The organism is Nocardioides sp. CER19 (genome assembly GCF_029846275.1).
Lineage (GTDB): Bacteria > Actinomycetota > Actinomycetes > Propionibacteriales > Nocardioidaceae > Nocardioides.
The window spans coordinates 617,730-673,692 of the sequence record NZ_JARVWS010000002.1 but is presented as its reverse complement, the minus strand read 5'-3'; the positions used below and the strand labels follow the sequence as shown (position 1 = coordinate 673,692).

At 72.3% G+C, this 55,963-nt stretch carries 54 protein-coding genes, 1 tRNA gene and 1 pseudogene (2 of these 56 only partly in view); 22 read left to right on the top strand and 34 right to left on the bottom strand.

Going from position 1 to position 55,963, the window contains the following annotated elements:
- Nucleotides 1-340, top strand: partial view of an NAD(+) synthase gene (nadE, locus tag QDS12_RS11705; RefSeq protein WP_279879174.1) — the end only. It extends 650 nt beyond the left edge of the window; the window shows 340 of its 990 coding nt (coding positions 651-990); the start codon falls outside the window, past its left edge; its stop codon occupies nt 338-340.
- Here nadE and QDS12_RS11700 read toward each other — a convergent pair.
- The 3 genes from QDS12_RS11700 to QDS12_RS11690 form a co-directional block, all read right to left on the bottom strand.
- Nucleotides 318-749: a 4'-phosphopantetheinyl transferase superfamily protein gene (locus QDS12_RS11700; protein ID WP_279879173.1), complete on the bottom strand. Its 432-nt coding sequence runs from the start codon at nt 747-749 to the stop codon at nt 318-320. The genes nadE and QDS12_RS11700 overlap by 23 nt on opposite strands.
- Entirely contained in the window at nt 746-1,498 is a 753-nt protein-coding gene (locus QDS12_RS11695; RefSeq protein WP_279879172.1) for a hypothetical protein, read from the bottom strand. The genes QDS12_RS11700 and QDS12_RS11695 overlap by 4 nt, the downstream gene beginning before the upstream one ends.
- A 109-nt stretch (nt 1,499-1,607) precedes the next feature.
- A complete protein-coding gene (locus QDS12_RS11690) occupies nt 1,608-3,122 on the bottom strand; it encodes an AMP-binding protein (RefSeq protein ID WP_279879171.1) in 1,515 nt (504 codons plus the stop codon).
- A 144-nt stretch (nt 3,123-3,266) separates the two neighbouring features.
- On the opposite strand from QDS12_RS11690, the gene QDS12_RS11685 reads away from it, so the two are divergent.
- The 6 genes and pseudogenes from QDS12_RS11685 to QDS12_RS11660 form a co-directional block, all read left to right on the top strand.
- A complete protein-coding gene (locus QDS12_RS11685; protein ID WP_279879169.1) occupies nt 3,267-4,244 on the top strand; it encodes an LCP family protein in 978 nt (325 codons plus the stop codon).
- Nucleotides 4,245-4,353: 109 nt separating this feature from the next.
- Nucleotides 4,354-5,469 carry an LCP family protein gene (locus tag QDS12_RS11680; RefSeq protein WP_279879168.1) on the top strand — a complete coding sequence of 372 codons (1,116 nt, stop codon included), beginning with the start codon at nt 4,354-4,356 and terminating at the stop codon, nt 5,467-5,469.
- A 127-nt stretch (nt 5,470-5,596) separates the two neighbouring features.
- Nucleotides 5,597-6,295: a hypothetical protein gene (locus QDS12_RS11675; RefSeq protein ID WP_279879167.1), complete on the top strand. Its 699-nt coding sequence runs from the start codon at nt 5,597-5,599 to the stop codon at nt 6,293-6,295.
- A complete protein-coding gene (locus QDS12_RS11670; protein WP_279879166.1) occupies nt 6,295-7,521 on the top strand; it encodes an MFS transporter in 1,227 nt (408 codons plus the stop codon). The genes QDS12_RS11675 and QDS12_RS11670 overlap by 1 nt, the downstream gene beginning before the upstream one ends.
- Nucleotides 7,518-8,531, top strand: a complete 1,014-nt coding sequence (locus QDS12_RS11665; protein WP_279879165.1) for a hypothetical protein — start codon at nt 7,518-7,520, stop codon at nt 8,529-8,531. Before QDS12_RS11670 ends, QDS12_RS11665 begins: the two co-directional genes overlap by 4 nt.
- Before the next feature lie 32 nt (nt 8,532-8,563).
- Nucleotides 8,564-9,061, top strand: a pseudogene (locus QDS12_RS11660) (acyltransferase); the annotation flags it as partial.
- A gap of 79 nt (nt 9,062-9,140) precedes the next feature.
- Here the strand turns inward: QDS12_RS11660 and QDS12_RS11655 are convergent.
- Nucleotides 9,141-9,698, bottom strand: coding sequence for a LuxR C-terminal-related transcriptional regulator (locus tag QDS12_RS11655; protein WP_279879164.1), 558 nt, complete (start codon nt 9,696-9,698; stop codon nt 9,141-9,143).
- Nucleotides 9,699-10,282: 584 nt separating this feature from the next.
- On the opposite strand from QDS12_RS11655, the gene QDS12_RS11650 reads away from it, so the two are divergent.
- Nucleotides 10,283-10,993, top strand: coding sequence for a response regulator transcription factor (locus QDS12_RS11650; protein WP_279879163.1), 711 nt, complete (start codon nt 10,283-10,285; stop codon nt 10,991-10,993).
- A gap of 47 nt (nt 10,994-11,040) precedes the next feature.
- Here the strand turns inward: QDS12_RS11650 and QDS12_RS11645 are convergent, their stop codons facing one another.
- A complete protein-coding gene (locus tag QDS12_RS11645; RefSeq protein ID WP_279879162.1) occupies nt 11,041-11,775 on the bottom strand; it encodes a LuxR C-terminal-related transcriptional regulator in 735 nt (244 codons plus the stop codon).
- 626 nt (nt 11,776-12,401) lie between these two features.
- Between QDS12_RS11645 and QDS12_RS11640 the strand changes: the two genes are divergently transcribed.
- The 3 genes from QDS12_RS11640 to QDS12_RS11630 all read left to right on the top strand — a co-directional run bounded on the left by QDS12_RS11640 (nt 12,402) and on the right by QDS12_RS11630 (nt 15,957).
- Nucleotides 12,402-13,820, top strand: a complete 1,419-nt coding sequence (locus QDS12_RS11640) for a HAMP domain-containing sensor histidine kinase (RefSeq protein ID WP_279879161.1) — start codon at nt 12,402-12,404, stop codon at nt 13,818-13,820.
- A complete protein-coding gene (locus QDS12_RS11635; protein ID WP_279879160.1) occupies nt 13,789-14,487 on the top strand; it encodes a response regulator transcription factor in 699 nt (232 codons plus the stop codon). Before QDS12_RS11640 ends, QDS12_RS11635 begins: the two co-directional genes overlap by 32 nt.
- Nucleotides 14,488-14,601: 114 nt before the next feature.
- Nucleotides 14,602-15,957, top strand: a complete 1,356-nt coding sequence (locus tag QDS12_RS11630; RefSeq protein WP_279879159.1) for a sugar transferase — start codon at nt 14,602-14,604, stop codon at nt 15,955-15,957.
- 15 nt (nt 15,958-15,972) lie between these two features.
- Here the strand turns inward: QDS12_RS11630 and QDS12_RS11625 are convergent, their stop codons facing one another.
- From QDS12_RS11625 to glmU, 5 genes are all read right to left on the bottom strand, one after another.
- Entirely contained in the window at nt 15,973-16,746 is a 774-nt protein-coding gene (locus QDS12_RS11625) for a siderophore-interacting protein (RefSeq protein ID WP_279879158.1), read from the bottom strand.
- A gap of 43 nt (nt 16,747-16,789) precedes the next feature.
- Nucleotides 16,790-17,377, bottom strand: coding sequence for an aminoacyl-tRNA hydrolase (pth, locus tag QDS12_RS11620; protein WP_279879157.1), 588 nt, complete (start codon nt 17,375-17,377; stop codon nt 16,790-16,792).
- Between the two features lie 4 nt (nt 17,378-17,381).
- Entirely contained in the window at nt 17,382-18,056 is a 675-nt protein-coding gene (locus QDS12_RS11615; protein WP_279879156.1) for a 50S ribosomal protein L25/general stress protein Ctc, read from the bottom strand.
- 333 nt (nt 18,057-18,389) lie between these two features.
- Nucleotides 18,390-19,361 (bottom strand): ribose-phosphate diphosphokinase, encoded by a 972-nt coding sequence (locus QDS12_RS11610; protein ID WP_347882186.1) that lies wholly within the window; start codon nt 19,359-19,361, stop codon nt 18,390-18,392.
- A 53-nt stretch (nt 19,362-19,414) separates the two neighbouring features.
- The gene (gene glmU, locus QDS12_RS11605) at nt 19,415-20,941 is read right to left on the bottom strand and encodes a bifunctional UDP-N-acetylglucosamine diphosphorylase/glucosamine-1-phosphate N-acetyltransferase GlmU (protein ID WP_279879154.1); all 1,527 of its coding nucleotides are present in this window, start codon (nt 20,939-20,941) and stop codon (nt 19,415-19,417) included.
- 174 nt (nt 20,942-21,115) lie between these two features.
- On the opposite strand from glmU, the gene QDS12_RS11600 reads away from it, so the two are divergent.
- The 3 genes from QDS12_RS11600 (at nt 21,116) to QDS12_RS11590 (ending at nt 22,287) form a co-directional block, all read left to right on the top strand.
- Complete coding sequence (locus QDS12_RS11600) at nt 21,116-21,268, top strand: hypothetical protein (protein ID WP_279879153.1); 153 nt, start codon at nt 21,116-21,118, stop codon at nt 21,266-21,268.
- A gap of 36 nt (nt 21,269-21,304) precedes the next feature.
- The gene (locus QDS12_RS11595) at nt 21,305-21,427 is read left to right on the top strand and encodes a hypothetical protein (RefSeq protein WP_279879152.1); all 123 of its coding nucleotides are present in this window, start codon (nt 21,305-21,307) and stop codon (nt 21,425-21,427) included.
- Between the two features lie 80 nt (nt 21,428-21,507).
- Complete coding sequence (locus QDS12_RS11590; RefSeq protein ID WP_279879151.1) at nt 21,508-22,287, top strand: hypothetical protein; 780 nt, start codon at nt 21,508-21,510, stop codon at nt 22,285-22,287.
- A 24-nt stretch (nt 22,288-22,311) separates the two neighbouring features.
- Here QDS12_RS11590 and QDS12_RS11585 read toward each other — a convergent pair whose 3' ends face one another.
- The 8 genes from QDS12_RS11585 to QDS12_RS11550 all read right to left on the bottom strand — a co-directional run bounded on the left by QDS12_RS11585 (nt 22,312) and on the right by QDS12_RS11550 (nt 28,881).
- Entirely contained in the window at nt 22,312-23,106 is a 795-nt protein-coding gene (locus QDS12_RS11585) for a GNAT family N-acetyltransferase (protein ID WP_279879150.1), read from the bottom strand.
- A gap of 75 nt (nt 23,107-23,181) precedes the next feature.
- A tRNA-Gln gene (locus tag QDS12_RS11580) sits at nt 23,182-23,260 on the bottom strand.
- 23 nt (nt 23,261-23,283) lie between these two features.
- A complete protein-coding gene (locus QDS12_RS11575; RefSeq protein ID WP_279879149.1) occupies nt 23,284-24,837 on the bottom strand; it encodes a class I SAM-dependent methyltransferase in 1,554 nt (517 codons plus the stop codon).
- On the bottom strand, nt 24,824-25,009 hold the full coding sequence (locus QDS12_RS11570) for a DUF6752 domain-containing protein (protein ID WP_279879148.1): 186 nt from the start codon (nt 25,007-25,009) through the stop codon (nt 24,824-24,826). The genes QDS12_RS11575 and QDS12_RS11570 overlap by 14 nt, the downstream gene beginning before the upstream one ends.
- Nucleotides 25,009-26,559, bottom strand: a complete 1,551-nt coding sequence (locus tag QDS12_RS11565; protein WP_279879147.1) for a class I SAM-dependent methyltransferase — start codon at nt 26,557-26,559, stop codon at nt 25,009-25,011. The genes QDS12_RS11570 and QDS12_RS11565 overlap by 1 nt, the downstream gene beginning before the upstream one ends.
- Nucleotides 26,560-26,573: 14 nt before the next feature.
- Complete coding sequence (locus tag QDS12_RS11560; protein WP_279879146.1) at nt 26,574-26,828, bottom strand: DUF6752 domain-containing protein; 255 nt, start codon at nt 26,826-26,828, stop codon at nt 26,574-26,576.
- Complete coding sequence (locus QDS12_RS11555) at nt 26,828-28,453, bottom strand: class I SAM-dependent methyltransferase (RefSeq protein WP_279879145.1); 1,626 nt, start codon at nt 28,451-28,453, stop codon at nt 26,828-26,830. The genes QDS12_RS11560 and QDS12_RS11555 overlap by 1 nt, the downstream gene beginning before the upstream one ends.
- Nucleotides 28,450-28,881, bottom strand: coding sequence for an adenylyltransferase/cytidyltransferase family protein (locus tag QDS12_RS11550; RefSeq protein WP_279879144.1), 432 nt, complete (start codon nt 28,879-28,881; stop codon nt 28,450-28,452). Before QDS12_RS11550 ends, QDS12_RS11555 begins: the two co-directional genes overlap by 4 nt.
- A 118-nt stretch (nt 28,882-28,999) precedes the next feature.
- On the opposite strand from QDS12_RS11550, the gene QDS12_RS11545 reads away from it, so the two are divergent.
- Both QDS12_RS11545 and QDS12_RS11540 read left to right on the top strand, forming a co-directional pair.
- The gene (locus QDS12_RS11545; protein WP_279879143.1) at nt 29,000-30,079 is read left to right on the top strand and encodes an ATP-dependent DNA ligase; all 1,080 of its coding nucleotides are present in this window, start codon (nt 29,000-29,002) and stop codon (nt 30,077-30,079) included.
- A 64-nt stretch (nt 30,080-30,143) separates the two neighbouring features.
- Nucleotides 30,144-30,677 (top strand): hypothetical protein, encoded by a 534-nt coding sequence (locus QDS12_RS11540; RefSeq protein ID WP_279879142.1) that lies wholly within the window; start codon nt 30,144-30,146, stop codon nt 30,675-30,677.
- 289 nt (nt 30,678-30,966) lie between these two features.
- Here the strand turns inward: QDS12_RS11540 and QDS12_RS11535 are convergent, their stop codons facing one another.
- Entirely contained in the window at nt 30,967-32,067 is a 1,101-nt protein-coding gene (locus QDS12_RS11535) for a DNA polymerase domain-containing protein (RefSeq protein ID WP_279879141.1), read from the bottom strand.
- 82 nt (nt 32,068-32,149) lie between these two features.
- On the opposite strand from QDS12_RS11535, the gene msrB reads away from it, so the two are divergent.
- Nucleotides 32,150-32,554: a peptide-methionine (R)-S-oxide reductase MsrB gene (gene msrB / locus QDS12_RS11530; protein ID WP_279879140.1), complete on the top strand. Its 405-nt coding sequence runs from the start codon at nt 32,150-32,152 to the stop codon at nt 32,552-32,554.
- Nucleotides 32,555-32,584: 30 nt separating this feature from the next.
- Here the strand turns inward: msrB and hemQ are convergent, their stop codons facing one another.
- The 8 genes from hemQ to QDS12_RS11490 form a co-directional block, all read right to left on the bottom strand.
- Nucleotides 32,585-33,328: a hydrogen peroxide-dependent heme synthase gene (hemQ, locus tag QDS12_RS11525; protein ID WP_279879139.1), complete on the bottom strand. Its 744-nt coding sequence runs from the start codon at nt 33,326-33,328 to the stop codon at nt 32,585-32,587.
- A gap of 77 nt (nt 33,329-33,405) precedes the next feature.
- Nucleotides 33,406-34,053 carry a response regulator transcription factor gene (locus tag QDS12_RS11520; protein WP_279879138.1) on the bottom strand — a complete coding sequence of 216 codons (648 nt, stop codon included), beginning with the start codon at nt 34,051-34,053 and terminating at the stop codon, nt 33,406-33,408.
- Nucleotides 34,050-36,101: a sensor histidine kinase gene (locus tag QDS12_RS11515; protein WP_279879136.1), complete on the bottom strand. Its 2,052-nt coding sequence runs from the start codon at nt 36,099-36,101 to the stop codon at nt 34,050-34,052. Before QDS12_RS11515 ends, QDS12_RS11520 begins: the two co-directional genes overlap by 4 nt.
- A gap of 56 nt (nt 36,102-36,157) precedes the next feature.
- A complete protein-coding gene (locus QDS12_RS11510; RefSeq protein ID WP_279879135.1) occupies nt 36,158-36,871 on the bottom strand; it encodes a hypothetical protein in 714 nt (237 codons plus the stop codon).
- Nucleotides 36,872-37,003: 132 nt separating this feature from the next.
- Nucleotides 37,004-38,368, bottom strand: a complete 1,365-nt coding sequence (gene hemG, locus QDS12_RS11505; protein ID WP_279879133.1) for a protoporphyrinogen oxidase — start codon at nt 38,366-38,368, stop codon at nt 37,004-37,006.
- Nucleotides 38,369-38,500: 132 nt separating this feature from the next.
- Nucleotides 38,501-39,001 (bottom strand): flavin reductase family protein, encoded by a 501-nt coding sequence (locus tag QDS12_RS11500; protein WP_279879131.1) that lies wholly within the window; start codon nt 38,999-39,001, stop codon nt 38,501-38,503.
- Nucleotides 38,998-39,495, bottom strand: coding sequence for an NAD(P)H-dependent oxidoreductase (locus QDS12_RS11495; protein ID WP_279879130.1), 498 nt, complete (start codon nt 39,493-39,495; stop codon nt 38,998-39,000). Before QDS12_RS11495 ends, QDS12_RS11500 begins: the two co-directional genes overlap by 4 nt.
- Nucleotides 39,492-40,634: an LLM class flavin-dependent oxidoreductase gene (locus QDS12_RS11490; protein ID WP_279879128.1), complete on the bottom strand. Its 1,143-nt coding sequence runs from the start codon at nt 40,632-40,634 to the stop codon at nt 39,492-39,494. The genes QDS12_RS11495 and QDS12_RS11490 overlap by 4 nt, the downstream gene beginning before the upstream one ends.
- 98 nt (nt 40,635-40,732) lie before the next feature.
- Between QDS12_RS11490 and QDS12_RS11485 the strand changes: the two genes are divergently transcribed.
- Nucleotides 40,733-41,674, top strand: a complete 942-nt coding sequence (locus QDS12_RS11485; RefSeq protein ID WP_279879127.1) for a DUF4349 domain-containing protein — start codon at nt 40,733-40,735, stop codon at nt 41,672-41,674.
- A gap of 16 nt (nt 41,675-41,690) precedes the next feature.
- Here QDS12_RS11485 and hemE read toward each other — a convergent pair whose 3' ends face one another.
- A complete protein-coding gene (gene hemE / locus QDS12_RS11480; protein WP_279879125.1) occupies nt 41,691-42,740 on the bottom strand; it encodes a uroporphyrinogen decarboxylase in 1,050 nt (349 codons plus the stop codon).
- Nucleotides 42,741-42,810: 70 nt separating this feature from the next.
- On the opposite strand from hemE, the gene QDS12_RS11475 reads away from it, so the two are divergent.
- A complete protein-coding gene (locus QDS12_RS11475; protein ID WP_279879124.1) occupies nt 42,811-43,446 on the top strand; it encodes a DUF3000 domain-containing protein in 636 nt (211 codons plus the stop codon).
- Entirely contained in the window at nt 43,443-44,729 is a 1,287-nt protein-coding gene (locus tag QDS12_RS11470) for a ribonuclease D (RefSeq protein WP_279879122.1), read from the top strand. The genes QDS12_RS11475 and QDS12_RS11470 overlap by 4 nt, the downstream gene beginning before the upstream one ends.
- A gap of 51 nt (nt 44,730-44,780) precedes the next feature.
- Here QDS12_RS11470 and QDS12_RS11465 read toward each other — a convergent pair whose 3' ends face one another.
- The 5 genes from QDS12_RS11465 to QDS12_RS11445 form a co-directional block, all read right to left on the bottom strand.
- Nucleotides 44,781-46,157 carry an extracellular solute-binding protein gene (locus tag QDS12_RS11465; protein WP_279879120.1) on the bottom strand — a complete coding sequence of 459 codons (1,377 nt, stop codon included), beginning with the start codon at nt 46,155-46,157 and terminating at the stop codon, nt 44,781-44,783.
- Between the two features lie 231 nt (nt 46,158-46,388).
- Nucleotides 46,389-46,979 carry a hypothetical protein gene (locus tag QDS12_RS11460; protein ID WP_279879119.1) on the bottom strand — a complete coding sequence of 197 codons (591 nt, stop codon included), beginning with the start codon at nt 46,977-46,979 and terminating at the stop codon, nt 46,389-46,391.
- A gap of 154 nt (nt 46,980-47,133) precedes the next feature.
- A complete protein-coding gene (gene hrpA, locus QDS12_RS11455) occupies nt 47,134-51,108 on the bottom strand; it encodes an ATP-dependent RNA helicase HrpA (RefSeq protein WP_279879118.1) in 3,975 nt (1,324 codons plus the stop codon).
- A 76-nt stretch (nt 51,109-51,184) separates the two neighbouring features.
- Nucleotides 51,185-51,700, bottom strand: a complete 516-nt coding sequence (locus QDS12_RS11450) for a hypothetical protein (RefSeq protein WP_279879117.1) — start codon at nt 51,698-51,700, stop codon at nt 51,185-51,187.
- A 230-nt stretch (nt 51,701-51,930) separates the two neighbouring features.
- Nucleotides 51,931-52,545, bottom strand: a complete 615-nt coding sequence (locus QDS12_RS11445) for a TetR/AcrR family transcriptional regulator (protein WP_279879115.1) — start codon at nt 52,543-52,545, stop codon at nt 51,931-51,933.
- A gap of 73 nt (nt 52,546-52,618) precedes the next feature.
- On the opposite strand from QDS12_RS11445, the gene QDS12_RS11440 reads away from it, so the two are divergent.
- Together QDS12_RS11440 and QDS12_RS11435 are read left to right on the top strand one after the other, a co-directional pair.
- A complete protein-coding gene (locus QDS12_RS11440; RefSeq protein WP_279879114.1) occupies nt 52,619-54,163 on the top strand; it encodes an NAD(P)/FAD-dependent oxidoreductase in 1,545 nt (514 codons plus the stop codon).
- Entirely contained in the window at nt 54,160-54,996 is an 837-nt protein-coding gene (locus QDS12_RS11435; protein WP_279879113.1) for an SDR family NAD(P)-dependent oxidoreductase, read from the top strand. The genes QDS12_RS11440 and QDS12_RS11435 overlap by 4 nt, the downstream gene beginning before the upstream one ends.
- Nucleotides 54,997-55,032: 36 nt before the next feature.
- On the opposite strand, the gene QDS12_RS11430 is transcribed toward QDS12_RS11435, so the two are convergent.
- Nucleotides 55,033-55,963 carry the 3' portion of a threonine/serine exporter family protein gene (locus QDS12_RS11430; RefSeq protein WP_279879112.1) on the bottom strand. Its footprint extends 440 nt past the window's final position, so the window shows 931 of its 1,371 coding nt (coding positions 441-1,371); its start codon lies off the right edge, out of view; its stop codon occupies nt 55,033-55,035.

Sequence of the window (55,963 nt, the reverse complement as noted above, 5' to 3'; positions counted from 1 at the left end):
GAAGCCGATCGCCCACCTCTACAAGTCGCAGGTCTACGCGCTGGCCGCCTACCTCGGCGTGCCGTCGGAGATCCAGGAGCGGCCGTCGACCACCGACACCTACTCCCTGCCGCAGTCGCAGGAGGAGTTCTACTTCTCCCTCCCCTACCAGCGCATGGACCTGTGCCTCTACGGCCTCAACAACGGCGTCCCCGTCGAGGAGATCGCCGAGGCGACCGGCCTCACCGTTGAACAGGTCGAGCGGGTGTTCCGTGATACCGAGCAGAAGCGCCGGACGACGGCTTACCTGCACGAGCCGCCCACGCTGGTCGCGGAGATCAGCGAGGTAGGACACCACTAGGAAGGGTGGTGCGGCGCCCGGCCACCGCCACGGCGATGGCCGGGCCGTCCGGGCGCCCGGGGCACAGCGCGACCTCGACAGAGTCCACGCCCAGACGCCGGGCGAGCTCGGCGGCTCCCCCGCTGAGCCTCACCTCGAGCCGGCCGGGCGCGGCGGCGTCGAGCACCGCGATCTCGCGCCAGGGCAGCGGCGCGCTCCAGTCCTCGGGGCCGAGCGCCTTCCACACCGCCTCCTTCGCGGCGTAGCGCGCGGCGAGCGCCCGAGCGCCCCGGTCGCCGCGCCGCTCGTGGCACTGGGCGATCTCTTCCGCCGTGAACCACTTGGCCGTGAAGGAGTCGCCGCGTCGCTCGACCAGGCGGAAGAACCGGTGGGTGTCGGCGACGTCGATCCCGACGCCGTGGATGCTCACCGGGCGGGCGCGTTGGCCGACACGACGCGGACGAACTCGGCGGCGGCCGCCTCCGCACCCTGCTCGTTGAGGTGACCGCGGTCGGAGCGGAGGTTGTCGTTGAGGACGTAGTAGGTCCCGTCGCCGTCGCCGCGCCTGGTCGGCGTGGCCTGCATGGTCGACTCGACGGCGGCGATGTCGAACAGCCGCCCGGACATCCCGTACTCCTCGCGGATCAGCTCGTTGTAGCGCTGCCGCGCTCGGTTGTCGTCGGGCCCCATCCCGTCGTCGCGGCCGAGGACGGCCTTGATCTTCGCCTTGACGTTCCGGTCGGCGGTCAGCGGCGCGGTCGTGTAGAGGAACCGCACGTCGGGGTGGCGCGCCGCCAGGTCGGCCATGGTCGACGTGTAGGCGTCGAACACCGCTCGGACGTCGGTGCCGGCGACGATGTCGGCGTAGCAGAACTTCACCAGCGCGACGTCGACGTCGTCGCCGAGCGGCCCGTCGACGAGCCGGGAGAAGTCAGCGAGCTTGCCGAGCGGGTCGCCGTTGCGGCCGACGTACGCATGGGCGATGAAGCCGCGTGCCGACGTCGCCACGTCGCGGGTCTCCACGATGAGCGGCGCGGGCAGGTGGGCCTGCCGGTAGACGTCCGGCAGCGCACCGAGGAGGTTCGCGCCCACGGACTGGTGGCCGAACAGGATCTTCGTGCGGGCCACCGTCTGCAGCTCCGTCGCGGTGGGCTCATCGAACTGGACCGGTCGAGTCACGCCGGGGCTCCTTCCGAACCAGGTCACCGCGGCGGTGACCAACAACAGGACGACGATCGGTCCGACCGCCGCTCGCGCTACCGAGGTCACCCGCATCATCGTCCACCCCTCAGCTCGCGCGCAGCCCTGAGACGGACTCCTCGGCCAGTCGCACGCAGAGGGCGCGGACCTCCCGCTTGACGACCTTGCCGTTCGCGTTGAGCGGCAGCCGGTCGACGAAGTGGACGGCCTCGGGGACCAGGTGCTTGGCGAGCCGGGTGCGACAGTGTGCCTGCACGTCCGACGGCTGGACCTCCGAGCCCGGCCGCCTGACGGCGACGACCTCGATCCGCTCGCCCGCGGCGGCGTCGGGAACGCCGACGGCCGCGGCGGAGACCAGGTCGGGCAGCTCCATGGCCACCGCCTCGACGTCCTGGCTGGCGACCCGGTGCCCCCACGACTTGATGAAGTCCTCGCTGCGGTCGACGACGTAGAGGTAGCCGTCCTCGTCGACGCGGGCGAGGTCGCCGGTGCGGAGGACGCCGTCGGGCATCTTCCGCGCGGTCGCCTCGGGGTCGTCGAGGTAGCCCGGCGACACGTTCGCACCCCGCGCCCAGATCTCGCCGACCTGGCCCGGTGCCACGGGCTCGCCGTGCTCGTCGCGCACGCTGAGCTCGACCCCGGGGATGCCCCGCCCGATCGAGCCGGGCCGGCGCAGCAGCTCCTCCGGCGGGAGGTAGGAGAGGCGGGCGGTGGCCTCGGTCTGCCCGTACATGACGAAGACCCGTGCCTGGGGCTGCGCCGCGAGCAGCTCGTGGAGGACCGCGGGCTCGAGCCGTCCGCCCGCCTGCTGGACGCTCCGCAGACCCGGCACTGCCTCGTGGCCGAAGGAGCTGCTGCGCAGCAGCAGGTGGAACGTGGACGGTACGCCGGCGAAGCCGGTGCACCGCTCGGCGACGAGCTTCTCCACGACCGACTGGGGGTAGACGAAGTTGGGCTGGATCACCACCGCGGCACCCGCCCGCAGGTGCGTGTGGAGCAGGGAGGCGCCGAACACGTAGGAGAACGGCAGCACGACCAGCATCCGGTCGTCCGGCCGGATGTCGAGATAACCGAGGATCGATTCCGTGTTGGCCTGGAGGTTGCGGTGGGTGAGCCGGGCGACGCGCGGTCGGCCGGTCGTGCCCGAGGTGAACATGTAGACGGCGTCGGCGTCCGGATCCACCGCGACGTGCTCGAGCGGACCCGGCGACCCGATGGGGTCCCCCGGCGCCTGCTCGGCGACGACGAGGACGTCGGTCAGCGACTCGGTGGGGAGCTCCCGCACCTGGCGCCGGCCGAGGAACACCGCCCGGGCGCCCACCCAGCGCAGCCGTGCCAGCGCCTCGTCCCGTGTGAGGGTCACCGGGATGGGAACGACAACCAGGCCACGGGACAGCGCGGCGAGGTAGGCGCTCGCCCAGAACATCCCGTTCGGCGCGACCAGGCCGACCGGTGTCCCGGGCGGCAGGTCGGCGGCGGCCAGCCGGGCGGCCAGCGCAGCGGCCTCGGTCCGCAGGTCGTCGTACGTGTGCTCGCGGCCGGCCTCGCTCATGACGGTCGCGGCACCGTGCGCCGCGTCCAACAGGAAGGCAGCCGTGTTCATGTGACACCCCTTGTGCGGGGACCGGGCCCCGAGCCGTCGTCGACCGCCCCAGCATCGGGCGCGCACGCGCCGCACCCCGGCGGCCCGCCCGGATCACCCGAATATTGAGTAGTTGGCGGGCGCGGGCTCGCCACGACGGGGCGCATGGCTTTACCTGCCACCGTGATCGCGCTGGTCCCGGCGTCCGAGCGCCGGTCGAGGCGGCCGGGCTCCCGCCGGCGCACGGTCGGCCTCTGGTTGGTGCTCCTGCTCGTCGCGATCCCGGTGGCCTCGGGGTGGTATCTCGAGCACCGGATCATCGGCCGGCTCGACCGCATCGACGACGCGTTCGCGGGGCTCCACGACCGACCGGCCCGGCCGACCGGCGCCGAACCGGGAGCCGGGGCCGTCAACCTCCTGCTCGTCGTCACCGACCACCGGGCCGACTGGGCGACGCTGCCCCGGACCGACCGCTCCGACGCGGCCATGCTGGTCCACCTCTCGAGCGATCGCCGATCGGCCGTCGTCGCGGCGCTGTCGCCGGCCGTGTGGACCGGTGCCGGCGCCGACGCGACCCCCGCCCGCCCGCGGACCGCGTCGGTCGTCGGCGCCGTGGAGCAGGCGACCCGCATCCGCGTCGACCACGTCGCGATCGTGGACTGGCAGGAGTTCGGCGAGCTCACCGACGAGGTCGGCGGCATCGAGCTGGAGGTGCCGCAGCCCGTGCGCGACAACCTGGACGGGTCGGTCTGGCTGCCGGGCCTGCGCTACTTCACCGGGCCTTCCGCACTGGACTACGCCCGGCCGCGTCCCGGTGTGCCTGGCGACGAGGTCGCGAGCGAACGACGGCAGCAGGCGGTCCTGGGCGAGGTGCTGCGCCGCAGCCTGCACCAGGAGATGGCCCGCCACCCGCGCATGCTCTACGGCTTCCTCCGGAGGCTCGCGGGCCACAGCACGGTCGACGACCAGTGGTCGGCGTGGGAGATGAACCGACTGGTCTTCTCGCTGCGCCACCTCCGGTCGGCCGACATGATGTTCGTGGCCACGCCCCGGTCCGGCGACGGGAACGAGACGCTCTGGGACCTGGTGCGGACCGACCGCGTCGACAGGTCGACGGCCCGCCGGTGGCTGGTGCCTGGCTGACGCGGGCGGCCGGGGCCGCCTCGAGCGCCGACCCGAGCGCCGACCCGAATATGGTGTAGTTGACGGCCCCGACGGCGTCCGCGCGGCGCGGTCAGCGTCCCATTCCGGCGTGACGTTGACCGCTGAGGAGGAGCCCGGGCTCGACGACGAGGGGCCGGCTGCGCCACTGCCGCGGCGATCCCGGCGGAGCCGCCACCGGCTGCGCCGCTTCGTGGTCGTCCCGGCCGCCGTGCTCCTCGTGCTCGGCTCCGTGCCGCTCGGGATCGGCTGGTACCTCGAGCACCAGCTCACCAGCAAGATCGGTCGCATCGACGGGGTCTTCCGCCAGCTCGACGCCAGCGAGCGACCGGCCCGGCCGGCGCCGGGCACGCCCGGCGCGAAGGCGGTCAACATCCTGCTGATGGGGACCGACCGTCGCTCCGATGTCGCGACGACCGGCGACGACGCCGAGGCACCGGCGTGGGTCCCCGGCGCCCAGCGCTCCGACACCCTGATGCTGCTGCACCTCGACGGCAGCCGACAGGCCGCGGCGGTGGTCTCGATCCCGCGCGACGCCTGGGTGCCGATCCCGGGCCACGGCTACGGGAAGGTCAACTGGGCCTACTCCTTCGGCGGTCCGTCGCTCACCGTGGCGACCGTCGAGCAGCTCACGGGCGTGCGCATCGACCACCTCGCCGTCGTCGACTGGACGGGCTTCGCGGAGCTCACCGATCGCGTCGGCGGGGTCGACCTCCAGGTCCCGGACACCGTCCACGACTCCGCCAACGACGTGGCCTGGACGGCGGGGTGGCACCACCTCGACGGGAGACAGGCCCTGCTCTACGTCCGTCAGCGCTACGGCCTGCCGGGCGGCGACCTCGACCGGGTGAAGCGCCAGCAGGCGTTCCTGCGCGCGGTCCTGGAGGCGAGCCTGCACCAGGAGATGCGCAAGAGCCCGCGGATGCTCTACGGGTTCCTCGACACGATGGCCGGCAGCCTGAGCGTGGACTCCGGGTGGTCCAGCACCGAGATGGCCAAGCTGGCGTTCTCGATGCGGGGCTTCCGCACGGCCGACCTGCGCTTCCTCACGGCGCCGACGCTCGGCACCGCCCGGATCGGGTCGCAGAGCGTCGTACGGCTCGACGGGCCGGCCGGTGCCGAGCTGTGGCAGGACCTGCGCACCGATCGCATCGACCAGTGGGCGGCCGTCCACTGGCGGGAGCTCACCGGCGACGTCGTTCCCTGAGGGCTCCCCAAATCAGGGGATCGCCGGCGACGGCGGCCACGAGGCCGCCGGCTGACCGACTGCACTGGTGCCGTCCCGCGCGTCTCGCGAGCAGCGCGCCCGGACCTGCCGACAGCAAGGGGATGACATGGCCACGACCCGGACGATGGCTCTCGGGGCCACCGGCGTCCTCGCGGTGGTGGCCGCCGCCGTCATCGGGGCGACCGCCGGCGACCACCACGGCACGACGAACGCCGACGAGGGCCGGCCCAGCGCGAGCGCGACCAGCAGGCCGACGGCGGGCGGGGGCGGCGGCGCGACGACACCGCCGGCGACGGGAACGCCGGGCCAGGCCGGTTCGGCGTCGACTACGTCGACCGCGGGCTCCGACGCCGGAACGACCGGGCCGACCTCGGAGCTGCTGCCGAGCGCCTCGAGCGCCCCGACGACCACCGGCTACGTGCTGCCGCACCCCTCGACGACCGAGCCGGACCCGCTGCTGAGCCCGACCCTGCCGAAGTCGGGCGTGGCCCGCGGCCGGCTCGTGAACGGTTTCCCGCGCGCGCTCGCACCGCCGAAGGGCACCGAGGTGGAGTCGAGCAGCGTCGCGGTGGCGAGCAACGTGCTCCAGGCGGCGCTCGTCGCCACGGGCGGTGACCCGCAGTCGATCCTGCTGCACTACCGCGAGCTGCTGACCGAACGCGGCTACGCGGAGCAGCCCACCCAGGCGGTCGAGAACTCACCCGCCATCGCCTTCGCCAAGGGCGACGACAACGTCACGGTCACCACGCAGGAGGGGAAGACCTACCTGCTCGCCATCCTGCGGCCGAAGGACGCCGAGGACTGATGTACCTCTCGCTCAGCGACCGCCCGTCCGCCGCGAGAACCGCCCCGACCACCCCCCGGCGCGCGCCGCGAGGTCGGGTCGCCCGGCTCGTCGTCACGCTCGGTGTGGTCAGCCTGCTCACCGACATCTCCAGCGAGTCGGTGAGCGCGATCCTGCCGCTCTACCTCACCAGCGTCATCGGGCTCAGCACCGTCGCCTACGGCTTCGTCGACGGCCTCTACCAGGGCGTCAGCGCGCTGGTGCGGATCGCCGGCGGCTGGGTCGCCGACAAGAGCGGGCGCCCGCAGCGGGTGGCGCTGGCCGGCTACGGCCTCAGCATGGTCGCCCGCGTCTTCCTCCTCTTCGCCGGCGGCGTCGCGACGATCTCGACGGTCATCTCGGCCGACCGGATCGGCAAGGGCCTGCGCACCGCGCCGCGCGACTCGATGATCACCGCGGCCAGCGACCCCGCCCACCTGGGCCGCAGCTTCGGGGTCCACCGCGCCCTCGACACCGTCGGCGCCGCGATCGGCCCGCTGCTCGCCTTCCTCATCCTCTGGGCGATCCCCGACGGCTACCACACCGTGCTCGTGGTCTCCCTCGGCTTCGCCGTCCTCGGTGTCGTCGTCCTGGCCCTGTTCGTCCCGCGCGACGCCGGCGGGGTGCAGCGGCACGAGCAGGTGCACTGGCGCCAGGCGCTGAGCGGGCCGATGGTGCGGCTGCTCGTCGTCGCCGGCTTCCTCGCCCTGCTCACGGTCGGCGACGGCTTCGTCTACCTCGCCCTGCTGGACAGCACCGACGCGGCGGCCCGCTGGTTCCCGGTCCTCTACGTCGGCACCAACATCGCCTACCTCGCGCTCGCGGTCCCGATGGGCCGGCTCGCCGACCGCGTCGGTCGCACCCGGGTGCTCGTCCTCGGCCACCTCCCGCTGGCCGGCGCCTACGTCGCCGCCTGCCTGGCGACCGGGGTGCCCGGCGCGCTCGCCGCGCTCGCGCTGCTCGGCACGTTCTACGCCTGCACCGACGGCGTCCTCGCCGCCGTGGCCGCCCGCACCGTCCCGGACGAGCTGCGCACCAGCGGCATCGCGTGCGCCCAGACGGTCGTCGCCCTCGCCCGGATGGGCGCCAGCGTCGGGTTCGGCGTGCTGTGGTTCGCGATCGGGCCGCAGCAGGCGCTGGTCCTCGTCGCCGGGACGCTCGCGGTAGCGGTCGCCGGTGGCGCGGTCGTGCTGCGAGGGCGCCCGTGACGACACGCCAGCGACTGCTCGTCCTGCTGGTCGCCGTCCTGGTCGTCGCGACCGGCAGCACGGCGTACGCCCTCGCCGAGCTGCACCGCTCCCGCGCCGTCAGCACCCGTCCGCCGACCGTGCCGACGACGACGCGCGACGCCCTGACCGGGCCGCGCCTGGTGTTCCGGCACACCGGCCTCGACGAGGAGTACGGCGTCGTCGCCGAGGTGCCCCTCGACGACCCCGGCGGTGCCCGCACGTTCACCGACGTCTCCTGCGACCGCGTCTACGCGACGGCCACCGCTGCCTCCTGCCTGCGGACCAAGCGCGGCGTGGTGACCACCTTCCAGGAGGTCGACCTCGACGCCGACTGGCAGCAGGTCCGGGAGGCCGGGCTGCCCGGGATCCCCAGCCGCACCCGTCTCTCACCGGACGGCACACTGGCCGGCAGCACGTCGTTCGTGACCGGCCACTCCTACATGACCACCGGCTTCTCGACCGCGACCGAGATCCACCGGGTCGGCGGCAAGAGCCTCGGCAACCTCGAGACCTTCACGCTCTACCTCGACGGCAAGCGGTCGGAGCCGACGGACCGCAACATCTGGGGCGTCACGTTCGCCGCCGACGACAACACCTTCTACGCCACCGTCGCGACCCACGGCGTCACCTACCTGGCCCGGGGTGACCTCACCAAGCGCACCCTGACCACCGTCGCCGACAAGGTCGAGTGCCCCTCGCTCTCCCCCGACGGCACGCGGATCGCGTTCAAGCAGAAGGTCGACCACGGCAGCGGCACGTGGTGGACGCCGGCCGTGCTGGACCTGTCCACGATGAAGCGCACCGTGCTGGCCGGTGAGGCCCGCAACGTCGACGACCAGATCGCGTGGCTCGACGGCGACACGCTGCTCTACGGCCTCGCCCGCGCCGACCAGGCGGGCGTCACCGACATCTGGTCGCTCGACGTCGCCGCGGGTGCGAAGCCGCAGGTCTACGTCGAGCAGGCCTGGTCACCCGCGGTCGTCCGATGACCGCCGAGCACCCACACCGCCCGGAGGAAGCCATGACAGCCCGTATCCACGCATCCGCCGACGTCGACCCGGCCGCCAAGGTCGGCGACCGCACCCTCGTCTGGCACCTGGCCCAGCTCCGGGAGGAGGTCCGGGTCGGCGCCGACTGCGTCATCGGACGCGGCGCCTACCTCGGCCCCGGCGTCATCGTGGGCGACCGGTGCAAGATCCAGAACCACGCGCTCGTCTACGAGCCGGCGGTCGTCGCCGACGGCGCGTTCATCGGGCCGGCGGTGGTGTTCACCAACGACCTCAACCCGCGCGCGGTGACGCCCGACGGCCGGCTCAAGGGCTCCGACGACTGGGACTGCGTCGGCGTCATCGTCGAGGAGGGTGCCAGCATCGGCGCCCGCGCGGTCTGCGTCGCGCCGGTGCGTATCGGCGCCTGGGCGATGGTGGCGGCCGGCTCCGTGGTGACCCGCGACGTGCCGGCGTACGCGCTGGTGGCCGGCGTCCCCGCCCGGCAGATCGGGTGGGTCGACCGGAGCGGGCAGCGGGTGCCGGCCCGGCCGACCGACACCTAGACGGTGGGAAGTGACCGCTCGCCTGTGAGTGGTCACTTCCCACCGTCTAGGCCCAGAGCTCGACCGGCTCGTCCGGCTCCTTGACGTCCATCTCCAGCAGGTCGTCGAGGGCGGCGACCGCGCCGAGCTGGGTGTTGACGTGCAGCTTGCGCAGCACCGCCTTCACCTGGCTGCGCACCGTCGCTGGGGAGATCTCGAGCAGCTCGGCGATGCGGGCGACCGGGTCCCCGGCATACAGCATCGTGAGCACCTCGTGCTCGCGCGGCGTCAGCGACTGCACCCGCTGCCCGACGAGCTCACGACGCTCGAGCAGCTCCCGCCACATGTCGACGAGGCGCTCGCGCTCCGCGGGCGGCGTCGCGACGCGACCCTCGGCCACGCCGACGACGACGTCGCAGACGTCGTCGAAGCCGGTGCTGCTGGGCAGCACGATGCGCGCGCCGGCGTCGAGGACGGCGCCCCACATCGGCCCGTTCGGGGCGGCGGTCAGCACCACCCACGGCGTCGGGAACCTCGTGACGAGCAGTGACGCAGCCCGCAGCCGCGGCCACCGGTCGAGGTCGCTGATGAGCAGGCCGGCGTCGCACCGGTCGTGGGGGGTCATTCGACGCGGCACCGTGTGCTGGTCGCCTGGCCAGCGCATCGTCGACGCCTCGAAGTCGCGGCTCCCGAGACTGGCGCGCACCGCGTCGGCGACCAACGCCTGCTCAGAGGCAACCGCGACGCTCCATCGCCTTGCCGGCTTCGATCCGGACATCCACCACCTGCATTCATCGGAGGCATGGCCAGGCGGTACATCGACCGCCGATGACTCATCGTCCGATGCCGCTGCGCCCGGTGCGACGGGCCGGACGGGCCATCCCCCAGTTTTGGGGAGGGCCCGCGCGAACCCCCAGGAACGGCGCGCCTCCCACCGCGGATCCCAAAATTGGGGTAAGGCATCCGCCTCATGCGGTATGACCGCCCGAAATGACTAGGTTCCTCGTCAGGACATGATCCCGCTTCGGGACGAAGGTCCTGGTCACATGGGGGGGCCCTCGGGGGCACAAGCGGTCCGTACCGGAGACGGTCGGGCCGCCCCACACGTCAGCCACGAGGGGGCCGAAGTATGTACGCGTTCAGCGCGTTGGGCACGCATGCCCACATCCGCACCGCCCGAGCACCTCGCCCCGGCGAGGAGCGTTGGGCATGACCATGACGATGCCGATCACCCAGGCGCCGTCCTCTCGGGCACAGCTGCGCATCCTCATCATCGAGGACCACATGCTCTTTGCCGAGTCCCTCGAGCTGGTGCTCTCCGTCGAGGGGTACGACGTCCGCCGCATCGCCGTCCCGGACAACGCCGGGTCCCCCGGGTCCCTGCTGTCCTCCCTGGTGCGGCTCCGCCCGCGGATCGTGCTCCTCGATCTCGACCTGGGCGGCTTCGGCGACGGCGTCCGGCTCATCGCACCGCTCGCCAAGGCCGGGATCAACGTCGTCGTCGTGACGGCGTCGTCCGACCGGGGCCGCTGGGGCGAGGCGATCAGGTACGGCGCCCGCACGGTGCTGTCCAAGGCGCAGCCGCTCAGCAACATCCTGGCGACGGTCCGCCGCATCAACGAGGGACTGCCGGTGATGACCCACCAGGAGCGCGAGGACCTGCTCCGGACGTGGCACCAGCAGCGCTCGGAGCTCCAGGAGCTGCTCTCCCGCCTCGCCCTGCTCACCGCTCGCGAGTCGCAGGTCCTCGGTCGCCTGATGCAGGGCCGCACCGTCCATGACATCGCGGCGCTGAGCGTCGTCTCCGAGGCGACCGTGCGCACGCAGGTGAAGTCGATCCTCGCCAAGCTGGAGGTGTCCTCCCAGCTGGCCGCCGTCGGCATGGCCCACCAGGTGGGCTGGCGCCCGCCGACGCTCTGAGAGTCACCGCCCGGGTCGTCCCGGCCCGGGCGGCGCCGGAGCGCCGCTCAGCGGGTCTGCTCGGTCGGGAGCGGCCTCGGCAGCCGGTGCACGGTCCTGCCGTCGAAGACGTCCAGCACGTCGTCGAAGGCGGCGACGGCCGCGAGCTGGGTGTTCACGTCGAGCTTGCGCAGCACCGACTTGACCTGGCTGCGCACGGTCGCCGGTGCCACCTCGAGCATCTCCGCGATCCGCGCGACCGACTGGCCGGCGTACATCAGGCGCAGCACCTCGCGCTCTCGCGGCGTCAGCCGCGAGAGCCGCTCGGCGACCTCGTCGTGCCGGGCGCGCATCTCCCGCCAGGCCTCCTCGAGCTCGAGACGTTCGTCCTCCGGCGTGTCGATCTCGTGCCGGACGACCGCCTGGAGCAGCTCGCTGATGGACTCGAGCCGGGTGGCACCGGGCAGCACGACCCGGGCACCGGCCGCGAGGAGACCACCCCAGGCCGGGCCGCGCGGCGACGTCGTCAAGGCGACCCAGGGCACCCGGACGCGCTCGACGATGAGCGTCGCCGCGCGGATCCGTGACCACCGGTCGAGGTCGCTCAGCAGCAGGCCGACCTCCACCGCAGCGGGCTGGGTGACCTGGCGGCGGGGGCTCGGCAGGCGTGCGTCACCCGGCCACCTGACCACGAGCGCGTCGTGTCCTCGGCTGGCGAGTGCCGCGCGGACGGCATCAGCGATCAGTGCCTGGTCTGAGGCGACCAGCACCCTCAGGCGTTCCGGTGCCGGCGACGTTGCCATGGGCTCACCCCGCGTGGACTGTGTGTGGGTCACGGTGACCCGGCTGGACCGACGGCCCTCCCCGTCGTCGCCATCGTGCGGGTGCGTGGCCACGCCGCGGCCGCTCAGAGGTCCGGTCCCCTAGATTTGGGGATGCCTCCTGCGTGGGCGAGGGAGATCCTGGATCCGCCACCAGCCGCTCGGGAGGGAGCCGAAGCGAGCGTGAGGCCTCGTTCGTCGCGTCTTCCCCGTTCGTCCCCCAAGGGAAGGCGGGTCGGCCTCGTCTCGGCGTCATCACCCCCACGGCGACGCCGGCGTCCACCGGGCGGCTGGTGCTTGCCCCGGAGTCCGGGCCGGACTCTGGCCCGGACTCTGGGGTCCCGCCCCTACACCATTCGCGGGCCACTCCCCAAATTGTGGTATAGCGTCTCGGTCGAGGAGGGAGGGCTTCTCGGGGTCGCCATACCTTCAAGCGGTTTTCTGGAGGATTGTCTGACACGGGGGTAGCGGCCTGGCCGCGAGCCGACGACTCGAAAGGGGAGGGTCCGTCGGTGCGATCCCCCGCGAGGGGCTGGGGGCCTTGGATGACGTCGGCACGAATACCGGGGGGTAGCTGGTCCTGGCGCCGTACCTGCCTGGTTCTGGGCGTGGTGCTGGTCCCGGCCCTCTCGCTGAGCATGTTCTTCGCCGACGGCGACCGGCTCGCAGGCATCGCGCAGTTCGACGGCGTGATCGTGTCGCCGGCGGCGCTCGTCTCGGCGATCGCCTGCTACGCGGCCTGGCGGGTCAACCCGCGGCCGGGACTGGCCTGGACCTCGTTCGCGGTCACGCTCCTGGGCTGCCAGGGGCTGATGCTCGCCGCCGTCCAGCTCATCCGCTTCCCCCACCCCGTCGAGGGGCTGTGGGTGCTGGCGGCGGACCTGACCGTCGCGCTCGTGATCCTGCTCTCCGTCACGGTCGGACGCCACGTGCGGTTCCAGCCGGACCCCGCCGCGGCCGGCTTCGCCCTGGGCGCGGTGGTGGCCGTGCTGCGCCTGGCGTGGCTCGACCAGAGCCCGACGCTCGGCCACGACCTGCCCCTCGTGTCCGTGGCCGTCCTCTCCGTCGTCGCGTTCGTCGTCGCCGCGTGGTCGCTGCTGAGGGTGCGGTCCATCCCCCTCTGGGCACGCCAGCGGACGGCGGTCACGGTCCTGCTGATCGGCGGCGCACACGTCGCGCTCTACCTCGGCGACAGCCCGACCGCGCACCTGATCGCCATCGTCGGCGACACCCTCGGCGCCGTCGCCCTGGTCAGCACGTCGCTCTCGCTGTTCTTCCTCGAGGTGGCGGTCGACGAGCGCAACCGGAGCAACCTCAACGACGAGCTCGAGCGCGCCCAGCGCGCGATCCGCGTCCAGCGCGCCCAGTTCCACGAGATCAACTCGACGATCGCCGGCATCACCTCGGCGAGCCGGCTGCTCCGCTCGGCCGGAGGTATCACCGACCAGCGTCGGCTCCTCCTGGAGGACATGATCCTGGCTGAGCTGAGCCGACTCGAGCGGCTCATGGCCCGGCCTGCCGACGCGTCCGCACGACGCGTGATGGACCTGGACGAGACGATCCACACCCTGGTGCTCTCGCAGCAGGCCCGGGGCAACCGGGTCCACTGGTCACCGTGCGGTCTCCGCGTCAACGCCCAGCCCGACGCCGTGGCCGAGGTCATCAACATCCTCCTCGACAACGCGGCCAAGCACGGCCGGTCGTCGGCCGAGGTGGCCGTCAGCCTGGTCGGGGACATCGTCGAGATCGCCGTGCACGACGACGGGCCCGGCGTCGACGACGCGCTGCGCACCCGCCTCTTCGACTGGGGCGCGCGGGGCCCCCGCTCGAGCGGCCAGGGCATCGGCCTGCACATCGCCCACGAGCTCATGCAGCGGCAGGGTGGGTACCTGGAGATTCGCGACGGGAGGTCGGGGGGTGCCACGTTCGTGATGGGTCTTCCCCGCGGTCACGTCGACCAGGTCGACCACCACGAGCAACGAGATGGCGACGACGATGACTCAGAAGCCGCAGCAGACCTCGCGTAGCCAGGTCCGCATCGTCATCGTCGAGGACCACGTCCTCTTCGCGGAGTCCCTCGACCTGGCCCTCACCGTCGAGGGGTACGACGTCCGGCGGGTCGACGTACCCGTGGACGGCGCCGGCGCCGGGACGCTGCTGTCCACCCTGCTGCGGCTGCGCCCCCGCGTCGTGCTGCTCGACCTCGACCTGGGCGCCTTCGGCGACGGGGTGCGCCTGATCGCGCCGCTCGCGAAGGCGGGCATCAACGTGGTCATCGTGACCGCGTCCCCCGACCGCGGCCGCTGGGGCGAGGCGCTGCGGCACGGTGCCCGGGCGGCGCTCTCCAAGTCGCAGCCGCTCAACGACATCCTCGCCACCGTCCGGCGGATCAACGCCGGCCTGCCGGTGATGACCCACGAGGAGCGCGAGGAGCTGCTCCGGCTGTGGCACGAGAAGCGGCGGGAGACCCAGGGCATCCAGGAGCGGTTCGCCCAGCTGACCTCGCGCGAGGCGCAGGTGCTGGGCCACCTGATGCTCGGACGCAGCGTGCACGACATCGCGACGGCGGGCGTCGTCTCGGAGGCCACGGTCCGGACCCAGGTCAAGGCGATCCTGGCCAAGCTGCACGTGTCGTCACAGCTCGCGGCGGTCGGTCTGGCCCACCGGATCGGCTGGCGGCCGCCGGCGCTCTGACCACCTCCCAGGGACTGGTCGGGTTCTTCCCGCATTTGCGGCATGCCCCGCTCCACAGGGTGTTCTTAGGTTGGGCGCAGGCCGGTCGTCCGATCAGCCGTGAGGGGGGTTCTCGTGGTCACCGTTCCGACCGTCTTGCCGTCGGGAACCATCGCGCGGCCGCGCTGGTTCGCCGGTGCGCGACAGGCGGCCGTGCTGCTGCCCCTCGCCGGAATCCTCGCCGCGGCGGGCGTCATCGCCCTCGCCGCCGGCGCCGACTGGCTGACCTGGCCCGTGCTCGCCGCAGCCGCGGGCTGGCCCCTCGTCCTGCGCCTGGTGTCCGGGCCGCCGCCGGCGGCCGGATCGCTCGGGCGTCACCACCGCCGCGGCCTGCTCCGCGCGATCGTCGTGTTCGCCCTCGTCCAGTGGGTGCTCGACGCCTGGCTCGCGGTCGACCCGGTCGTGCTCCTCGCGACGGTCGCCGGCCTCGCGACGGTGACGCTGGTCGGCACGGCGCTCACGGAGTCGGCACGGCGCCGTGCCGGCGTACGGCCTCGGGCGCTGGTGGTCGGCGACCTCACCGGCCTGCGAGTGGCCATGTCGCAGGTGGCCGTCATGGCCGGGCGCGAGCTCGACATCGTCGGCGGCTGCACCTCGGAGGAGCTGGCCGTCACGCTCGACCGGACGCGTCCGGACCTCGTCGTCGCCGTGCCGAGCGCGCGGCTCTCCGGCCGCGCCCTGCAGCGGCTGTCCTGGCAGCTCGAGCGCGGCACCGACGGCGCGGCGCTGCCGCTGCTGCTGCTCACCGGTCTCCACGACGTCTCCGTCGAGCGGGCGCGGCCCGTGAGCCTGGGCGGCCTCGGTGTCACCGAGGTGCTCGTCTCCCGCCCGACCGGCCCCTCCGGCTTCGCCAAGATCCTGTGGGAGCGCGCCGCCGCCTGCCTGGCGCTGGCGTTCCTCTCCCCGGTGCTCCTCGGCCTGGCGCTGATGATCCGGCTCGACTCGCCGGGCCCGGCGCTCTTCCGCCAGACCCGCGTCGGACGCGACGGCCGGCACTTCACGATGCTCAAGCTGCGCACGATGCGCACCGACGCGGAGACCGTCCGCGAGGAGCTCGACTCCGAGGTCGACGAGGTGCTCTTCAAGGTCCGCCAGGACCCGCGGGTGACCCGGATCGGCCGGATCCTGCGGCGCTACTCGCTCGACGAGCTGCCGCAGCTGATCAACGTGGTGCGCGGCGACATGTCACTCGTCGGACCTCGTCCGGCACTGCCCGCCGAGGTGGCCGCCTACGACCACGACCCGCAGCGCCGGCTGGCCGTCCGCCCGGGGCTGACCGGTCTCTGGCAGGTCTCCGGCCGCTCCGACCTGTCCTGGCGGGAGTCGGTCCGGCTGGACCTCGACTACGTCGACAACTGGTCCCTGCCGCGCGACCTCTCCATCGTCGGTCGGACGTTCCAGGCGGTGCTGGGGCACCGCGGCGCCTACTAGGCGGGTGAGGCAGCGCTAGGCCGCACCCTCGACGGCCGCGAGCTCCGCCTTCCACTCGCGGAACGTCTCCTCCGTGCGGCCCTTGCGCCAGTAGCCGGAGATGCTCGCGTCGGCGCGCGGCACCTCCCGCTCGCGGAGGAGGTAGGGACGGATCCCGTGCATGACCGCCTCCGCCTCGCCGTGGACGAACGCCTGCACCCGCCCGGACAGCCACGGCAGCGCGCGTACGGCGGCCACCAGCTGGTCGGCGTCGTCGGCGGTCACGACCCAGGTGATGGCGACGCCGGGCGGGGCCGGCAGGGGCTGGACGTTGTCGAGGTGGGGGAGCTCGACGACGACGTACCCACGTGCGTCGGCGGGCAGCGCGGCCAGCGCGGCCCGGATCGCCGGGAGTCCCGACTCGTCGCCGGCGAGCAGGTACCAGTCGGCGGTGAGGTCGGGGGCATAGGCGCCACCCGGGCCGCGGACGCTCAGCGTGTCCCCAGGCGCGGCGGCGGCCGCCCACGGACCGGCGATGCCCTCCGTGCCGTGGACGACGAAGTCGATGGCGAGGGTGCCGCGCTCCAGGTCCGGCTCGAGGGCCGTGTAGGTCCGGACCGCCGGCATCCCGTCGGCGTCGGCGTCGGCGAGCACGAGCTTGACGTACCGGTCGGTGAACACGCTGTCGGAGAACGCGTCGGCGAAGGCCGCCGGATCCGCCGCGGCGAACCGGAGCCGGATCATGCCCGGGCTGAGCCGCTCGCTGCTCGTGACGACGAGGTCGATGGCGGGACGCTGGGGTCGAGGCATGAAGGGCAGCCTAACCGGCGCGCCCTCGTCGGAGCGCTGCCGTTCAGGAGTTGAAGCGCGACTGCGTCTTCTCGAGACCCTCGGTGATCAGCGACTCCACCGCGTCCGCCGCGGTGTCGATCTGGAAGGGCAGCACCTTGCGCTCGGCCGCTGAGTAGTTCGTGAGCACGAAGTCGGCGACGTCCTGGCGACCCGGCGGACGGCCGATGCCGACCCTGATCCGGTAGAAGTCGCCGGTGCCGAGGCTGCCACGCAGCGACTTGAGCCCGTTGTGGCCGTTGTCGCCGCCGCCCATCTTCACGCGCATGGTGTCGAACGGGATGTCGAGCTCGTCGTGGATGACGACGAGGTGGTCGGGCTGCACCTTGTAGAAGGTGGCGAGCGCCTTGACCGGGCCGCCGGTCTCGTTCATGTAGGTGCGCGGACGGCCGAGGACGAGTCGAGGGCCACCGATGCTCAGGCGGCCCTCGACGACGTCGGCGCGGCCGGTCTTGTGGGACCGATAGGTCCCGCCCAGCCGCCGGGCGAGCTCGTCGTTGACGAGGTACCCGATGTTGTGACGGTGCCCGGCGTACGCCGGCCCGGGGTTGCCCAGGCCGACGACCAGCCAGACCTCGTCAGATGTGCTCAAGGAGTCACTCGGCCTCGGTGGCCTCGGCCTCCGGAGCCTCCTCGGCCGGAGCAGCCTCGGCCTCGACCTCAGCCTCCTCGTGGACGATGCCGGCCTCGGCCTCGGCGGCCTCGAGCTCGGCCTCGACCTCGGCGGCGGTCGGCGCGTTGGCGATGTTGACGACCTGGGCCTCCGGGTCGGTCACCAGGGTGACGCCCTGCGGAAGGGTGACCTCGGCGGCGGTGATGATGTTGCCGGCCTGGATGCCCTCGACGGAGACCTCGATCGACTCGGGCACGTGGGTGGCCTCGGCCTCCACCGTGAGCTCGGCGTGCTCGAGGGTGACCAGGGTGTCGGGGCCGGCCTCGCCGACGGTGACGACCGGGATGTCGACGGTGACCTTCTCGCCGGCCTTCACGGCGACGAAGTCGATGTGCTCGATGACGCGGCGGATGTGGTCGACCTGGACCTGCTTGGTCAGGGCGAGCTGCGTCTTGCCGTCGATGCTGAGCTCGAGGAGGGCGTTCTGGCCGTGGTGCTTGAGCGCCATCATGGTCTCGTGGCCCGGCAGGGTCACGTGGATCGCCTCGGACCCGTGGCCGTAGACCACGGCGGGGATCTTGTCCTCGCGACGGATGCGGCGGGCCGCGCCCTTGCCGAACTCGGTGCGCTTCTCGGCGGTGATCTTCTCGCTGGTCATGCTCGTGCTCCTGATGGTGTCAACGTGTCGGGTGTCGGCCGCTCCGGCCGAGAGACGACGAACGCCGCGAGCATCAGGGCGCGCGGCGTATCAGCCAGCCCTGTCGATCACGGAGTCGGTGCTCCCTCGCCGAGGCAACTTCGACAGTCTAGGAGACGCGCGGCGGTCGGTCGAAATCGTCGGGCCGCCGGTCGTGTCTGTTCGTCGAGGTATGCAGCCGAATGTGCACTTCCCGTGCGGAGTTCCGCGAGGGAGGCGCGCACTTCCCTGCATACCTCGATGAACCAGCAGCCGCGGCCCAATCGACCCCAGGGGGCCGGGGGCAGCGAACGGTCAGGCGTGCCCGTCGAACATCGACGTGACGGACCCGTCCTCGAAGACCTCGCGGATGGCGCGGGCGAGCATCGGCGCGATCGACAGCGTGGTGAGCTTGTCGAACTGCTTCTCCTCCGCCACCGGCAGCGTGTTGGTGACGATGACCTCGACGGCGGGGCTGTTCTTCAGCCGGTCGACGGCCGGGTCGGAGAGGATCGCGTGCGTCGCGGTGAGGATCACGCCGGCGGCGCCGGCGGCCATGATCGCGTCGGCGGCCTTCACGATGGTGCCGCCGGTGTCGATGATGTCGTCGGTCAGCACGCAGATCTTGCCGGCCACGTCACCGACGACGCGGTTGGCGACCGTCTCGTTGGGGCGGGTGATGTCGCGCGTCTTGTGGATGAACGCCAGCGGTACGCCGCCCAGGCGGGCCGACCAGCGTTCGGCGACCTTGATCCGGCCGGCGTCGGGCGAGACGACCGCGAGCTCCTGGTCGCCGTACTTGCCCTTGATGTAGTCAGCCAGGACGGGCAGCGCCATCAGGTGGTCGACCGGGCCGTCGAAGTAGCCCTGCAGCTGGTCGGCGTGCAGGTCGACGCTGATGATCCGGTCGGCGCCCGCGGTCTTGAAGAGGTCGGCGACGAGGCGGGCCGAGATCGGCTCGCGGCCGCGGTGCTTCTTGTCCTGGCGGCTGTAGCCCCAGAACGGCATCACGACGGTGATCCGCTTGGCCGAGGCGCGCTTGAGCGCGTCGACCATGATGAGGTGCTCCATGATCCACTCGTTGATCGGAGCGGTGTGGCTCTGGATCACGAAGGCGTCGGAGCCGCGGACGGACTCCTCGTAGCGCACGTAGATCTCGGAGTTCGCGAACTCGTAGGCGCTGGTCGGGACCAAGGCGGTGCCGAGCAGGTCGGCGACCTCCTCCGCGAGCGCGGGGTGCGCCCGGCCGCTGAAGACCATGAGGTGCTTCTCGGTGGTCTTCTTCATTCCGGTCACAAGCCGCTCCTGCCGCAGAGATCGCCGGTGTCGTGGGACGCCACTCAGTCTCTCCCACCGACGGGCGAGTCCCCAACTCCAGGGTCGGACTCGTGAGACGCCTCATGTTCATCGGCCGTTCCCGCGGAGGCCGCCTCCGCAGCCGCCTCCGCAGCCGCCTCCGCAGCGGCCTCCGCAGCCGCCGCCTGGGCCGTGCCCGCCCGGCGCCGCTGCGCCCAGCCCTCGATGATCCGCAGCGGGCCCGCACTGACGCCGAGCGCCCCGGCCGGGATGTCCCCACGCACCACCGTGCCGCCACCGGTCGACGCGCCGTCGCCGATCGTCGCAGGAGCCACGAACGTGTTGTTGGAGCCGGTCTTCGCGTGCTTCCCGACGGTCGTGCGGTGCTTGGCCACCCCGTCGAAGTTCGCGAAGATCGTGCCGGCCCCGATGTTGGCGCCCTCACCGATCTCGGCGTCGCCCACGTAGGAGAGGTGCGGCACCTTGGCGCCGGCGCCGATGCGGGCGTTCTTGGTCTCGACGAAGCCGCCGATCTTGCCGTCGGCTCCGAGGACCGTCCCCGGTCGCAGGTAGGAGAACGGGCCGACGGTCGCGCCGGCCCCGATGACGGCCAGCTCGGCGTGGGTCCGTACGACGTGCGCGCCGGCGCCGATCTCGCAGTCCTTGAGCGTCGAGTCGGGTCCGACGACCGCGTCCTCGTCCACCTTGGTGGCGCCGAGGAGCTGGACGCCCGGCAGCAGCGTCACGTCGGCGGCCAGCTCGGCGTCGGCGTCGATCCAGGTGGTGGCCGGGTCGATGACGGTGACACCCTCGCGCATCCAGTGCGTGACGATGCGCCGGTTGAGCTCACGGCCGAGCGTCGCGAGCTGGGCCCGGTCGTTCGCGCCCTCGATCTCCATCGGGTCGTCGACCGGGCGGGCACCGACCGCGAGGCCGGCCGCGCGGGCCAGCGCGACGGCGTCGGTCAGGTAGTACTCGCCCTTGGCGTTGTCGTTGCCGATCTTCCCGAGCGCCTCGTCGAGGAAGGCCGCGTCGAAGGCGAGGATGCCCGAGTTGATCTCGGCGATCGCCCGCTGCTCGTCGGTCGCGTCCTTCTCCTCGACGATCGCCTCGACCGCTCCCCCGCTGCCGCGGACGATCCGGCCGTAGCCGAAGGGGTTCGCCACGATGCCGCTCAGGATCGTGACGGCATTGCCGCGCGCCTCGTGGTCGTCGAGGAGCAGCCGCAGCGTGTCGGACCGCAGCAGCGGCGTGTCGCCGTACGCGACGAGGACGGTGCCGCTGAGGTCCCCGGCCGCCTCCACCGCGATCCGCACCGCGTGCGCCGTCCCCAGCTGCTCCTCCTGCACGGCGACGACGCCCTCGGGCAGGACGTCACTGACGTGCGGCTCGACCAGCTGGCGCTGATGACCGACGACCGTGACCACCCGGGTCGGCTCGAGAGCGCGTACGACGGCCAGGACGTGCCCGACCATGCTCCGCCCGGCGACCTCGTGGAGGACCTTGGGGGTCTTCGACTTCATCCGGGTTCCGCCGCCGGCGGCGAGGACGACAACAGTCAGCTCGGTCACGGTCCCGAGCCTACGGGTCGGGCCGACGCGCGGCTCGTGCGCACCGACCCGCAGCCGACCCGCAGCCGGCTCGCCGACTTTTTGCCTCTTTTCTTGCCGAGCTGTCGCATCCGGACGGCCCGCTTCGTCGTGTACATGAGAGCACGTCACCGCGAACGGACAGGAGGCACGGCCATGTGGGACACCGTCCAGACGAACGAGATCCACCTGTCGCACGACCTCCCGTGCCCGCGCTGCGGCCACGCCGTGCACACCTACCTCGCCTGCAGCGACACGTGTGCGTGCGCGCCGACGCACCTGCCCGGCAGCGTTCCCTGTGCGGCCTAGGGGTTGACTCCGGCCCCCTCGGGGAACTGTGGGCGCATGAACGAGACCCCCATCTTCGCCTCCGTCGAGCGCGACCTGCAGGTGGCGTACGACGACCTGGCGGACGGCATCGCCGACGGCACCCTCGTCGTACCGCCAACCGACCCCACGGCGAACTGATTCGTCCCGACGTCCGGTCCGGTGGGTGACGGACGTCTCGGAGAATTGCTCGGGGGGCCTCGGTACCGTCGATAGGCGACATGAGTGACACACCTTCCGACAAGCCTCCACTGCTCGGCGTCGACTGGCTGAAGACGGTCGCCGGCGCGCTGGCGGCCGTCTCGACGACGGTGCTCCTCTCGACCCTCGGCGCAGCCGGAACCCTGATCGGGGCAGCGCTGGGCAGCATCGCGGCGACGGTCGCGACCGCGCTCTACAGCCAGGGCCTGGCCCGCAGTCGCGCGTCGGTGCGCAAGTACGCGACCACGAAGTACGTGACCCCGGACGATCCGGCCCGGACCACGCAGGCCACCCGGGTCACACCCACCGTCCGGACCTCCGCGGCCTCGGCGACCTCGGCAACGGGGCCCGACGGTGGATCCGCCTCCCGCCGGCGGGTCGACCGGCTGCGCGGCCTCCCCTGGAAGCGCCTGTTGCCGACGGCGCTGGTCATGTTCCTCGTGGTGATCGCGTTCGTCACCGCCTTCGAGCTGATCTCGGGCCGTACCCTCGCCTCGACCGTGGGCGGCGGGGACGACGGCGGCACGACCATCTCGCGGGTCACCGACCCCGGTGGTGGGAGCGGCGGCACGAACCATCGCACGCCCTCACCGACCGCCGAGCCCAGCCCGACCAGCACCTCGACGAGCTCGCCCACGACCTCTCCGACGCCGACGAGCGAGCCGTCGAGCAGCCCGTCGCAGGAGCCGACCGAGACGGCCTCGCCGTCGGTCGGGTCGGGCGCCTCGCAGTCGCCGGCACCGACGATCGGCGGGAGCCCCAGCGTCTCCGCGACGCCCGAGCAGCAGAGCGGCGAGTGACGCTCGGCCCTGCCCGGCGGCCGGTCAGCGGTGCCACACGTACGGCGTCGTGGTCGACACCTTGACGAAGCCGTACCGCTCCAGGATCGGGCGTGAGTACTCCGTCGAGTCGCTGTGGATGAAGGTCTTGCCGCCGCGCAGTGCGGAGCGCGCCCGCGCAGCCGTCAGGGCCCGGTAGATCCCGCGACCGCGCCACTCCTCGAGCGTCGAGCCGCCCCAGATGCCGGCGAAGTCCGTGCCGGCCACCGGCTCGAGCCGACCCGCGGAGACCATCCGCCCGTCGGCCTCGGCGACCCACAGCTCCATGCCGTCGTCGAGCGAGAGCCGGCGCAGCAGCGCCTCGGCGATCGCCGCACCCTCCTTCTCCGGGTCGCCGAAGGCCACCGCGGCCATCGCACACATCGCGCGTACGTCGGCCTCCTCGCTCACCTGCCGCAGCGTCACGCCGTCGGGCAGTGCCACGTCGACCGCGAGCCGCTGTGCCTCACCGATCATGATCGACTCCGGGTCCTCGGCGACGAAGCCGTGGGCGAGCAGGCTCTCGTGCAGTCCCGGCGCACGGTCGTGGCCCCGCGTCTTCCACTCGACCCGGGTGATCTCGGGATCCCTCGCGTAGTGCGCGAGCGCCGCGTCGACCAACCCGTCGATCTCCTCCGCATCGGCTCCGCCGAGGTCCTGGTAGGTGACGAAGCCGCGACCTCCCGCGAACGTCACCAGCCGTACCGGACCGAGAACGGTCACCGACACCGCGCTCGGGGTCTCTGCGTCGGTCCGCAGCTGCTCGTCATAGGCGGTGAGGAACCGGCCACGATCATCCATGGCGGACATCATCCGGGTCAGGACCCGAGCCCTGCCAGCGGATTGCCTGCTGCCGTGCGGTGCCGTACGGACTTGCTCCCCGGGTAGGAGTCGAACCTACGTCGCTAATCCTGATTCAAAGTCAGGCGGGCCCTGCCGGCAGACCAACCGGGGATCGATGGGCGCACAGACCCATCCTCACGGATGGGGCCAGACCACCCGCATGCGTGCCACGGCCGGATCCGGCTCGTCGAACATATCGGTCCCCGGACCGATCTCGAGAAATGCCACGACGCCGCCGTGGTGCTCGATCTCGCGGCGCAGCCACTCGGGGTCGAAGCGCCGGGTGAGACCGGACGGCTCCGGGAGCGGCAGCTCGACGTCGGGGACCGTCGCCGAGAACTCCAGGAACAGCGACTGCCCACGTCGCAGCACGGCGCCGGCGAGGCGGAGGAGGTTCTCGCGCGCCTGCTCGTCCAGCGACCCGATGAGGCCCCGGGCGTAGAGGTGGTGCGGGTCGCGGGCGAGGGGTCCCACGAGCGACATGACGCGGCGCATCTCGTTCATGACGAGCATCTCGAGGACGACCCGGTCCTCCCCCGTCGCGTCACGGTGCGCGCGCATGTGGGCGAGCGCGGCCAGTGAGAAGTCGGTGGCGAGGACGGGGTGACCCTGGCCGGCGAACCAGAAGGCGTCCCGCCCGGTGCCCGCGCCGAGGTCGACCACCGGGGCGCCGGCTCCGAGCTGCGGCTCCACCCACTGCGCGAACGAGGACGGTCCGCTCGGCACGCGTTCGATCGCCGGCGGTCGGAAGACGTCCGCCCAGGGGGGAACCTCGGTGCGGAAGCCGCGGAACCAGCCGTCGAGCCGCCGGGTGCCGACGGGGTTGTCCTGGTAGCGGAAGCCCGGGTCGGGGACCCGCCAGCTCGGACCGTAGATGAAGGAGAGCATCTCCTCCGGGTGCTTCGGCGCCGGGAACTCGACGCCCTCCAGCGTCACGGTCCCGAGCGGCAGCAGGTGCTCGGCGGCGTCGAAGACGCCGTTGCGGTTGCCGAACTGGTAGAACGTGCCGTCGATCGTGAAGGCCGAGAAGATGTCGATGTGGGCCGTCCGCCCGTCCGAGAGCGACCAGAGCACCTTGATGTCGCCGGCCGACATCCGCAGCACCCGCCAGTCCAGCGAGCGCAGCTGGCGCTGGATGCGATAGCTCTCCGCGATGATGTCCGCCGGCGCGGTGTGATGGGTGTAGTAGCAGAGGTCGACGTCGGAGTCGTGCCCGAGCATCGTCCCCTGGCGCACGGCCCCCAGCAGCGCGCCGTAGCAGAGGTAGGCCTCGACGCCGCAACCCTCGCGCAGCTCGCGCAGCACTGCCTGCGTCGCCTCGAGCAGCTCGCGCTTGACGTCGTCCGGCGTCTCGTCGAAGGCGCGGGCCAGGTGGCCGACCTTGTCGATCGAGTACGGCGCCCCCTCCTCGTCGACGAACGCGACCCGCCCGTCGCCGGCTCCGAAGGTGACCTCGTCGTCGTGGAGCACGACCTCACCGTCGTAGGTCGCGACCCGCACGCGCGTCGTGCCGGACAGGAACGGGCGCATCGCTCCCGGCCAGTCGATGCGGAAGGTGTCGCCGTCGACACTGCCGTCCCGCCCGGGCGTGAACGACCAGACGTACTGGTCGTCGAAGTGCACCAGCAGGGGCACGCGCGGTGCGTCGGCGAGCACCAGCCCCTGCTCGTCGACGTCAGATCGGTCCACGCAGAGCCGCCAGGAGCTCCTCGACCCGGGCGTGGTCCTTGTCCTCGACGGCGACCAGGATCTGGGCGAGCTGCTCGGTCAGGTCCTCGACCCGTCGCCGGAGGACGCGGTTGTCCGCGACCTCCTTCTCGAGACGCGCCACGCGCTCGCGCAGGCTCTCCGTGCCGGCCATCAGTCGCTCTCCTTCGGGTGTGGCCACGTGATGCGCATGCGACACACGGCCGGGTCGGGTCCGTCGAACATGTCGACGCCCGGGGCGGTCTCAAGGTAGTCGATCCTGCCGCCGCTGGCCGCGATCTCCGCGGCCACCTGGGCGGGGTCGAGACGGGCGACCAGGTGACCCGGGTCGGGGCGCGGAGCGCCCTCCGCGACGGCCGAGAACTCCAAGAACATCGCGTGCCCGTTGCGCAACGACATCGCGCCGACCTTGAAGAGGTTCGCGCGGGCCGCCGCGTCGAGGCAGCCGAGCAGCTGGCGCCCGTAGAGGTGGTGCGGGTTGCGGGCGAGCCGGGCACCGAGGACCAGCACGCGGCGCAGCTCGTTGAACATGGTCTGGTCGGAGCGGACGCCCTCGATCCGGCGTGTGCGCGCGAACGAGCGCCGCGAGAAGTCGACGGCCCGGACGGCGTGACCCTGGTCGACGAACCAGCGGGTGTCCCGCCCGGTCCCCGCGCCCAGGTCGGCCACGTTGTCCCCCGGCGCGATCTGCGCGCCGACCCACTCCGCGAAGTCGGACGGCGTACGCCGGATCTCGCCGGCGCGCTGGTCGTAGACGTCGTTCCACGCCGGCAGGTCGGTGCGGAAGCCCCGCAGCCAGCCGTTGAGCCGGGTGACGCCGTGCGGGTTGTCCCGGTGGACGAACGAGGGATCGGGCACGCGCCAGTGCGGGCCGTAGATGAAGGCCAGCATCGCCTCGGGGTCCTTCGGCGCCGGGAACTCGACGCCCTCCAGCGTCACGGTCCCGAGCGGCAGCAGGTGGGCGGCGGCGTCGAAGTCACCGCTGCGGTTGCCCAGCTGGTAGAACGTCCCGGCGACGGTGAACGCCCCGAAGATGTCGATGTGGCACTTGGCGCCGTTGGAGAGCCCCCGCACCACCTTGATGTCGCCTCCGGACATGCGGGTGACGGTCCAGCCCTCGGCGCGGACGACCGCCTCGATCCGATAGCTCTCGAGGATGATGTCGACCGGCGTCGCCTGGTGGCTGTAGTAGCAGACGTCGACGTCGGAGTCGTGGCCGATCATGTGGCCGTCGCGCACCGCGCCGAGCAGCGCGCCGTAGCAGAGGTAGGCATCGGCTCCGCACTTCTCGCGCAGCACGGTCAGCACCTCGACGGTCGCCTGGAGCAGCTCCTGCTTGATCTCGTCGGGTGTCTCGAGGAACGCGCGGCCGAGGTGACCGACCTTGTCGACCGACAGCGGCGCGCCGCTCTTGTCGACGACGGCGACCCGCTCGGTCGACGTACCGAACCGGTGCTCGGCGTCCCACCACACCTGCTCGCCCTCGACGTCCTGCAGCCGGATCTGCACGACGCCGTCGAGGAACCGCACCAGGTTGCCGGGCCACGGCACGAACGTGCCCCCGCCCTTCGCCCGCCCGTCGCGGGCGGGCGTGAACGACCACAGGTAGCGGTCGTCGAAGTGGACCATCACCGGCTCGGAGGGCGGCTCCGCGAGCCAGATGCCCTCCGCCGTGATCTGCGCGGTGCTCTCACCGGTTGTCACTGACGGATGTCCTGTCAGATCGACTTCCGGTACTGGGAGAGCACCTCGGTGACCCGCTCCTCGTCCCGGTCCTGGATGGGGATGAGGAGCTCCGCGACGACGTCGGACAGCTCCGCGATCTTGCGGTGCAGCTGACGATCGGCCTCGAGCTCCCTCTCGAGGCGCAGCACGCGGCCACGGAGACTGCGGTCGAAGACGCTGCTCGTGCGCACGCGGTCGCGGACCCTGCGTGCGAGGTCCTTCGTCTTCGCAGCCCTAGCGCTCGCCATCAGACACTCTCCTTCACGTCGGCCGTCTCGGCACTCTGCCCAGCACGCCAGGTGACGCGCATGCGCGCCACGGCCGGGTCTGGATTATCGAACATGTCCACACCGGGGGCGACCTCGAGGCTCACGACACGCCCGCCGCTCCGCTCGATCTCACCTGTCAGTACGTCGGGATCGAACCGCGTCACCAGCCCGACCGGCTCCGGGGCCGCCGCTCCGGGGTGCGGGACCGCGAACTCGAGCCACATCGACTGGCCGCCGCGCAGCACCGAGGCGCCGAGGCGGAAGAGGTTCTCGCGGGCCGCCGCGTCGAGGCAGCCGACCAGCTGCCGGGCGTAGATGTGGTGGGGCTCGCGGGAGAGCAGCGCGATGAGGTGGAAGACGTGCCGGGTCTCGTTGAGGATGACCTGCCGCGGGCGGACGTCGGTGATGCCGCTGCGCTTCATGAGACCACGGACCTCGACGGCCGATCGGCGCGAGTAGTCCGACGACCTCACCGGGTGCCCCTGCGCCGCGAACCAGATGCTGTCGCGCCCGTTGCCGGCACCCAGGTCCAGCACCGCCTCCTCCGGCCCGATCTGCCCGTGCACCCAGGCGGCGAACTCCGAGCCGCCGGTCGGCAGCTTCGAGTCGGGCCGGGACGACCCGCGCAGCAGCGGGGTCCAGCCGCTCATCCCCTGCCGGAACCCGCGCAGCCAGCCGTCGAGCCGGACCATGGCGTGCGGGTCCTCGGCCGGTGTGTACGCCGGGTCGGGGACCCGCCAGGACGGGCCGTACCAGTAGACGAGCAGGGCCTCGGGGTTGCGCGGCGCCGGGAACTCGTGGCCGTCCAGGTCGACCGTGCCGAGCGGCAGCAGGTCGGCGAGGTCGAGCTCGCCGCTGCGGTTGCCGAGGACGTAGAACACGTCGCCGACGAAGAACGACGAGAAGATGTCGATGTGGACCCGGCGGCCGTCGCTCAGCGGCCAGATCACCTTGAGGTCGCCGCCGGACATCCGCAGCACCTCCCACCCGAGCTCCTTCAGGTCACGCTCGATGCGGAACGTCTCGAGGATGATGTCGGCCGGGTCGGTGTGGCGGCTGAAGTAGCAGACGTCGGTGTCGGAGTCGTGGGCGATCATGCCGCCCTCGCGGACGGCGCCGAGCAGGGCGCCGTACCCCAGGAAGGCCTCGACGCCGCACCGCTCGCGCAGCTCGCGGATGACGACCTGGGTGCCCTCGAGGATCTCGCGCTTGACCGCGTCGGGGGTGGACTCGAACGAGCGGGTCAGGTGGCCCATCTTGTCGACGGCCAAGGGGTGGCCGGCCCGGTCGACGAAGCGGACGCGGCCCGCACCGGCGCCGAACCGGTGCTCCTCGTCGCAGTAGACCACCGACCCGTCGAGGTTGGCGAGCCGGACCCGCGTCGTGCCGTCCAGGTAGGGCTGCAGCACCGCCGGCCAGGCGATCGAGGTCCCGCCGCGGCCCGGCTGCCCGTCGGCGCCGGGGGTGAACGACCAGATGTGCTGGTCGTCGAAGTGGACGAGGACGGCGGGGGCGTCGGCGCCGAGGCCCCTGACGAAGAGCCCCGCCTCGTTGATCGCCACCCGGCCGGCCGTCGCGCGAGTCGGCACAGCCGACTGGGTCATGAAGCCGCTTCTCCGCCGCGGGCGAGGTGCTTGCGCAGCGCGGTGCTGGACGTCTGGATCGAGTAGGGGAAGTAGACGACCTCGACGCCGACCTCGGCCATCTGCTTCTCGAGGCGGTCGCCCTTCGGCAGACCCTTCCAGTCGTCGCCCTTGAACAGGCGGTGGAAGCCCACGTCGCGCCAGGCGTCGCGCTTGTCGAGCGTCAGCTCCACGTAGGTCGCGTCCACGATGCCGATCGCGTCGACGATCGCCACCCGCTCCTCGAGCGGAACGGTCGGCCGGATCCCCTTGCCGAGCTCGCACATCTCGTCCGACACAACGCCTGCGACCAGCACGTCACAGCGGCTGCGGGCCTGCCGGAGCATGTTGAGGTGCCCGACGTGGAAGAGGTCGAAGACGCCCGGGACGTACCCGACGATCTCGCTCATGCACCGTTCCTGTCTTCCTGCGTTTCCCGGCCAGCCTAGGTGACGTCACCTGGAGGCAGCCAATCAACCGTCCGAGCGATCGGCCCGGCCGCAGGCACCGCTCCACTAGGCTCGGCCCGTGGATCTCCCGGTGATGCCCCCGGTCCTGCCGATGCTAGCCAAGTCCGTGTCCGCGGTCCCGACGACCGGCGGACACAGCTTCGAGCCGAAGTGGGACGGGTTCCGATGCCTGGTCTTCCGCGACGGCGACGAGGTCGAGCTCGCGTCGCGCAACACCAAGCCGCTCACGCGCTACTTCCCCGAGGTGGTCGCCGCCGTCAAGGAGCAGCTTCCCGAGCGGTGCGTGCTCGACGGCGAGCTCTTCGTGGCCAGCGGCGACCGGCTCGAGTTCGAGGTGCTGCAGGAGCGCATCCACCCGGCCGCCTCCCGCATCAAGCTGCTCGCCGAGAGCACCCCGGCCTCGTTCGTCGCCTTCGACCTCCTGGCCCTGGGCGACGAGTCGTACGTCGACCGGCCGTTCAGCGAGCGGCGCGCGGCGCTCGAGACGGCGCTCGCCGACCTGCCCGCCGACGGGCCGTGCCACCTGACCCGGACCACGACCGACCCCGCCGAGGCCGACCAGTGGTTCCGCCAGTTCGAGGGCGCCGGGCTCGACGGCGTCGTGGCGAAGCCGCTGGGGGCGCCGTACGCGCCGAACCAGCGGACGATGCTCAAGATCAAGCACGCACGGACCGCCGACGTGGTGGTCGCCGGCTACCGGCTGCACAAGAACTCGACCGACGACGAGCCGCTGCTCGGGAGCCTGCTCCTCGGGCTCTACCAGGACGGTCAGCTCCAGCACGTCGGTGTCTCTGCCTCCTTCACCGCCAAGCGGCGCGCCGAGCTGATCGAGGAGCTGCGCCCGCTCGAGGTACCGCTCGACGAGCATCCGTGGGGGCACTGGGCCGAGTTCCTCACCGCGAACCCCGACCGGGTGCCCGGCACGCAGTCCCGCTGGTCGCAGGGCAAGGACCTCTCGTTCGTCCCGCTGCGCCCCGACCGGGTGCTCGAGGTCGGCTACGACCACATGGAGGGCCGGCGCTTCCGGCACACCGCCCAGTTCAAGCGCTGGCGCCCGGACCGCGATCCCGAGTCGTGCGGCTACGACCAGCTCGAAGAGCCCGTTTCCTACGACCTCGGCGAGGTGTTGAACGGCTGAGCCCGCCCCGCCCGGATGGCGCGGGATAGGTGCCAGCGGCCCGCGCGGGCTCTAGCCTTAGATCATGAGTTACGACGTCGTTCTCCTTGTCGAGCAGGCGCTCTCGGCCGCGGACGCCAAACAGGTGCGGACGCTGCACGAGGGTCTCGACGAGCCGGTGGCCTACCACGTGATCCTCCCGATGGAGGACGCCGCCGCGAGGATCGAGGCCTCGCTCGGCACGCTCAGCGGTGGCGAGCTGCTCGGGACGCCGTCACTGCTCGTCAACGAGGTCGACCTCGACGCCGTCCGCAAGGACTGCCTCGACCGGGCGACTGACGACCTGTCCGACACGCTGGACGCGCTGCGCACCGCCGGTGCGACCGCCGAGGGCCAGGTCGTCGACGCGCCGCCCATCGAGGCGCTCAAGGCGAAGGTCGCCGAGGTCGACGGCCGCGAGGCGATCATCCTCACCCGCCCGCACGTGGTCTCCGAGTTCTTCCACGTCGACTGGACCTCGCAGGCCAGGCGCAAGATCGGCGTACCCGTGCTCCACCTGCTGGAGCACGAGAACTTCGACGAGCAGGCCGGCGAGGGCGAGGGCGTCACCGGTCTCTGAGAGTCCGTCAACGCCGACATGCGACGCGTTTCCGACCTGTTACCGAGTGGTGGCGTCGGAGTGGAACGGGCTTGGCGGGTCCTTCTTTAACCTTGCCGGGTCGGGGCGTCCGGGGGGACTACCCGGCAGAGGGCTGGTAGCCGGCCGGTCTCCACGGAGGCCGCGCGGCCGCACCCACCGAGGCACCAGGGGGTTCCCGCTCCTGGAGCGACGACCGCGTCGGGGGGCGCGGGCCGGCGCGCTGTCTTGTGGAGGGCCCGCTGGTCGTCGGGGGATCACCAGCGGGCCCTCAGCCTTGCTCGGTGGCTCGATCCGTCGCCTTCTCGACGCGGTTGCCGTCGGCGTCCCAGTGCTCGGCGACCTTCTTGCTCGGCTGGACCCGCGGTGGCTCCCCCGGCATCTTGGGGTAGTCCGGCGGGAAGCTCTGCTCGATCCCGTCCCACAGCGCGATCAGCGGGTCGAGGTCGTGCGCGACGTCGTCGATACCGGCCCACGGGTCGGCGTCCTTCATCCGCTCGGGGACGGTGAAGAGGTTGAGGTCGCGCGGGTCCGTCAGGTCGGCCAGCTCGGCCCAGGTGAGCGGAGTGGAGACGGGCGCGCCGGGCCGGGGCCGCAGCGAGTACGCCGACGCGATGGTGCGGTCGCGGTTGTTCTGGTTGAAGTCGACGAAGATCCGCTCCCCCCGCTCCTCCTTCCACCAGTTGACGGTGACGCCCGCGTCGCGCCGGGCGAGCTCCTGGCCGAAGCCGATGGCGGCGTGCCGGACGTCCTCGAACGGTCGCTCGGGCTTGATCCGGACATAGATGTGCACGCCCCGGTTGCCGCTGGTCTTCGGGTAGCCCACGATGCCGAGCTCGTCCAGCAGCTCCTTCGCGACACCGGCGACGCGGACCGCGTCCGCGAACGACGTACCCGGCTGCGGATCCAGGTCGATGCGCAGCTCGTCGGGGTGGTCGACCTCGGGTCGGCGTACGGGCCAGGGGTGGAAGGTGAGCGCGCCCATCTGGGCGCACCAGACGGGGATCGCCGGCTCGGTCGGGCAGATCTCGTCGGCCTTGCGGCCGCTCGGGAAGGCGACCTGGACCGTCTCGAGGTAGTCGGGAGCGCCCTTCGGCGCACGCTTCTGGTAGAAGCCGTCGGCCTCGCGATCGGTCGGGCCGGTGGCGAGTCGCATCCCCTCGCGCCAGCCGTCCGGCCACCGCTCGAGCGCGACCGGCCGCTCACCGACGGCGCGCATCAGCCGCTCCCCGACGTCGGCGAAGAACTGCGCGACCATCAGCTTGGTGACCTCGGGCGTCCGCTCGGTGGCCTCGTAGACGACCCGGTCGGGGCTCGAGATGCGCACCGCCCGGTCGCCGGCCACGACCTCGGCTGCTGGTGTCTTCGCCATGGGCGACAACCTAGCCGGGACGTCCGGCGGACGGGCACCCTCAGCCGCGGGTGGCGTAGGACCTCCCGCGTAGGATCGAGCCGTGGCCTACAACGTCGAGAAGAGTGACGCCGAGTGGCGTGAGGAGCTGTCCCCCGCGGAGTACCAGGTGCTGCGCGAGGCCGGCACGGAGCGTGCGTTCACCGGCGAGTACACCGACACCGAGACGAAGGGCGTCTACCGCTGCAAGGCGTGCCAGGCGAAGCTCTTCGAGTCCGACACCAAGTTCCACTCCGGCTGCGGCTGGCCGTCGTTCTACCAGCCGATCACCGACACGATCGAGTACATCGAGGACAACTCCCACGGCATGAAGCGCGTGGAGGTCAGGTGCGCCAACTGCGGTTCGCACCTGGGGCACGTGTTCCCCGACGGCTACGGCACGCCGACCGGCGACCGCTACTGCATCAACTCGATCAGCATCTCGCTGGAGCTCGCCGACGACGCCTGAGCATGGTGAGCGGGAGCGCGTACCACGCGGTCAGAAGGCGCTGACCGGCAGGAGGTCGACGAGCTCGTCGGCGGTGATGCGCCGGCCGGTGTAGAACGGCACCTCCTCGCGCACGTGGCGACGGGTCTCCGAGCCGCGCAGGTGCCGCATCAGGTCGACGATGCGAGAGAGGTCGTCGGCCTCGAAGGCGAGGATCCACTCGTAGTCGCCGAGCGCGAAGGCCGGGACCGTGTTGGCGCGGACGTCGGGGTAGTCGCGCGCCATCTGGCCGTGCTCGGCGAGGAGGCGGCGGCGCTCGGTGTCCTCGAGGAGGTACCACTCGTAGGAGCGGACGAACGGGTAGACCGCGACGTAGGAGTGCGCCCGCTCCTCGGCGAGGAACGCCGGGAGGTGGCTGCGGTTGAACTCCGCCGGGCGGTGCAGCGCCATCTGGCTCCAGACCGGCGCGAGCCGCGAGCCGAAGCGGGTGCGCCGCAGGGCGTGGTAGGCCTTCTGCAGCTGGTCGGAGGAGCCGGCGTGCCACCAGATCATGACGTCCGCGTCGGCACGCAGGCCGCCCACGTCGTAGAGGCCACGGACGACGACGTCCTGGTCGGCGAGACCGTCGAGGAAGCGCTTGAGCTCCGAGAGCTCCAGCTTCGCGTCGTCCTCGTCCTCGTCGAAGGGCTCCTCGAACCGGAAGACCGACCACATCGTGTAGCGGATCAGCTCGTTGAGCTCGTTGATCCGGGCGGCGTTGGACTTGATGTGGGCCTGCGGGTCGGTCTCGGTCATGCCCCCATTATTCGCCGGGCCTGCTCCGGGGACGAGGCGGGGAGGTGTGGTGCTCGTCGCGTCCGGAGGCACGCTCGCTAGCGGCCGTAGCCCGCCTCGCGCGCCTTCACGATCGCCTCCGCGCGCCCGGCCGCGTGCAGCTTGGCGTAGATCCCCGACACGGCGTTGCGGACCGTCTTCGACGACACGTAGAGCTCCCCCGCGATCTGGTCGTTGGAGCGCCCGGCGGCGAGCAGCTGCAGCACCTGCCGCTCCCGGTCGGTCAGCTCGGGGAACGGCTGGGGCGCCTCGCTGCGGAGGGCGCCGGAGAAGTACGCCGCCACCTTGGTCGCGAGCGTCGCCCCGAAGACCATCCCGCCGGCGGCGGCCGCCCGGATCGCGTGCTGCACCTCGTCAGCCCCGGAGCCCTTGAGCAGGTAGCCGCTCGCCCCACCGCGGATGGCGGCGAGGACGGTCTCGTCGTCCTCGTTCATCGTCAGCATGACCACCTTGACCCCCGCGTGGCGCGCCGTGATGCGGCGGGTCGCCTCGAGGCCGTCGAGCCGTGGCATCTGGATGTCCATGACGACGATGTCCGGGGCGGTCTCCTCGACGAGGTGCAGCACGTCGACGCCGTCGGCGGCCAGCCCGACGACCTCGATGCCGTCGAGCGCGCCCAGCAGCGCGTTGAGCCCGTCCCGGACGATCTGGTGGTCGTCGGCGACCAGCACCCTGATCTCGGTCATCGCTCTCCTCCGGCGATCGGCAGCACGGCTGTCACGACAGTCCCACCCGTCGGCGGGCAGGCCACCTCGACGCGGCCGCCGAGCTCGAGCGCTCGTTCGCGCATGGAGCGCAGCCCGACGCCGGACGGCACGTCCTCGCCGAGGCCGGCCCCGTCGTCGGCGACCTCGAGCCGCAGCGCGCCGTCGGCCGCGCACAGCCGCACGCCGGCCCGCGTCGCCCCGGCGTGGCGGACGGTGTTCGTGAGTGCCTCGGCGACGATCCGGTACGCAGCGACCTCGACCGCGGCGGGCAGCGCGGACAGCCCGTCGTCGGCGACGGAGATCGCGGGGCCGCCTCGGGCGAGCTGGTCGGCCAGCTGCCGGAGCGCACCCACGAGACCCAGGTCGTCCAAGGCCGGCGGGCGGAGGTCGTGCACGAGCCGTCGTACGTCGGCCACGGCGTCCTGGACGGTGCGGCTGGCCTCGAGCAGCCGGGTGCCGGCGGCGGCGGGGTCCTTCTCGACCAGCAGCCGGGCGCTCTCCAGCTGGAAGACGACGCCGCTGAGCACCGGACCGAGGCCGTCGTGGAGGTCGCGGCGGATCCGCCGGCGCTCCTCCTCGCGGGCGGTGACGAGCCGCTCGCGGCTCCGCTGGACCTCCTCGGCCAGGCCGGTGGTGCGGGCGGCGTTCGCGGCCTGGCGGACCAGGTCGGCCAGCAGCTGGCCGTCACGGCGCGAGAGCCAGCTGCGCGCCCCGCGGGACGGCAGGACGAGCCGGCCGACCTCGGCGCCGCGGTACACGATCGGCAGGCTCCGGGTCTGTGCGGGCCGCGCCCCGTGGGTGGCGACGAGCCGCTCGCCGTCGCCGCGGTCGACCTCGACGGCGACGTACCGCACCCGGAAGGCCGTGGCGACCGCGCGCGCCACCGCGGCGAGCTGCTCGGGGCCCTGGTCGATCGACTCGAGGGTGGAGGCCAGGCCGGCGACGACGTCGTAGGGGTCGGAGCGCTTGCCGAGCATGAGGACCTGCACCCAGCGGGCGAGCCGGCCGCGCAGCGGGCCGTAGAGGACGACGGAGACGAGCAGCACGACGAGGACCAGCTGTCGCTCGGTGAGCGAGTCGTCGAGCATGGCGCTGAGCAGCGCGATCGCGACGAGGTCGACCGCGAGGATGATGCCGGCGAGGACGGCGTAGACGAGGGTGCGGGCGAGCAGGTCGTCGATCGCGACCAGCCGGGGGTCGACGACGGCGATCGTCATCGCGGTCGCCGGCAGCACCATGATGACGAAGATGGCGGCGTCGTTGACCGCCTGGATGTCCAGGCCGGCGGAGACGACGAGGACGAGGGCGATCGCGACGACGCTCCACAGCAGCCACCGCATCCGGTCGCGCTCGAGCCCGGTCGAGCGGCGGTAGCGGACGACCACCGCGAGCATGGCGGAGAGCAGCCCGGCGACCTGGACGGCGATGCTGGCCGACAGCACCGCGTCGGAGGCAGGCAACGGCAGCGAGCCCCAGTCGACGTCGACCTCGCTCGGCAGCCTCACGTCGGGGAGCGCACCGTCGGCGCGCGTCACGACCACCACGAGGGCGCCGAGGCCCATGGCGAGCGTGGTGACCCAGCCGGTCACGCGCCAGCGACCGGGGAGGAACCGTCCGGTCGGGAAGAGGAGGAGCAGGAGCGCCCCGGTGAGCGGGAGGAACGCACCGAGGCGGTTGAACGACCAGAGCGCGAGGTTGGCGAGCGGGAGCGCGTCGTCGGGTCTGATGGCGAAGCGGGCGTAGGACTGGCTGAGGCCGTCCTGCGCCCAGAAGAGGCCCGTCCACGCCAGCCCCCAGCCGATGCCCTGGCGCGGGCTCCTGACCAGGATCACGGCGGCGAGGCCGGCCAGCAGCAGCCCGAGCAGCGTGTAGCTCCAGCCCCAGCCCGCCGCGATCCGGGCGCCCGGGCCGTCGACGTCGGTGTGCAGGTCGAGCGCGACGCTCGCGGCGAACGCCGCCAGTGTCAGCAGCACCACGAACCCGACCGCCCACGGGGCGGCCGGGCGACGGGCGCCGGTGGGATGCACCGGGCCATTGTGGAGCCGGTCCGGCCCCACAGGGGCCGGACCGGCGGAAACTGCACTCACAGTCGGTACTGCTTGTCGCCGACCGTGAAGCCGATCCCGGTGACGAGGACCAGGAGGGCCCCGGTGAGACCGGCCATGTACTCCAGCGGCGAGATGCCGAGCAGGACCGTCAGGCCGCCCAGGACCAGACCGGCCCGGCCGATCCAGCGCGGCACGCCGCCGCGGCGCGAGACCACGTACGTCGCCAGCCCGGCGAGGCCGGCGAGGACCCACACCCACGGGATGGTGCCGATCCAGTGGTTGTAGAGGGCCGCGTTGTAGATGTCGACCGACTTGTCGTCCTGGGACAGGCTCATCATGAACTCGGTGTCGAGGCCGCTGCCCATGACGACGACGACGGCGGTACCGACCAGGCCGGCCAGCGCGACGAGCGGGGCGGCCGAGTCGGCGGCGACGGCGCGGAGCCGGTGGAAGAGGCCGACGCCGAAGACGATCAGCAGCAGCGCGCCCACGACGGCGATGGAGTGGAACGCGAACATCGCGCCGGTCTGGCCGGCGATCTTGTCGGCGATCTCCTGCGGGTGCCCGGCCAGGTCCTTGTCGTAGACGCCGTTGACGGCAGTCGTCGTGGCGAGGATGCCGAAGCCGGCGAGGCCGGCTCCGATGCCGGCCAGCGACCAGGACCGGCCGCCCCTGCGGGTCGGGGTGGCGTCACGGCCGAAGGTGACGTCGTCGCGGGCCGGTCGATGGGTGGTGACGTGGGTGCTCATGGTGGGTTCTCCTCAGAGGTGCTGCGGCGTGGTTGCCGATCTGAGAAGACCCTCGCGGGCCGGGTGTCCCGCGGCCCAGGGACAACGGGGCAATGTTCGGCGGGACGCCGGGGCGGGGCAGGTAGCCGTCAGCTACATGCGGGTCAGCAGCTCGTCGACCGCGCGACGGGCCGAGGCGATGACGGCCGGGATCCCGACGCCGTCGTACGCCGCCCCGGCGATCGCCAGCACGCGACCGGTGCGCCCGGTGCGACCGGCGACGGCCTCGCGGATCCGCTGGACGCGGGCGGAGTGTCCGACGGCGTACTGCGGGAGGCCGAGCGGCCAGCGCTGCACGTGACTGTCGACCGGGGTCGCCCGCACGCCGGTCGCCGCGGCGAGGTCGCCCAGCGACTGCGCGATGAGCTCGTTGTCCGTGTAGTCCAGCGTGTGCGACTCGCGGGCGCGGCCGATGCTGGTGCGCAGGTGGAGGACGCCCACGCCCTCGCCGGCGCGGCGGACCCAGTCCCACTTCGCGAACGAGAACGTCGAGGCCTTGATCCGGCGGTGCTGGTCCGGCGGGACGAGGAAGCCGCTGGTGTCGTGGCCGAGCGGCCAGTCCTCGACGCGGAACGCGTGCGTGATGACAGCGACCGACGCGTGGTCGATGAGCGCCAGGTCGTCGGCCGGCGCGGCCCCGAGCGGCCCCGCGAGGATCTGCGCGGTCGCATGGGCCGGGGTCGCGAGCACGACGGCGTCGGCCGTCAGGGCGCCGTCCAACGTCTCGACGACGACGCCGACCTGGACCGGGTCGACCCAGCGGACCGGTTGCCCCGTGTGGAGGTCCAGCCCGGCCGCGAGCGTCTCCGGGAGCAGCCCCATGCCGCCCTCGATGCCGGCGAAGACCGGCATGTCGCTCCCCCGCGGGATGGCCGCGAGCTGCGGTGTGAGCGGTCCGTTGTCGTGCAGCGCGGCGAGCTGGGGCACGGCGGCCTTGACGGAGATCTCCCGCGCCCGGCCGGCGTACACGCCCCCGAGCAGCGGCTCCACCAGCCGGTCGGTCACCTCGGGGCCGAACCGCTCGTCGACGATCGACCCGACGCTGTCGTCACCGTCGCCGATCGGCGCGAGCGCGAGTCGCTCGGCCTCCTCCCGGGCGCGCGCCATCCCGTCCGGCGAGAGCACCCCGCACGCCTCGAGCGCGTCGAGGTCCATCGGCGCACCCATGAGGGAGGGCGGCAGCGGCCGCAGCGCGCCGTCGACCCAGAGCTTCGACGTCGCCTTGGTCGGGTGCACGATCGGCAGTCCGAGGTCACGGGCGAGGTCGGTGCCCTCGGCGCGCCGCGCGAGCATCGCCTCCGCGCCGACGTCGACCATCACGTCGGCGACCGACGCACGGCGGAGCTTGCCGCCGACCCGCTCCGAGGCCTCGAGCACGACGACCTCGTGGCCGCCCTCCGCGAGGAAGTGCCCCGCCGCCAATCCGGCAACGCCCGCGCCCACGACGACCACCTTCACGTCCGGCAGTCTCGCAGAGTGCGAGCGGCGGTGGGTCATCGACCTCGCGGGGCCCCGCGGGCGGAAGGAGCCTCGCGCGGCGACGAACTGGGTGCGTAGCCGCCGCCGCGCGAGGGGTCTGTGGGGAGTCGCTCAGGCGGACTCGGCCAGCCGGCCGAAGCCCGAGCGGTGGAAGATCAGAGGGCTGCCGGTCTCGGGGTGCTCCACCGCGTGCAGCTGGAGCAGCACGATGAGGTGGTCGCCCGCCTCGACCTCGCGATAGATCGTGCAGTCGAACCGGGCCAGCCCCTCGTCGAGCGTCACCGCGCCGTCGTCGGTGGCGCTGACCGCGATCCCCTCGAAGCGTGCGTCGACGGGGCCGGCGAGCTGGCGGCACACATCGCCGTGGTGGTCGGCGAGGACGGTGACGCCCAGGTGGGCGGTACGCCGGAGGTCGGGCCAGGTCTTGGAGCTGTTGGCGACCGAGAAGGAGACCAGCGGCGGGTCGAGGCTGACCGAGGTGAAGGAGCTGGCCGCGAGCCCGATCAGCCGCCCGTCGACCTCGGCCGCCACGGCGACGACGCCGCTCGGGAAGCTGCCGAAGGCGCTGCGCAGGCGAGCCGGGTCGAGGTCCTGGTTCGTTTGCAGCGTCATGCGCGGGCTCCTAGGAAGGCGGCGACGAGGGGCGAGGTGGCGGCGAGCCAGTCGGCGTACGCCGCGGGGTCGTCGTGCTGCGCGTCGACCACGTAGAGCGCGCGGCCGGGGACGGTGCCGCCGATCTCGGTGAGCACGGGCCGGAGGGTGAGCTCCGGCGCGAGCGAGTGGGCGGGGCTGCCGCCGAGCATGAGCGGTACGGCGAGTCCGGACAGGCCGGTACCGCCCGCGAAGCGGTCGAGGAAGAGCTTGAGCAGCCCGGTGTAGGCACCTTTGTAGGTCGGGCTCGCCACGACGACGAGCTCGGCGGCGCCGACCTCCTTGACCAGCTCGGCGACGGTCTCGTCGGTCCAGTCGAGCAGCGCCGGGCCGAGGGTGGCCAGGTCGACGACGAGGTCGGGCTCGGAGCCGGACAGCTCGCGGGCGACGTACGTCGCGGCGGCGAGCGTGCGACTGGCCGGCTTCGGGTTGCCGACGACGACGGCCGTCGTCACGAGGCGGCCGCCTTCCCGGCGAACGGGACGGCCGCCGGGCGAGAGGCGGGCGCCCCTTGCCACAGCCCGCGGCGGGCCAGCTCGGGCAGGACACCCTCGCCGAACCAGTAGGCCTCCTCGAGGTGCGGGTAGCCGGAGAGGACGAACTCCTCGATGCCGACGGCGGCGTACTCCTCGACGAGGTCGGCGATCTCCGCGTGGCTGCCGACCATCGCCGTCCCGGCGCCCCCGCGCACCAGGCCGACACCGGCCCACAGGTGCGGGTGGATCTCGAGGGCGTCCTTGGTGCCGCCGTTGAGCTCGAGCATCCGGCGCTGGCCCTCGGACTGGCTGCGGCGGAGGTTGTCCTGGACTCGCTGGATCTGCTCGGGCGAGATCTGGCTGAGCAGCCGGTCGGCCTCGGCCCACGCGTCGGCGGAGGTGTCCCGGGCGATGGTGTGCAGCCGGATCCCGAACCGCAGCTCACGTCCGTGGGCTGCGGCCGCCGCCCGGACCCGGGCGATCTTCTCGGCGACCGCGGCCGGCGGCTCGCCCCAGGTCAGGTAGACGTCGGCGTGCCGGGCCGCGACCTCGACCGCCGCCGGCGACGAGCCACCGAAGTAGATCTCCGGCAACGGGTCGGGGATGAGCTGGAGGACGGCGTCCTCGACGGACAGGTGCTCGCCGCGGAAGGTCACCTTCTCGCCGGTCCAGAGCTCCTTGACGATGTGGAGGAACTCGCCGCACCGCTCGTAGCGGGCGTCCTTGTCGAGGAAGTCGCCGAACATCCGCTGCTCGGCGTCCTCGCCGCCGGTGACGACGTTGAGGAGCAGCCGGCCGCCGGAGAGGTTCTGGAAGGAGGCGGCCATCTGGGCGGCGAGGTAGGGCGACACGATGCCGGGCCGGAACGCGACGAGGAACTTCAGCCGCTCCGAGAGGCTGCTGATCATGGCCGTCGTGATCCACGCGTCCTCGCACCAGGCGCCGGTCGGGGTGAGCGCCGCCTCGAAGCCGAGCTGCTCCGCGCTGCGGGCGATCTGGCCGAGGTAGGGAACCGAGGCCGGGCGGCCGCCCGCGCCCTCGACGGCCGCGCCGTGGCCGCCGCCGACGACGGCCCGCCCGTCGCCGCCGTTGGTCGGGAGGAACCAGTGGAACTTCACGGTCTCTCGCCCACTTCCTATTGTTGATCATCTTTCTTGACTTAATGGACAGATTAGCAGCCTGGGAACCGGATCCGCCGCATGCCCGTCCGATGGACATGAAGCCCTCACTCCCGCGCGTCGCGGCCGCTCTCGCCGTCCCGCTCCTCCTCCTCGCCGGCTGCTCGTCCGGCTCGTCCGGCTCGTCCGGCGGCTCCTCCTCCGACTCCGCCGCGCAGAAGTCCGCCTCGGGAAGTCGTCAGCTCGGCGAGACGGCGAGCGGCGCGGCCGGTGCTCCGGCCAGTGTCCCGCAGGCTGCCGACGTCGCCTCCCAGACCGGTGCGGCACCCGTGGTCGAGCAGGCGTCGATCATCTCGACCGGCTCGGTCTCGCTCACCGCGCCCGACGTCGCCCAGGCCCGCATCGCCGTCGAGCACGTCGCCGACACGTACGCCGGCCAGGTCACCGACCAGGAGACCGCGACCGCCGACGACAAGAAGATGGGCTTCGCCCGCCTGGTGCTGCGCGTCCCGTCCCGCTCCTTCGACGACGCGATGGGCGATCTCGAGAAGGCCGCGACCCTCGTCGACTCGAAGACGACCAGCACCGACGTGTCGACCCAGGTCATCGACGTCGACGAGCGGGTCAAGTCCGCCCGGGCCAGCATCGACCGCATCACGACGCTGCTCTCCCGGGCCGAGAAGATCGGCGACATCATGGCGATCGAGTCGCAGCTCTCCGCCCGCGAGGCCGACCTGAACTCACTCCTCCGCCAGCAGGCCCACCTCGCCGACCAGACGTCGCTGTCGACGATCTCGGTCAGCATCGACCGGCCGGCGGCCGTACACCACACCCGGACGGTGCCCGGCCGGACCGGCTTCATGGCCGGTCTCGAGGGCGGCTGGGACGCGCTGCGTGCCTTCGCGACGGGCGTCGGCACCGTGGTCGGCGCACTGCTGCCCTGGACCCCGGTCATCGCCGTGATCGGGGTTCCGGTGTGGCTGCTGGTCCGCCGGGCGCGGCGTACTCGTCCCCCGGCGGCGTCTCCGGACGCGGTGTGACCTGGCCCCGCGAGTCTCAGCCCAGCGGGTACGACTGCACGTAGTCAGTCAGCCGCTTGAGCTGGTCCGGGTTCGTCGACGGGATCACGCCGTGACCGAGGTTGAAGATGTGGCCCCGGGCGGATCGACCGGCCTCGATGATCTCCCCGGCGCGGGCGAGCATGACGTCGGTCGGCGCGAAGACGAGGGTCGGGTCGAGGTTGCCCTGGACGCAGCGACCCTGGGGGCCGCCGACGCGCGCGATGCCGTCGGCGAGCGGGGTGCGCCAGTCGACACCGACGACGTCCGCGCCGGCCTCGCCCATGAGCGTGAGGAGGTTGGTGGTGCCGACGCCGAAGTGGATCCGCGGGACACCGAGCTCGCCGATGCGGGTGAGGACGGCCGCGGAGTGCGGCATCACGTGGGCGGCGTAGTCGCCGGGCGTCAGCGCGCCGGCCCACGAGTCGAAGAGCTGGACCGCCGACGCACCGGCCGCGACCTGGACCTCGAGGAAGGCGGCCGCGATGCCGGCGATCTTGCGCATCAGCGCGTCCCACACGTCCGGAGCGCCGAACATCATCGCCTTGGTGAGCGCGTGCTCCTTCGACGGCCCGCCCTCGACGAGGTACGACGCCACGGTGAACGGCGCGCCGGCGAAGCCGATCAGCGGGGTCGGCCCCAGCTCGGCCACGAGCTGCCGGACCGCCTGGGTGATCATCGGCACGGCGTCAGGCGTCAGGTCGGGGATCGCCTCGACGTCGGCGAGGGTGCGCACCGGGTGGGCGACGACCGGGCCGACGCCCGGCTTGATGTCGAGGTCGACACCGATGGCCTTGAGCGGCAGCACGATGTCGGAGTAGAAGATGGCCGCGTCCACGCCGTACCGCCGGACCGGCTGCAACGTGATCTCCGTCGTCAGGTCGGGGTCGAGGCAGGACTCGAGCATGCCGACGCCCTCGCGGAGCTTGAGGTACTCCGGCAGTGAGCGCCCCGCCTGCCGCATGAACCAGACCGGCGTGTGAGGCACCTCCTCACCACGCGCGGCCTTGAGGAAAGCGGAGTCGGCAAGGCCCGGTGATGCAGTCACGGTGCGATGGTCCCACCCCCTCCGGCGTGTTCGCACATCCGTACGAGTCAGGCCGACCTAGGGTGGGGGCATGGTGGTGCGTCAGGAGACGCGCCCGGGCACGGGCGCGTCCTCAGGGAGCGGCGAGGTGCCGCCGGAGTTCCGGGCGGCCGTCCTCGCGATGCAGGCGGCGACGCTTCGGCCCGAGATCTTCTGTGAGGAGATGCCGGCGCCGCAGCGGATCGCGCCGTACGCGTCAGCGCTCAGCGCCGATGTCACGGTCGACGACACCGAGGTCGGCACCGGCCGCCTCATCCTGCTGCACGACCCGGACGGCAACGACGCGTGGGGCGGCGGCACGTTCCGGTGCGTCGCCTACGCCCGCGCCGACATCGACGTCGACCTGGTCTCCGACCAGATGCTCGGCGAGGTCGGCTGGTCGTGGCTGATGGAGGCGCTGTCCGCCCACGAGGCCGGTCACACCGCCGCCTCCGGCACGGTGACCCGCGTCGCCACGGAGAGCTTCGGCGGGATGGCCGACGAGGGCGGCACGGCCCAGCTCGAGATCCGCGCCTCCTGGACCCCGGTCGCCGGCGAGGACGGCGACCTCCGCGTCGGCGCCCACGTCGAGGCGTGGGGCGAGCTGCTCTGCACGGCCGTCGGCCTCCCTCCCGTCCCCGAGGGCGTCGCGGTCATGCCGAGTCGGCGAGGTCAGCGGGGTCGATGAGCTCCGCCGACGCACCGACCGAGCCCGACGAGAACACCGCCGAGCCGGAGACCAGCGCCGAGCCCGAGGCTCCGCCCGCGCCGTTGCTCACCCTCCGTGACGGCCTGCCCCGGGTCACGGACACCGACGAGGCGCTGCGCTCCGCGTGCGCCGCGATCACCGCCGGCAGCGGGCCGATCGGCATCGACGCCGAGCGCGCGTCGGGCTACCGCTACTCCAACAAGGCCTACCTCATCCAGCTGCGCCGCGAGGGCTCCGGCACGTGGCTCATCGATCCCATCGGGCTCTCGACCGTCGCGCCGCTCCAGCAGGCGCTCCAGAGCACCGACTGGATCCTGCACGCCGCCACCCAGGACCTGCCGTGTCTCGGCGAGATCGGGATCCGACCGCGGGCGACCCTCTTCGACACCGAGCTCGCCGGCCGCCTGCTCGGCTACCCCCGGGTCGGCCTGGCCACGCTCGTGGAGAAGGTCCTCGGCTACTCCATGCTCAAGGAGCACTCTGCCGCTGACTGGTCGACCCGCCCGCTGCCGGAGTCGTGGCTCGAGTACGCCGCCCTCGACGTCGAGGTCCTCGTCGAGCTGCGCGACGCGCTGGCCGGCGAGCTCGAGGCCGCCGGCAAGGAGGAGTGGGCCCGCCAGGAGTTCGAGTACCTCCGCTCCTTCCAGCCCCCCACCCGGGTCGAGGCGTGGCGGCGCACCTCCGGCACCCACAAGGTCCGCAGCCGGCGCGGCCTCGCCGCCGTCCGCGAGCTGTGGGAGGCGCGCGACGCGATCGCGCAGCAGCGCGACGTGACGCCCGGGCGGGTCCTGCCCGACTCCGCGATCATCGCGGCCGCCGTCGAGATGCCCACCGACCGCAGCGCCCTGCTCAGCACCAAGGGCTTCCACGGTCGCGGCGCCGAGCGGTACTCCAGCCGCTGGGGGGCCGCCATCAAGCGGGCGGCCGAGCTGCCCGAGGACGAGCTCCCCACCCGCGCACCGCGCGGGGACGGCCCCCCGACGCCCCGGGCCTGGGCCGAGCGCGACCCCGTCGCCGCGCGCCGGCTCGCGCTGGCCAGGGACGCCATCGCCGAGCTCAGCGAACGGCTCCACGTCCCGGTCGAGAACCTGCTGACGCCCGACTACCTGCGACGCACCCTGTGGACGCCGCCGTCCACCCGTCAGCCGGGCGACCTGATCGACGACGTCACGGCCCAGCTGTCGACGTACGGCGCCCGCGGCTGGCAGATCGCCCTGACCGCTCCCCTGCTGACCACCGCGATCCTCGACGCGGAGGCGTGACCGCCGGGCGGTGCTCCGTCAACCATCCGCGCCGAGCGAACCGTCGACTCCTCAGCCAGCCGGCGTCGCGCTCGGGGAGGCAGTCGGCGGGGGCGTCAACGGGCCCTGCGACAACGAGTCGATCTGTGACGTGAGGCCGTCGAGGTCGGCCGTGGGACCACCGAGGAGCAGCTGCTGCAGCGGGCCGGCGACCGCCTGCTCGAGGGCCGGCCATTCCTGGGTCCGCGGCAGGACCTGCATGCTCCGGACGCTGTTGACGAAGACCGAGGCGTGCAGCGGCTGGAGCAGCGGCTGCCGGAAGTCCTCGGAGAGCGCGACCTGCTGGTTGACCGGGACCATGTAGCCGGTCTGCGCCACGGTCTTGACCATCGGCTCCGAGGAGAGCGCGACGAGCAGGTCGGCGGCGTCCTCCTTGCGCTTGGAGGTCTTGGAGAGGCACAGGCCGGTGTAGTCACCGACCGTGGCGGCCTTGTCGACCGTCGGCATCGGCATGACGTCCCAGTGCAGGTTCTGCACGCCACGCAGCGCCGGCACCAGGCTGCGGTCGCCCGCGATCATCGCGACCCGGCCCTGCTCGAACCACTTGAGCGCCGGCTGCTTCGCGAGCTGCTGCTGGGTGAGGGTGAGCTGCGGGTTGCTGAGCGTCCCCAGGATCTTCTGGAGCGCCGCCTTGGTGCTGCCGTCGGAGAAGGCCAGCGACGTCTGCTGGTCGTTGACGACCTTGCCGCCGCCGGAGTAGATGAACGGCGCCAGCCCGGACACGGTGGGGTCGATGGCGAAGCCGCGCACGTTCCTCCGGCCGGTGGTGGCGAAGGTCGCGGCGGTCTGGAAGTCCTCCAGGGACCAGCTCTTGTTCGTCGAGCCGGGCACGCTCAGCCCGGTCGCCTTCATCCGGGCGAAGTCGACGAGGTCGGTGTTGTAGTAGATGACCCGCGGGGAGACGGAGTACGGCATGCACTGCAGGTGGTGCTCGGCCGAGAAGGCCTCGAGCGCGTCGCGGGAGTACTCGTCGCCGATGTCGACGGCGCGTGCGTCGAGGTAGGAGTCGACCGGCTCGAGCCGCTTGGCGTCCCAGAGCGACTGCAGGTCACCGCGGGAGACGAGGAAGACGTCGGGGACCGGCTGGCCGGCCGTGATCGCCTGCATCATCGAGGCGTCGTCGGTCCAGGACTTCACGGTGACGTCGGCCAGGTCGGTGCTGCTGTTGTAGGTGTCGACGACCTGCTTGTAGGAGGCGACCTCGGTGGGGTTGCCCCACACGCCGAAGGTGAGCTGTGCCGGGTTGGTCGGCGGCGCGGTGGTCGTCTTGGTCGGCGACGGGGTCGGCTGGCTCGTCGGCTGCGCGTCGCTGCTGCAGGCCGACAGGCCCAGCGACAGCGCGGCGGCGACGACTACTGCTGCGCGGGCGGCGGTGGTGCGCAGGGTCATCGACGCAGGTCCTCCTCAGGGCTCGGGCAACCCGCTCACCCTACCGAGTCGGCAAACAGCGTTCGACGCTGGCCGGGCAAGCATCGCGACGTACGTCGTCGGCAGGCTGCCGCCCCGCAAGAGAAGGTGCACGCCGGACCGGGAGCGCCTCACGGCGCGTGGCCGCTCGTAGCGGCTAATTTTGGGACCCGGGGCTGCCACGGCCCGACGTGCACCGCCATTTTAACCGGCCTACACCAGCCCGTGTTCCAGTTCCACATGTCCGGCCGCCTCGAGCTGCTCGGAGAGCGCCAGCATGCGGCGTACGTCGTCCTCCGGAGCGTCGTGCAGGGCCGCGCGGCCGGCGGCGACGACGCGCGAGAACGCGGCGGCACGGAACAGCACGTCCGCGAAGTCGCTGCCCGCGATGCCGCGCAGCACCTCGTCGACCATCGTCTTCAGCTGCTCGGGTCCGGGCGGATCGGCGACGCCGGCGACCACGCGGGCGACCTGGGCCGAGGCACGCCCGGCCTCGAACTCGCGGGCGACCTCGGCCGGCGCGGCATGCACCCACGAGCGGAGCAGGAACAGCCGCCAGAGGCAGCCGGACAAGGTGTCGGACGGCGCTCCCGACCACACCTCGGCGATCGTCTCGATGCCCTCGCTGTCGGCCAGGTGCAGCAGCCGCTCGGCCATCCGCGGGTCGTCGGAGTCGCGCGCGCCCCGGACCAGCAGCGTGGCGGCCTGATCCGCCGCCTCCCGCACCCGGGCGGGGTCGGTGCCGCTCTCGATCGCGTCGAAGAACCGATCGCCGGGCTGCATCGGACGGTGGTGGTCGCGCATGGGACCGACACTAACCGCCGGAAATTGCGGGGCCCCGGAACCGACGGAGACCCCCGTACGCCTCCGTCGGCCCCGGGGCCGATCCAGAAGGGACTGTGCCCGATCCGGGGCCTCACGAAACGCGACGGCCGTCATTCACCTCAGGTGCGGCGCCTCACACGGCGAGCAGCTTGCGGATGCGGGCGTCGCTCACCGTCACCGCGGTACCGAGCTGCTGCGCCCACAGCGAGACGCGGTACTCCTCCAGCAGCCACCGCACCTCGCGCAGCCGGTCCCCCGGCGGACGGCCGCCGGGCAGCGCCGCGACCTGGTGGAGGTAGAGCTCCTGCAGGTCGGTGAACCGCGCCATCAGGTCGGCGTCCGCGCGGAGGCTCTCGTCGAGCCGGCGCCGGCGGATGACGATCGCCTGGAGGTAGGTCGGGAAGCGACGCAGCCACGTGGGGCCGGCCTCGGCGATGAAGCCCGGCGCGGTGAGCCGGGCGAGCTGCGCCTTCATGTCGGTGACGGCGGGCAGCTGATACATGTCGACCCGACCCGACAGCGCCTTGTCGGCCTCGCGATGCGCGGCGAGGGCGCGGAGGGCGTCGCCGAGGACGGCGCGCACGGCCGCCTCGTGCTCGGCGGCGGTGCCGAGCGCGGCCAGCAGGGCGTCGTACTCCTCCTCGGACCGGGCCGCCGGCCGCGCGTCGACGACCGCGCGCACGACAGCGGCCCGGCAGTCCTCGATGACGTCGGCCGCGGACGGGTACGGCGCGGCCGCGAGACCGAGCTTGTCGGTGGTGCTGAGCGAGTCGAGGATGCGCTTGGCGGTTCCCCGGTGGTCGAGCCGGTCGAGGCCCAGCAGGAGCAGGCGTACGACGCCCAGCCGATGCCGCGCCTCGGCCTCCTCCTCGGTGCCGACGACGGTCAACCCGACGCTCGCCCCCTCGTCGACCAGGCACGGGTGCACGGTGACCTCGTGGCCCGCACGCTTCTCGGTGACCGTGCGGCGGATCGTCCCGAACGTCCACGACGTCTGCCCGGTCGCGGTGAGACCCGCGTCGCCGGCCACCTCCGCGATCGCCTTGCGGAACTCGCCGGCGAGGGGCGCCTTCAGCGCCTCGAGGTCCTTGCCGCGGGCCTGCTCACGGCCCCTCTCGTCGACGACGCGGTACGTCGGCCGCAGGTGCTCCGGGACCTTCGACCAGTCCCACGCCTCGCGCGGGATGACGACGCCGGCCGTGCTGCGCCCCCATCGCTCGAGCGCGTCGAGGAGACCCTCCTCGCCCGGCGGGACGGTGGCGAGGAACTCGCGCGCCTTGTCGGGCGCCGGCACGAAGTGCACCCGCAGCTGCTTCGGCAGGCTGCGGATGAGCGTCGTGACGAGCTCCTCCCGCAGTCCGGGGACGTTCCAGGAGAAGTCCTCGCCCTCGACGCGGTTGAGCGTGCCGACGGGGATGTCGATGGTGAGGCCGTCCTCGGCCACGCCCGGCTCGAAGTGATAGCTGACCTTGAACGTCAAGGGGCTGGAGGCGTCGCCGGCCAGCCACTCCTCGGGGTAGTCGGAGACGTCGACGTCACGCGCCAGCATCGCCGGGTCGAACGTCAGGAGGCTCGGATCCTCGCGGCGCTTGTCCTTCCACCAGCGGTCGAAGTGCGCGCCGCTGACGACGCCCGCGCCGACTCGAGCGTCGTAGAAGTCGAAGAGCGCGTGCTCGTCTACGACGATGTCGCGGCGTCGGGCCTTGTGCTCCAGCTCCCGGGCCTCCTCGAGGAGCTTCGCGTTGTCGCGCAGGAACCGGTGGTTGCTGCTCCACTCCCCTTGGACGAGCGCGTGCCTGATGAACAGCTCGCGCGCCACCTCGGCATCCACCCGGCCGTAGGGGACGAGCCGGTCGGCGACCAGCGGGACGCCGTACAGGGTGACCTTCTCGTGCGCCATCACCGCCGCCCGCCGGCGGCTCCAGTGCGGCTCCGAATAGCTCCGCTTGACCAGGTCGCCGGCCAGCCGCTCGGCCCACTCGGGCTTGACCGCCGCCACCTGGCGGGCCCAGAGCCGACCGGTCTCGACGAGCTCGCCGGCCATGACGAAGCCGGGGTTCTTCCGGCTCAGGACGCTGCCGGGGAAGATCGCGAACTTGGTGTTGCGGGCGCCGAGGTACTCCCGCGGCCCAGGCCGCTTGCCGCGCTCGCGCCGGTCGTTGGTCGAGCCGGTCGAGGCCCTGTCGCGCTCCTCGAGGACGCCGATCTGGGAGAGCAACCCCGACAGCAGCGCCTGGTGGATGCCGTCCTCGTCCACCGCGCCTCCCTCGCTGCCGCTGGTCGAGGTGCGAGCGGAGCGAGCCTCGAGACCAGGCCCGATCTGGATCCCCATCTCCTTGCAGACCTGCCGCAGCTGCGACTCGAACTCCTGCCACTCGCGCACGCGCAGGTAGTGCAGGTGCTCGCGCAGGCACATCCGGCGGAACGCGCTGGAGGACAGCTCGCGCTGCTGCTCGCGCAGGTAGCGCCAGAGGTTCAGCCAGGTGAGGAAGTCGCTGGACTCGTGCTTGAACCGGGCGTGCGACTGGTCGGCCTGCGCCTGCTCCTTCGGGCGGTCCGGGCCGGGCCGCTCGCGCGGGTCCTGCAGGCTCAGCGCAGCGGCGATCACGATGACCTCCCGTACGACGCCCAGCCGCTCCGCCTCGAGCACCATCCGGGCCAGCCGCGGGTCGATGGGCAGCCGGGCGAGGCGCCGTCCGAGCTTGGTGAGCCGTGGACCTGTGGAGGTCTCGAAACGCTCGCCGGCGCTCGCTGCTCGACGGCCGGACCCGTCCGCTGGTCGAGTAGCCCGCGAGGAACGAGCAGGCGTGTCGAGACCCAGGGCACCGAGCTCCTCGAGCAGCTGGACGCCGGCCGCGATGTTGCGCCGGTCCGGCGCCTCGACGAACGGGAACCGCTCGATGTCGCCCAGTCCGAGCGAGGCCATCTGGAGGATGACGCTGGCGAGGTTGGTCCGCAGGATCTCCGGGTCGGTGAACTCCGGGCGGGCCTCGAAGTCCTCCTCGGAGTAGAGCCGGACGGCGATGCCGGCCTCGACACGGCCGCACCGGCCGGAGCGCTGGTTGGCGCTGGCCTGGCTGATCGGCTCGATCGGCAGTCGCTGCACCTTCGTCCGCGCCGAGTAGCGGCTGATCCGGGCGACCCCGCTGTCGACGACGTACCTGATCCCGGGCACCGTCAGCGACGTCTCGGCGACGTTGGTGGCCAGCACGATCCGGCGGCCGGTGTGGGAGGAGAACACGCGGTGCTGCTCGGCCGCGGAGAGGCGGGAGTAGAGCGGGACGATCTCGACCAGCCCGGCACTCCGGCCACGGTCCAGCCCCAGGCCGGAGGAGAGTGCGTCGGCCGTGTCGCGGATCTCCCGCTCGCCGGGCAGGAAGACGAGGATGTCGCCCGGGCCTTCGGCTGAGAGCTCCTTGACGGCGTCGACGATCGCCTCGGTCTGGTCCCGGACGACGGGCTCCCCCTCCTCGTCGGCCTCGGGCAGCTCCATCAGCGGCCGGTAGCGGACCTCGACCGGGTAGGTGCGCCCGCTGACCTCGATGATCGGCGCCGGCGTGCCGTCGGCCGCGGAGAAGTGCGCGGCGAACCGCTCCGGGTCGATGGTCGCGCTGGTGATGATGAGCTTGAGGTCGGGCCGGCGCGGCAGCAGCCGCCTGAGGTAGCCGAGGAGGAAGTCGATGTTGAGCGACCGCTCGTGCGCCTCGTCGATGATGATCGTGTCGTAGCGGCGCAGGTCCCGGTCGCGCTGCAGCTCGGCCAGCAGGATGCCGTCGGTCATCAGCTTGACGCGGCTGGCCCTCGACGTACGGTCCGTGAACCGCACCTGGTAGCCGACCAGGTCGCCCAGCTCGGTGCCGAGCTCCTCGGCGATCCGCTCGGCGACCGAGCGCGCCGCGATCCGGCGCGGCTGGGTGTGGCCGATCATCGTCCGCCCGAGCTCGAGGCAGATCTTCGGCAGCTGGGTCGTCTTCCCGGACCCCGTCTCGCCCGCCACGATCACCACTTGGTGGTCGCGGATCGCGGCGGCGATGTCCTCACGGCGCTGGGTGACCGGCAGCTGCTCGGGATAGGTGATGGTCAGCTGCGGGACCGGGGATTCAGTCATAACGCGGCCATTCTCCCCGATCGCCGGTCAGCGGCGGCGCGGGCGGCTCCCTGCCGACGGCGAGCCGTACGCCGGCTCAGCCGGTCGGGCTCGGGCTCGGCTGCTGCGGCGACGGCACCTGGCCGGGGCTGGGGATGCCGTTCTGCCCCGGCCCGTTGCGGAAGCCGAACCGCTGACCGTCGCGAGGACCGAAGCCGTCGCCCGGGAACATCCGGTAGCGGCCGGGCATCCGGTCGTCGTCGTGCCCGACGGCGTGCCCGATCGCGATGCCGATCCCCAGGCCCACGAGCAGGCAGACGAGTGCCGCGACGAGCGCGATCCAGAGCTTGACGATCCGGTCGCGGAACGGCTGCCGCGGGGTGGCGGGATACCACTGCGGCATCGGGTGGGTCGGGCCGGCGGGGCCGGCGGGGCCAGCGGGACCGCCGGCTCCGTAGGCGCCGCCCGAGGCGTAGGCGCCGTAGGGATCCGGCCCGGGGGGCTGGTTCCCGGGGGGCGGGTACGCCGAACCCGGCGGCACCGATCCCGGCGGCACCGATCCCGGCGGGTCGACCGGCGGCCGACCGGTCGGCCCGTTGCTCTGGTCACTCATGGGTCAAGAGTGCACGGTCGACCTGTGCCAGTCCTGTGAACGCGCGGAGCTCAGCTCGACGTACCGGATCACGGCGCCACCGTCGGAGCCCTGCCCGCCGAAGTCCCGGTGGTCGACGCCCTGGCCGGGTCCCTGGTTCGAGCCCACCCCCGGGCGTTGCGGGTACCCGTCGGACCCCGAGCAGGCCGTCGGCGCCGTGCCCGCGGGGGCGGAGAGCCGGCGCCGGGCGGTCATGCATCCGTCAAGGACGACTCGCCCGCCACCCCTACCCCCGCGAGCGCCGCCAGCGCCCCGGTGATCAGGCCGACCAGCTCCTCGCGATCCACCCCGCCATTGACCTTCCAGTCGAGGACCATCTCCTCGGCGAGCGCCGACCAGCCGCGCACGAGGAGCCGCATCGACGCGTTGTCCTCGAGCAGGTGGTCGCTGTCGGAGGCGAAGATCCGGTCGGTGAGCGCGGCGCGGGCCTCGTCGTAGATGGCCCGCAGCGACTCGTTGCCGCTCTTGGCCCCGGTCACGAGGGAGAGGTAGCCCTCGTAGTTCTCGTCGACGAACTCGACGTAGGCGCGCACCGAGACCAGCAGTCGTTCGAACGCGTCGCCCTCGGCGGGCGGCGCGGTACGGGCGATCAGGTCGGCGGCCGCGCGGCGGACGACCGCCTCCTGGAAGCCGGCCAGCCCTCCGAAGTAGTGGTAGAGCAGCCCGCGGGAGATGCCTGCCGTCTCCGCGAGCAGGTCGATGGAGATCTCGGGGAGCGAGCGCGTCGCGAAGAGCCGCACGCCGAGGTCGAGCAGCTGCGCACGGCGCTCGTCGGAGCGGAGCCGGGTACGCGGTGCCGTGGTCACGACCGCCACTCTATTGAAAAATGTTCAACACCGCTATTGACGCTCGTTCAACAACCTCCCTACGGTGGTCGCCATGACCCAGCTCGTGGACCACCTGATCATCGGCGCCGGCTTCGGCGGCCTGTGCGCGGCGATCCAGCTCGACGAGGACGGCGAGCGCGACTTCGTCGTCGTCGAGAAGGCCGGCGACGTCGGCGGCACCTGGCGCGACAACACCTACCCCGGCGCCGCGTGCGACGTGCCGAGCCAGCTCTACAGCTTCTCGTTCGCGCCGAACCCCGACTGGTCGATGAGCTACTCGCCGCAGCCGGAGATCCAGGCCTACATCCAGCGCGTGGCCCGCGAGTCGCGGGTGCTGGACCGGTTCGTGTTCGACACGCTGGTCACCGACGCGACGTGGGACGAGGACAGCCAGCGGTGGATCGTGCGCACCGACGGTCCCGACGGCCCGACGACGTACGCCGCCCGCACGGTGATGGCGGCGGCCGGCGCGCTCTCGGAGCCGCGGCTGCCCGAGATCGAGGGGATCGCCGACTTCCAGGGCGAGATCTTCCACTCCGCCCGGTGGGACCACGACGTCGACCTGGCCGGCAAGCGGGTCGCGGTCATCGGCACCGGCGCGAGCGCGATCCAGATCGTGCCGGAGGTCCAGAAGGTCGCGGGACACCTCGACGTCTACCAGCGCACCGCCCCGTGGGTGATCCCCCGCAACGAGCACCACTACTCGTCGTTCGAGAAGCGCGCTCTCCGCCACGTGCCGGGCCTGCAGCGCGCCGCCCGCACCGCGATCTACTGGGGCCGCGAGGCCTACGTGCCGGCGTTCACCTGGAAGCCCGCGCTCGCCGCGCCGGCCAAACGCGCCGCCCGCAAGAACATCGAGAAGGGCATCAGCGACCCGCTCCTGCGCGAGAAGGTCACCCCGACCTACGAGATCGGCTGCAAGCGGATCCTCATCTCCAACAGCTACTACCCCGCGCTGGACGCCGACAACTGCGACGTCGTGACCGACCCGATCGCAAAGGTCACCGGCGACGCGATCGTGACCGCCGACGGCACGGAGCGGCCGGTCGACGTACTCATCGTGGCGACCGGCTTCTACACGACCGACCTGCCGATCGCTCACCACGTGCGAGGCCGCGAGGGCAAGCTGCTGGCCGACCGCTTCGCGGAGACCGGCACCGCTGCCTACAAGGGCACGACGGTTCCGGGGTTTCCCAACTTCTTCTTCATCGTCGGGCCCAACACCGGCCTGGGCCACAGCTCGATGGTCTTCGTCATCGAGTCGCAGGTGCGCTACATCCGCGACGCGCTGCGGAGCATGCGAATCAACCAGTACGCGACGGTCGAGCCGACCGAGGCCGCGTTCGCCGCGTGGAACACCGACCTGCAGGCCCGGATGGCATCGACCGTGTGGAGCAGCGGCGGCTGCTCGTCGTGGTACCTCGACGAGCACGGCCGCAACACCACCCTCTGGCCGCGCACGACCTTCGTCCTCCGCCGCCTGCTGCGCAGCTTCGACGTCAAGAGCTACACCGTCAGCGCCCGGGTCCCCGCCCTTCGACAGGCTCAGGACGACGCGGGCGGGACCACCGAGGATCAGGAGATCGTGAACGCATGAAGTCGCTCAAGGACAAGGTCGTCGTCATCACCGGTGCCGGCTCCGGCATCGGGCGCGCGCTGGCGGTCGACATCGCCCGCCGCGGGGGGCTGCTCGCCCTCTCCGACGTCAACGAGGCAGGCCTCGCCGAGACCGTCGAGCTGGCGAAGCAGGCCGGCGCCGTCCAGGTGAAGTCGGACCGGCTCGACGTCGCCGACCGCGCGGCGTTCCGGTCGTACGCCGACGAGGTGCTCGCCCACTTCGGTCGGGTCAACGTCGTCGTCAACAACGCCGGGGTGGCCCTGTCCGGGCGGGTCAACGACCTCGAGTGGGACGACATCGACTGGATCATCGGCATCGACTTCTGGGGCGTCGTCCACGGCACCAAGCTCTTCCTGCCGGCGCTCATCGAGTCCGGTGACGCCCACATCGTCAACATCTCGTCGCTGTTCGGGCTGGTGTCGATGCCCGACCAGTCCTTCTACAACGCGGCGAAGTACGCCGTGCGCGGCTTCACCGAGGCGCTGCGCGAGGAGATGCTCATCGACGGTCACCGGGTCGGCGTGACGTCGGTCCACCCCGGCGGCATCAAGACCGCCGTCGCCCGCTCGGCGCGCTACTCGGCCAAGGACGACCCCTCCGCCTCCGCGAAGTTCTTCGACGAGAAGCTCGCCAAGATGCCGCCCGAGAAGGCGGCCGAGATCATCGTGAAGGGCATCCTCAAGAACCAGGCCCGGGTGCTGGTCGGCCTCGATGCCCACCTCATCCACAACTTCGGCAAGTTCACGGGTTCGCGCTACCAGGACATCGTCGCGTTCGGGGCGAAGCGCGTGATGCCCAAGAAGCACGGCTGACCTCGACGCCGGCGCCCCGGGCAGCGGAGAGGACCGTCAGTCGACCATGGCCGACTCGGCGGCCCGCCGCGCCTCGCGACGGGCCCGCTGGCGACGGCTGCGGCGCCCGATGGTCGGGTTGATCGGGCCGACCAGGCGCGGGCCGGCCAGCCGGCTCTCCAGGCGCCGGGTCCCGCGGTGCAGCGGCTGGGCGACGTACTCGCCGAGGATGACGCCGGACGCGAGGGCGACCGCGATCGAGGCGGCGGTGAACATCGCCAGGAGGCCGGGCGACGTGCCCTCGTCGCCACGGCCGGTGAGCAGGGTCAGGCCGCGGTAGATGGACAGGCCGGGCAGCAGCGGGACGACCGCCGGTACGACGATGACCAGCGGCGGCACCCGGAGCCGGCCGGAGACCCAATAGCTCACCAGACCGACGAAGAAGGCCGCCGCGGCGACCGCCCAGGTGCCGGCGAACTCGTCCGGGAAGCCGAGCGTGACGCCCTCCGCGAGCGCCGCGATCACGGCGATCGGCAGCAGGCTGCGCAGCGGCCCGTAGGAGACGTAGGCGAACGCGGCGGCGCCCACGGCGGCGCCGAAGAGCGCCCGGCTGACCGAGCTGAGGTCCACGGCGGCCGGCACGATCTCGGGGAGGTGGAGCCCGCAGGCCCGCGCCACCGAGATACCGCCGCTGACGCCGGCGATGATGCCCGCGGTCGACAGGATCACCTCGGTGATCCGCGCCCCGGCGGTGATGTAGAAGCCGGTCAGGGCGTCCTGGAGCGCGCCCATGAACCCGAGCCCGGCGAGCAGGACGATGATGTTGGCGGTGATGGCGGTCGAGACCTCGAGGTCGAACGGCACGGCGACGCACACCGCCAGCAGCGAGGCGACGCCCGCGCCCGCGATCTGCTGGTAGAACACCGGCACCCGCCGCCGGCCCATGACGAGCTGCAGCCGGTCGATGACCGTCGCGGCCAGAGCGGCG

Excerpts from the sequence above, each read along its gene's own strand:
- QDS12_RS11590 (WP_279879151.1), top strand. The coding sequence starts at position 21,508 with ATGAGTGACACACCTTCCGACAAGCCTCCACTGCTCGGCGTCGACTGG.
- hrpA (WP_279879118.1), bottom strand. The coding sequence starts at position 51,108 with ATGACTGAATCCCCGGTCCCGCAGCTGACCATCACCTATCCCGAGCAG.
- QDS12_RS11510 (WP_279879135.1), bottom strand. The coding sequence starts at position 36,871 with ATGAGCACCCACGTCACCACCCATCGACCGGCCCGCGACGACGTCACC.
- QDS12_RS11465 (WP_279879120.1), bottom strand. The coding sequence starts at position 46,157 with ATGACCCTGCGCACCACCGCCGCCCGCGCAGCAGTAGTCGTCGCCGCC.
- QDS12_RS11570 (WP_279879148.1), bottom strand. The coding sequence starts at position 25,009 with ATGGCCGGCACGGAGAGCCTGCGCGAGCGCGTGGCGCGTCTCGAGAAG.
- QDS12_RS11610 (WP_347882186.1), bottom strand. The coding sequence starts at position 19,361 with ATGAAGAAGACCACCGAGAAGCACCTCATGGTCTTCAGCGGCCGGGCG.
- QDS12_RS11595 (WP_279879152.1), top strand. The coding sequence starts at position 21,305 with ATGAACGAGACCCCCATCTTCGCCTCCGTCGAGCGCGACCTGCAGGTG.
- QDS12_RS11535 (WP_279879141.1), bottom strand. The coding sequence starts at position 32,067 with ATGGCGAAGACACCAGCAGCCGAGGTCGTGGCCGGCGACCGGGCGGTG.
- QDS12_RS11540 (WP_279879142.1), top strand. The coding sequence starts at position 30,144 with ATGAGTTACGACGTCGTTCTCCTTGTCGAGCAGGCGCTCTCGGCCGCG.
- QDS12_RS11655 (WP_279879164.1), bottom strand. The coding sequence starts at position 9,698 with ATGACCCCCCACGACCGGTGCGACGCCGGCCTGCTCATCAGCGACCTC.
- QDS12_RS11650 (WP_279879163.1), top strand. The coding sequence starts at position 10,283 with ATGACCATGACGATGCCGATCACCCAGGCGCCGTCCTCTCGGGCACAG.
- QDS12_RS11675 (WP_279879167.1), top strand. The coding sequence starts at position 5,597 with ATGGCCACGACCCGGACGATGGCTCTCGGGGCCACCGGCGTCCTCGCG.
- QDS12_RS11460 (WP_279879119.1), bottom strand. The coding sequence starts at position 46,979 with ATGCGCGACCACCACCGTCCGATGCAGCCCGGCGATCGGTTCTTCGAC.
- QDS12_RS11440 (WP_279879114.1), top strand. The coding sequence starts at position 52,619 with ATGACCCAGCTCGTGGACCACCTGATCATCGGCGCCGGCTTCGGCGGC.
- QDS12_RS11485 (WP_279879127.1), top strand. The coding sequence starts at position 40,733 with ATGAAGCCCTCACTCCCGCGCGTCGCGGCCGCTCTCGCCGTCCCGCTC.
- QDS12_RS11585 (WP_279879150.1), bottom strand. The coding sequence starts at position 23,106 with ATGGATGATCGTGGCCGGTTCCTCACCGCCTATGACGAGCAGCTGCGG.
- QDS12_RS11450 (WP_279879117.1), bottom strand. The coding sequence starts at position 51,700 with ATGAGTGACCAGAGCAACGGGCCGACCGGTCGGCCGCCGGTCGACCCG.
- QDS12_RS11520 (WP_279879138.1), bottom strand. The coding sequence starts at position 34,053 with ATGACCGAGATCAGGGTGCTGGTCGCCGACGACCACCAGATCGTCCGG.
- QDS12_RS11555 (WP_279879145.1), bottom strand. The coding sequence starts at position 28,453 with ATGACCCAGTCGGCTGTGCCGACTCGCGCGACGGCCGGCCGGGTGGCG.
- QDS12_RS11600 (WP_279879153.1), top strand. The coding sequence starts at position 21,116 with ATGTGGGACACCGTCCAGACGAACGAGATCCACCTGTCGCACGACCTC.
- QDS12_RS11435 (WP_279879113.1), top strand. The coding sequence starts at position 54,160 with ATGAAGTCGCTCAAGGACAAGGTCGTCGTCATCACCGGTGCCGGCTCC.
- QDS12_RS11475 (WP_279879124.1), top strand. The coding sequence starts at position 42,811 with ATGGTGGTGCGTCAGGAGACGCGCCCGGGCACGGGCGCGTCCTCAGGG.
- QDS12_RS11560 (WP_279879146.1), bottom strand. The coding sequence starts at position 26,828 with ATGGCGAGCGCTAGGGCTGCGAAGACGAAGGACCTCGCACGCAGGGTC.
- QDS12_RS11670 (WP_279879166.1), top strand. The coding sequence starts at position 6,295 with ATGTACCTCTCGCTCAGCGACCGCCCGTCCGCCGCGAGAACCGCCCCG.
- QDS12_RS11500 (WP_279879131.1), bottom strand. The coding sequence starts at position 39,001 with ATGACGCTGCAAACGAACCAGGACCTCGACCCGGCTCGCCTGCGCAGC.
- QDS12_RS11690 (WP_279879171.1), bottom strand. The coding sequence starts at position 3,122 with ATGAACACGGCTGCCTTCCTGTTGGACGCGGCGCACGGTGCCGCGACC.
- QDS12_RS11615 (WP_279879156.1), bottom strand. The coding sequence starts at position 18,056 with ATGACCAGCGAGAAGATCACCGCCGAGAAGCGCACCGAGTTCGGCAAG.
- QDS12_RS11635 (WP_279879160.1), top strand. The coding sequence starts at position 13,789 with ATGACTCAGAAGCCGCAGCAGACCTCGCGTAGCCAGGTCCGCATCGTC.
- QDS12_RS11550 (WP_279879144.1), bottom strand. The coding sequence starts at position 28,881 with ATGAGCGAGATCGTCGGGTACGTCCCGGGCGTCTTCGACCTCTTCCAC.
- QDS12_RS11685 (WP_279879169.1), top strand. The coding sequence starts at position 3,267 with ATGGCTTTACCTGCCACCGTGATCGCGCTGGTCCCGGCGTCCGAGCGC.
- QDS12_RS11625 (WP_279879158.1), bottom strand. The coding sequence starts at position 16,746 with ATGCCTCGACCCCAGCGTCCCGCCATCGACCTCGTCGTCACGAGCAGC.
- QDS12_RS11645 (WP_279879162.1), bottom strand. The coding sequence starts at position 11,775 with ATGGCAACGTCGCCGGCACCGGAACGCCTGAGGGTGCTGGTCGCCTCA.
- hemQ (WP_279879139.1), bottom strand. The coding sequence starts at position 33,328 with ATGACCGAGACCGACCCGCAGGCCCACATCAAGTCCAACGCCGCCCGG.
- QDS12_RS11470 (WP_279879122.1), top strand. The coding sequence starts at position 43,443 with ATGAGCTCCGCCGACGCACCGACCGAGCCCGACGAGAACACCGCCGAG.